Annotated in this window: 48 protein-coding genes (1 of these 48 running past the window's edge); 19 read left to right on the top strand and 29 right to left on the bottom strand. The window is 64.4% G+C overall.

What is annotated here, in order from left to right; translation table 11 throughout:
- The 13 genes from carB to HYR72_00955 all read left to right on the top strand — a co-directional run.
- A protein-coding gene (gene carB, locus HYR72_01015) for a carbamoyl-phosphate synthase large subunit (GenBank protein ID MBI1813536.1) crosses the window boundary here: on the top strand, nt 1–1,062 show its 3' portion. Its footprint begins 2,184 nt before the window's first position; the window shows 1,062 of its 3,246 coding nt (coding positions 2,185–3,246); the start codon falls outside the window, past its left edge; its stop codon occupies nt 1,060–1,062.
- 130 nt (nt 1,063–1,192) lie between these two features.
- The gene (gene recG, locus HYR72_01010; protein MBI1813535.1) at nt 1,193–3,553 is read left to right on the top strand and encodes an ATP-dependent DNA helicase RecG; all 2,361 of its coding nucleotides are present in this window, start codon (nt 1,193–1,195) and stop codon (nt 3,551–3,553) included.
- A 306-nt stretch (nt 3,554–3,859) separates the two neighbouring features.
- Nucleotides 3,860–5,059: an alanine transaminase gene (alaC, locus tag HYR72_01005; GenBank protein MBI1813534.1), complete on the top strand. Its 1,200-nt coding sequence runs from the start codon at nt 3,860–3,862 to the stop codon at nt 5,057–5,059.
- A 7-nt stretch (nt 5,060–5,066) separates the two neighbouring features.
- A complete protein-coding gene (locus HYR72_01000) occupies nt 5,067–6,383 on the top strand; it encodes a homoserine dehydrogenase (protein ID MBI1813533.1) in 1,317 nt (438 codons plus the stop codon).
- 174 nt (nt 6,384–6,557) lie between these two features.
- Nucleotides 6,558–7,511 carry a class II fructose-bisphosphatase gene (gene glpX, locus HYR72_00995; GenBank protein MBI1813532.1) on the top strand — a complete coding sequence of 318 codons (954 nt, stop codon included), beginning with the start codon at nt 6,558–6,560 and terminating at the stop codon, nt 7,509–7,511.
- 2 nt (nt 7,512–7,513) lie between these two features.
- Nucleotides 7,514–8,296: an enoyl-CoA hydratase/isomerase family protein gene (locus HYR72_00990; GenBank protein ID MBI1813531.1), complete on the top strand. Its 783-nt coding sequence runs from the start codon at nt 7,514–7,516 to the stop codon at nt 8,294–8,296.
- Nucleotides 8,297–8,298: 2 nt separating this feature from the next.
- Nucleotides 8,299–8,589 (top strand): hypothetical protein, encoded by a 291-nt coding sequence (locus tag HYR72_00985; protein MBI1813530.1) that lies wholly within the window; start codon nt 8,299–8,301, stop codon nt 8,587–8,589.
- Nucleotides 8,586–10,223, top strand: a complete 1,638-nt coding sequence (locus HYR72_00980) for a methylmalonyl-CoA mutase family protein (protein MBI1813529.1) — start codon at nt 8,586–8,588, stop codon at nt 10,221–10,223. The genes HYR72_00985 and HYR72_00980 overlap by 4 nt, the downstream gene beginning before the upstream one ends.
- Nucleotides 10,224–10,281: 58 nt before the next feature.
- Entirely contained in the window at nt 10,282–10,686 is a 405-nt protein-coding gene (locus HYR72_00975; GenBank protein ID MBI1813528.1) for a cobalamin B12-binding domain-containing protein, read from the top strand.
- A gap of 6 nt (nt 10,687–10,692) precedes the next feature.
- Entirely contained in the window at nt 10,693–11,886 is a 1,194-nt protein-coding gene (locus HYR72_00970; protein MBI1813527.1) for an NAD(P)/FAD-dependent oxidoreductase, read from the top strand.
- On the top strand, nt 11,883–12,119 hold the full coding sequence (locus HYR72_00965) for a hypothetical protein (GenBank protein MBI1813526.1): 237 nt from the start codon (nt 11,883–11,885) through the stop codon (nt 12,117–12,119). Before HYR72_00970 ends, HYR72_00965 begins: the two co-directional genes overlap by 4 nt.
- A gap of 29 nt (nt 12,120–12,148) precedes the next feature.
- On the top strand, nt 12,149–12,949 hold the full coding sequence (locus tag HYR72_00960) for an ABC transporter substrate-binding protein (GenBank protein ID MBI1813525.1): 801 nt from the start codon (nt 12,149–12,151) through the stop codon (nt 12,947–12,949).
- 19 nt (nt 12,950–12,968) lie between these two features.
- Nucleotides 12,969–13,505 carry a hypothetical protein gene (locus HYR72_00955; protein MBI1813524.1) on the top strand — a complete coding sequence of 179 codons (537 nt, stop codon included), beginning with the start codon at nt 12,969–12,971 and terminating at the stop codon, nt 13,503–13,505.
- Here HYR72_00955 and HYR72_00950 read toward each other — a convergent pair.
- The 19 genes from HYR72_00950 to HYR72_00860 form a co-directional block, all read right to left on the bottom strand.
- Nucleotides 13,502–13,768: a hypothetical protein gene (locus HYR72_00950; protein ID MBI1813523.1), complete on the bottom strand. Its 267-nt coding sequence runs from the start codon at nt 13,766–13,768 to the stop codon at nt 13,502–13,504. The two genes, HYR72_00955 and HYR72_00950, sit on opposite strands and share 4 nt — an antisense overlap.
- A gap of 18 nt (nt 13,769–13,786) precedes the next feature.
- On the bottom strand, nt 13,787–14,269 hold the full coding sequence (locus tag HYR72_00945) for a hypothetical protein (GenBank protein MBI1813522.1): 483 nt from the start codon (nt 14,267–14,269) through the stop codon (nt 13,787–13,789).
- 38 nt (nt 14,270–14,307) lie between these two features.
- Nucleotides 14,308–16,029, bottom strand: coding sequence for a hypothetical protein (locus HYR72_00940; protein MBI1813521.1), 1,722 nt, complete (start codon nt 16,027–16,029; stop codon nt 14,308–14,310).
- Nucleotides 16,026–16,961, bottom strand: a complete 936-nt coding sequence (locus tag HYR72_00935; GenBank protein ID MBI1813520.1) for an SDR family oxidoreductase — start codon at nt 16,959–16,961, stop codon at nt 16,026–16,028. Before HYR72_00935 ends, HYR72_00940 begins: the two co-directional genes overlap by 4 nt.
- Nucleotides 16,962–16,978: 17 nt before the next feature.
- Complete coding sequence (locus HYR72_00930; GenBank protein ID MBI1813519.1) at nt 16,979–17,905, bottom strand: SDR family oxidoreductase; 927 nt, start codon at nt 17,903–17,905, stop codon at nt 16,979–16,981.
- A gap of 272 nt (nt 17,906–18,177) precedes the next feature.
- Nucleotides 18,178–18,339 carry a hypothetical protein gene (locus HYR72_00925; protein ID MBI1813518.1) on the bottom strand — a complete coding sequence of 54 codons (162 nt, stop codon included), beginning with the start codon at nt 18,337–18,339 and terminating at the stop codon, nt 18,178–18,180.
- A 58-nt stretch (nt 18,340–18,397) separates the two neighbouring features.
- The gene (locus HYR72_00920) at nt 18,398–18,913 is read right to left on the bottom strand and encodes a response regulator (protein MBI1813517.1); all 516 of its coding nucleotides are present in this window, start codon (nt 18,911–18,913) and stop codon (nt 18,398–18,400) included.
- A 210-nt stretch (nt 18,914–19,123) separates the two neighbouring features.
- Nucleotides 19,124–19,951, bottom strand: a complete 828-nt coding sequence (locus HYR72_00915) for a methyltransferase domain-containing protein (protein MBI1813516.1) — start codon at nt 19,949–19,951, stop codon at nt 19,124–19,126.
- Nucleotides 19,944–21,068, bottom strand: a complete 1,125-nt coding sequence (locus tag HYR72_00910) for a glycosyltransferase family 2 protein (protein ID MBI1813515.1) — start codon at nt 21,066–21,068, stop codon at nt 19,944–19,946. Before HYR72_00910 ends, HYR72_00915 begins: the two co-directional genes overlap by 8 nt.
- Before the next feature lie 1,577 nt (nt 21,069–22,645).
- Nucleotides 22,646–24,352, bottom strand: coding sequence for an ammonium transporter (locus HYR72_00905; GenBank protein MBI1813514.1), 1,707 nt, complete (start codon nt 24,350–24,352; stop codon nt 22,646–22,648).
- 31 nt (nt 24,353–24,383) lie between these two features.
- A complete protein-coding gene (locus HYR72_00900; GenBank protein ID MBI1813513.1) occupies nt 24,384–24,722 on the bottom strand; it encodes a P-II family nitrogen regulator in 339 nt (112 codons plus the stop codon).
- Between the two features lie 156 nt (nt 24,723–24,878).
- Nucleotides 24,879–28,244, bottom strand: coding sequence for an AAA family ATPase (locus HYR72_00895; protein ID MBI1813512.1), 3,366 nt, complete (start codon nt 28,242–28,244; stop codon nt 24,879–24,881).
- Between the two features lie 110 nt (nt 28,245–28,354).
- On the bottom strand, nt 28,355–29,689 hold the full coding sequence (locus HYR72_00890; protein MBI1813511.1) for a sigma-54-dependent Fis family transcriptional regulator: 1,335 nt from the start codon (nt 29,687–29,689) through the stop codon (nt 28,355–28,357).
- A gap of 3 nt (nt 29,690–29,692) precedes the next feature.
- Nucleotides 29,693–32,701: a sensor histidine kinase KdpD gene (locus HYR72_00885; GenBank protein ID MBI1813510.1), complete on the bottom strand. Its 3,009-nt coding sequence runs from the start codon at nt 32,699–32,701 to the stop codon at nt 29,693–29,695.
- Between the two features lie 27 nt (nt 32,702–32,728).
- Nucleotides 32,729–33,304, bottom strand: coding sequence for a potassium-transporting ATPase subunit KdpC (gene kdpC / locus HYR72_00880; GenBank protein MBI1813509.1), 576 nt, complete (start codon nt 33,302–33,304; stop codon nt 32,729–32,731).
- 14 nt (nt 33,305–33,318) lie between these two features.
- Nucleotides 33,319–35,412, bottom strand: a complete 2,094-nt coding sequence (gene kdpB, locus HYR72_00875; protein ID MBI1813508.1) for a potassium-transporting ATPase subunit KdpB — start codon at nt 35,410–35,412, stop codon at nt 33,319–33,321.
- A gap of 16 nt (nt 35,413–35,428) precedes the next feature.
- Entirely contained in the window at nt 35,429–37,231 is a 1,803-nt protein-coding gene (gene kdpA, locus HYR72_00870; protein MBI1813507.1) for a potassium-transporting ATPase subunit KdpA, read from the bottom strand.
- Nucleotides 37,231–37,320, bottom strand: coding sequence for a K(+)-transporting ATPase subunit F (kdpF, locus tag HYR72_00865; GenBank protein ID MBI1813506.1), 90 nt, complete (start codon nt 37,318–37,320; stop codon nt 37,231–37,233). Before kdpF ends, kdpA begins: the two co-directional genes overlap by 1 nt.
- A gap of 339 nt (nt 37,321–37,659) precedes the next feature.
- Nucleotides 37,660–37,869: a hypothetical protein gene (locus tag HYR72_00860; protein ID MBI1813505.1), complete on the bottom strand. Its 210-nt coding sequence runs from the start codon at nt 37,867–37,869 to the stop codon at nt 37,660–37,662.
- A 321-nt stretch (nt 37,870–38,190) separates the two neighbouring features.
- Between HYR72_00860 and HYR72_00855 the strand changes: the two genes are divergently transcribed.
- Nucleotides 38,191–40,218, top strand: a complete 2,028-nt coding sequence (locus HYR72_00855; GenBank protein ID MBI1813504.1) for an amino acid permease — start codon at nt 38,191–38,193, stop codon at nt 40,216–40,218.
- Here HYR72_00855 and HYR72_00850 read toward each other — a convergent pair.
- The 6 genes from HYR72_00850 to HYR72_00825 all read right to left on the bottom strand — a co-directional run bounded on the left by HYR72_00850 (nt 40,208) and on the right by HYR72_00825 (nt 47,349).
- Nucleotides 40,208–40,783 carry a DedA family protein gene (locus tag HYR72_00850; GenBank protein MBI1813503.1) on the bottom strand — a complete coding sequence of 192 codons (576 nt, stop codon included), beginning with the start codon at nt 40,781–40,783 and terminating at the stop codon, nt 40,208–40,210. The two genes, HYR72_00855 and HYR72_00850, sit on opposite strands and share 11 nt — an antisense overlap.
- Before the next feature lie 428 nt (nt 40,784–41,211).
- The gene (locus tag HYR72_00845) at nt 41,212–42,966 is read right to left on the bottom strand and encodes an ABC transporter permease subunit (protein MBI1813502.1); all 1,755 of its coding nucleotides are present in this window, start codon (nt 42,964–42,966) and stop codon (nt 41,212–41,214) included.
- A gap of 20 nt (nt 42,967–42,986) precedes the next feature.
- Nucleotides 42,987–44,336 carry a nitrate/sulfonate/bicarbonate ABC transporter ATP-binding protein gene (locus HYR72_00840; protein MBI1813501.1) on the bottom strand — a complete coding sequence of 450 codons (1,350 nt, stop codon included), beginning with the start codon at nt 44,334–44,336 and terminating at the stop codon, nt 42,987–42,989.
- Nucleotides 44,337–44,355: 19 nt separating this feature from the next.
- The gene (locus HYR72_00835; GenBank protein MBI1813500.1) at nt 44,356–46,203 is read right to left on the bottom strand and encodes an APC family permease; all 1,848 of its coding nucleotides are present in this window, start codon (nt 46,201–46,203) and stop codon (nt 44,356–44,358) included.
- A gap of 301 nt (nt 46,204–46,504) precedes the next feature.
- Nucleotides 46,505–46,927, bottom strand: coding sequence for a hypothetical protein (locus HYR72_00830; GenBank protein MBI1813499.1), 423 nt, complete (start codon nt 46,925–46,927; stop codon nt 46,505–46,507).
- Nucleotides 46,924–47,349 (bottom strand): MaoC family dehydratase N-terminal domain-containing protein, encoded by a 426-nt coding sequence (locus HYR72_00825; protein ID MBI1813498.1) that lies wholly within the window; start codon nt 47,347–47,349, stop codon nt 46,924–46,926. The genes HYR72_00830 and HYR72_00825 overlap by 4 nt, the downstream gene beginning before the upstream one ends.
- Nucleotides 47,350–47,585: 236 nt before the next feature.
- Here HYR72_00825 and HYR72_00820 point away from each other — a divergent pair, with 236 nt between their 5' ends.
- Nucleotides 47,586–48,035: a hypothetical protein gene (locus HYR72_00820; GenBank protein MBI1813497.1), complete on the top strand. Its 450-nt coding sequence runs from the start codon at nt 47,586–47,588 to the stop codon at nt 48,033–48,035.
- Between the two features lie 32 nt (nt 48,036–48,067).
- Complete coding sequence (locus HYR72_00815; GenBank protein ID MBI1813496.1) at nt 48,068–48,925, top strand: GNAT family N-acetyltransferase; 858 nt, start codon at nt 48,068–48,070, stop codon at nt 48,923–48,925.
- Between the two features lie 47 nt (nt 48,926–48,972).
- Here the strand turns inward: HYR72_00815 and HYR72_00810 are convergent, their stop codons facing one another.
- The 3 genes from HYR72_00810 to HYR72_00800 all read right to left on the bottom strand — a co-directional run bounded on the left by HYR72_00810 (nt 48,973) and on the right by HYR72_00800 (nt 51,998).
- A complete protein-coding gene (locus HYR72_00810) occupies nt 48,973–49,599 on the bottom strand; it encodes a glutathione S-transferase family protein (protein MBI1813495.1) in 627 nt (208 codons plus the stop codon).
- 96 nt (nt 49,600–49,695) lie between these two features.
- Entirely contained in the window at nt 49,696–50,772 is a 1,077-nt protein-coding gene (locus HYR72_00805) for a Zn-dependent alcohol dehydrogenase (GenBank protein ID MBI1813494.1), read from the bottom strand.
- 230 nt (nt 50,773–51,002) lie between these two features.
- Nucleotides 51,003–51,998 (bottom strand): LLM class flavin-dependent oxidoreductase, encoded by a 996-nt coding sequence (locus HYR72_00800; GenBank protein MBI1813493.1) that lies wholly within the window; start codon nt 51,996–51,998, stop codon nt 51,003–51,005.
- Between the two features lie 765 nt (nt 51,999–52,763).
- Between HYR72_00800 and HYR72_00795 the strand changes: the two genes are divergently transcribed.
- The 3 genes from HYR72_00795 (at nt 52,764) to HYR72_00785 (ending at nt 56,133) form a co-directional block, all read left to right on the top strand.
- Nucleotides 52,764–54,911 (top strand): sulfatase-like hydrolase/transferase, encoded by a 2,148-nt coding sequence (locus tag HYR72_00795; GenBank protein MBI1813492.1) that lies wholly within the window; start codon nt 52,764–52,766, stop codon nt 54,909–54,911.
- 76 nt (nt 54,912–54,987) lie between these two features.
- Entirely contained in the window at nt 54,988–55,428 is a 441-nt protein-coding gene (locus tag HYR72_00790; GenBank protein MBI1813491.1) for a nuclear transport factor 2 family protein, read from the top strand.
- Between the two features lie 213 nt (nt 55,429–55,641).
- Nucleotides 55,642–56,133, top strand: coding sequence for an ester cyclase (locus HYR72_00785; GenBank protein MBI1813490.1), 492 nt, complete (start codon nt 55,642–55,644; stop codon nt 56,131–56,133).
- A gap of 24 nt (nt 56,134–56,157) precedes the next feature.
- On the opposite strand, the gene HYR72_00780 is transcribed toward HYR72_00785, so the two are convergent.
- The gene (locus HYR72_00780) at nt 56,158–57,354 is read right to left on the bottom strand and encodes a cytochrome P450 (protein ID MBI1813489.1); all 1,197 of its coding nucleotides are present in this window, start codon (nt 57,352–57,354) and stop codon (nt 56,158–56,160) included.
- Between the last annotated feature and the right edge of the window lie 317 nt (nt 57,355–57,671).

Genomic DNA, 57,671 nt, shown 5'->3' with positions numbered 1-57,671 from the left:
TCGGCGCTGCGTGGCTACATGGCGCGCGCGGTCGACCTGGCGGCGGACCGTCCGGTGCTGATCGATAAATTTCTAGAAGACGCCATCGAACTAGACGTGGACGCGATCAGCGATGGCGAGCTGGTGGTAGTGGGCGGCATCATGGAGCACATTGAACGCGCCGGCGTGCATTCGGGCGATAGCGCGTGTTCGTTGCCGCCGACCACGGTACCGATGGCGGTGCAGAATGAAGTCCGGCGCCAAACTCAGGCACTGGCCCGCGAACTCGGAGTCATCGGCTTGATGAACGTGCAGTTCGCGGTGAAGGGTGAGGCTGTGTACATTCTCGAAGTGAACCCGCGCGCGTCGCGCACGGTGCCGTTCGTCAGCAAAGCGATCGGCGCGCCGCTGGCGAAGCTGGCCGCGCGCGTCATGCTCGGCAAATCTCTGCGCGAACTTGGCTTCACCGAAGAGATCATCCCCTCGCATATCTCGGTGAAGGAAGCGGTGTTTCCGTTCGCGAAATTCGCCAACGTCGACACGCTGCTCGGGCCGGAAATGAAATCGACCGGCGAGGTGATGGGCATCGATCGCACCTTCGGCGCGGCGTTCGCCAAGGCGCAGATCGCCGCGGGAAACGTGTTGCCGGTCAGTGGCACGGCGTTTATTAGCGTACCTGACGAAGACAAGCCCGCGGTGCTGTTGATCGCACGGCGCTTGGTGCAGGAAGGATTCCGCTTGCTGGCGACGGCGGGCACGGCTGCGTGTCTGCGCGACGGTGGACTCAAGGTGTCGACCATCAACAAGGTCGCCGACGGCAGCCCGCATACGGTCGACGCGATTCGTGCCGGCGACATTGCGATGGTGATCAACACACCGATGGGGATCGGATCGCATCAAGATTCGTACTCGATTCGACGCAGCGCACTGGAGTGTCGAGTGCCGTACTTCACCACCGTCGCGGCTGCTGCCGCCGCCGCAGAAGGCGTCGCGTGTTTGCGGCGCGAAGCGCTGCGCGTCTGCCCGCTGCAGGAGTATCACCGTGCCGTCGCGCACGAACCCCGCATCGGTGCCCGGAGCTGACGCGGACGCGCTGAGTAGTTTTATCGCAGCGGTGGCGGCGCCGCTGGACTTCCTGCTGCGCAACCCGCGCGCGGCGGTCAGCGTGCCGGCGGCGGCGTTGGCCGCGCGCGGGCGTGCGCTGCTCGATCAGGTGCCGGCCGCGCAACGCGATCACGTCAGCGAACTGTGCGCGGCGCTGGAACAGTACGCAAGTCAGCCGCCGGCGGATCGCACTGAGTGGGCGCGCGCCGTGCGTGAGGTGGTCGCGTCGTTGGGATTGCCCGCATCGGCGATTGCATCTTCGGGGGCGAGCGGGCGAGTGTCGCGCTCGCCCGAACCGCCGGCGGCAGCAGCGGCGGTACAGCCGACCCCAACGTATCACCGCAGCGACGGGGATTTCGCGACCAGCCTCGACGCGCTCAAGCAGTCCGTTCAATTCGTGCGTGGTGTTGGGCCGCAGCGGGCCGATCAGTTTCGCAAGCTTGGTCTGCGTACGGTTGAGGACCTGCTCTATCATTTGCCCTTTCGCTACGAAGACCGGCGCACACTACGCACCGTGCGCGAGCTGCGCGTCGGCGAAGAGGGCAGTGTGATTGGCGAGATTGCGCACCTCGATGAGCGCCACGTCGGGCGCAGCCAACGCCGCATCCTCGAAGGCTCGCTGCGCGACGACAGTGGATTGCTCGCGCTCACCTGGTACCACCAGGTCGCCTACTTCAAGAATCGCTTTAAGGTTGGCCAGCGCGTGTTGGTCCACGGCAAGGTTGAAGGCGCACCGAGCGGTTTGAAGCGCATTGTTCACCCGGAGATCGAGACCGATCCCGATGCGGGCGGGCAGGGGATTCTGCCGGTGTACAACAAGCCGGCGGCGATGAGCGTCGGCGTGATGCGCAAGATCGTGCAGCAAGCGGTCGGCGAATGGGCGGCGCGCGTGCCAAGCGCGTTGCCCGAATCGGTCGCGAAGCAGATGCGTGTCGCCGACCTCACACACGCGATGGAAGTGGTGCATCGACCGGCACGCGATGCCGATGTGATGCGGCTGAACACGTTCGCATCAATGGGGCATCGCAGCCTGGTGTTCGACGAACTCTTCTACCTGCAACTCGGCTTGGCGTTGAAGCGGCGCTCGATTGCGATCGAGGCCGGCCGTTCGCTGCCACGACGCGGCGAGTTGACGGATCGACTCACGGCGCAGCTGCCGTTCGCGCTCACCGCCGCGCAGCAGCGCGTGATCGGCGAGATCTACGCCGATCTCAAGGCGCCGCATCCGATGCATCGCCTCGTGCAAGGCGACGTCGGCAGCGGCAAAACCATCGTGGCGCTGTTCGCCGCGCTAGTGGCGATCGAAAATGGACTGCAGGCGGCGTTCATGGCGCCGACCGAATTGCTTGCCGAACAGCACTTCAGCACCGTCGGACAGTGGGCTGAGACGCTGGGACTGCGCGCCGCGTTGCTGACCGGCGAGGTGCCGCGCGCGCGACGGCGCGAGATCGAAGCCGGTTTTGAATCTGGCGACATTCAGATCGCGGTCGGCACGCACGCGTTGATCCAGGACGGTGTCCGCTTCAAAGCGGTGGGACTCGGCGTGATCGACGAGCAGCATCGCTTCGGGGTGTTGCAGCGTGCGGCCTTGCGCGGCCTGAGCGGCGGCGGTGCGGCTCCGCCGCCGGACATTCTGTTGCTCAGCGCTACGCCGATCCCGCGCACGCTGGCGATGACGCTGTACGGCGATCTCGATGTCTCGCTGCTCGACGAGTTGCCGCCGGGGCGGCAAGCAATCCGCACGCTGGTCTTTCGCGAAAGCGATCGGCAGAAAGTCTACGCATTGGCGAAGCGCGAACTCGACGCCGGCCGACAGGGCTACGTTGTGTATCCGCTGGTCGATGCGAGCGACAAAGCGGAGCTGCGTGACGCGACCACGATGGCCAATGAGCTGGCGCGCACCGTCTTCGCCGACTATCGCGTCGGCCTGATTCATGGCCGCATGAAGGGCCGCGAGAAGGATCAGGTGATGCGTCGCTTCAAGGCGGGTGATCTGCAGTTGCTGGTGAGTACCACGGTGATCGAAGTCGGCATCGACGTGCCGAACGCAACGGTGATGGTGGTCGAGCACGCCGAGCGGTTCGGACTGGCGCAACTCCATCAATTGCGCGGGCGAGTCGGCCGCGGTAGCGACGCCTCGACGTGCATTCTCGTCGGCCCCGCCTACGCAGGCGACGATGCGTACCGCCGCCTCAAGGCGATGGAGCGCACGACTGACGGCTTCAAGATCGCCGAGATCGATTTGGAGATCCGCGGCCCGGGGGATTTCATCGGCACGCGCCAATCTGGGTTGCCGGATTTTCGCGTTACCAATCTCATCCGCGACAGCCGCATGCTCGACGAAGCCCGCCGCGCCGCACAGGGCTGGCTCGCACACGATCCGACGTTGAGCAGTCCCGAGTCCGCACAACTCCGCGCCGTCCTCCGCCACCGCTGGGCGGGACGATTGGAACTGGCGGAGATCGGGTGAGAATCAATTGCGATGTGACAATTGGAGCTCACCACGAAAGCACGAAGATCACGAAGGACGGCCTCGGAAATGCTCTCGGGCGGCTGGTCGTAGCCTCATTGGCAATGAGTTGAAGCTGGGACTCATGAAATTCTCCTTCGCCAGTTCTTTTCGTGCGCTTCGTGCCTTCGTGGTGAGACTTGTCCGGCCAAGATTGATTCGCCTCGCATAGGTCGCGGTGCCTGGTGCCTTCGTCGCGAGTTCACCTTCATCCGTTGAAAATCTCAATTTGCGCGCTCGGTCCGAATTGATTACAAGCCGAGCAACATGGATTTTCCCCGCATCCAGCGGCTGCCGCCGTACATTTTCAACATCGTCAATGATCTGAAGCATGCGGCGCGGCGGGCAGGGGATGACATCATCGACTTCGGATTGGGCAACCCCGACGGCGCGACGCCGCCGCACATCGTCAGCAAGCTGCTCGAAGCGGCGCAGAACCCGGCAAACTATCGTTACTCAGTCTCACGCGGGATCTACAAGCTGCGGGTGGCCATCTGCGATTGGTATCGCCGGCGCTATGATGTCGATCTCGATCCCGACAGCGAAGCGGTCGTCACCATCGGTTCAAAGGAAGGCATCGCGCATCTTGCGATCGCCGTGCTCGGCCCCGGCGACGTGGTGCTGTGCCCGAGTCCGACGTATCCCATCCATCAGTACTCGGTGATTATTGCCGGCGGCGATCTGCGCAGTGTGCCGTTGGTGCCCGGCAGCGATTTCTTCGCCAATTTGGTTGAGGCGATTCGGCAGAGTTGGCCGAAGCCGAAGATGCTCATCCTCAACTTCCCACACAACCCGACCACCGAGGTTGTGGATCTCGCTTTTTTCGAACGTATTGTCGACTTCGCCCGCGAGCACGACCTGATGGTGGTGCACGATCTCGCATACGCCGACCTGACGTTCGACGGCTATCAGCCTCCAAGCTTCCTGCAAGTGAAGGGCGCGAAAGATTTGGGTGTCGAGTTCTTCACCATGTCGAAGAGCTACAACATGCCGGGCTGGCGCGTTGGGTTCATGGTCGGCAATCCGGAGATGGTGGCGGCGCTGGCGCGGCTGAAGAGCTACGTCGACTACGGCATCTTCCAGCCGGTGCAGATCGCCGCGATCCAGGCGCTCAACGGGCCGCAAGATTGCGTCGAAGAGATTCGCACGATGTATCGCAGTCGTCGCGATTCCTTGGTCGAGGGACTCAACCGCGCGGGCTGGGCGGTTGCCAAGCCCAAGGCCACCATGTTCGTGTGGGCGAAGATTCCGGATGACTTTGTCGATATGGGATCGCTCGAGTTTTCGAAATTTCTGCTGAAGGAAGCGAAGGTCGCGGTGTCGCCGGGGATCGGCTTCGGCGCCTACGGCGATCAGTACGTGCGCTTCGCCCTGATTGAGAACGAGCATCGCACCCGCCAGGCGGTGCGCGGCATCCGCCGCGCGCTCAGTCTCGGCGATACCAGCGCCGCGCGCGCCACCGCTTGACGCCGTGTTGACACCAACGATTCGAGTCGGGCTGATCGGGTTCGGCACCATCGGCACCGGAGTGATCAGGCTGCTGCAACGCCAGCAGCGCCAGATCCGCGAGAAGCTTGGCGCCATCGTGGCGATCACGCGCATCGCCGACCTCGATTTGAAGACCGATCGTGGCGTCAAGATCAACCGCAAGATTCTCAGTAACGACGCCATCGCGCTGCTCAACGATCCATCGATCGACATCGTCATTGAGTTGATGGGTGGTTATGAACCAGCGCGCCGCTTTGTGCTGCAGGCGATCGCCAACGGCAAGGACGTGGTGACAGCGAACAAGGCGCTGCTGGCTGTGCATGGCCGCGAGATCTTCAGCGCGGTGGAGCGGGCCGGTGTCGACATCGGTTTCGAAGCCAGCGTCGGCGGCGGCATTCCGATCATTCGCGTGCTCAAGGAAGGTCTCGCCGCCGATCACAACCGCGCGGTCTACGGCATCGTCAACGGCACCTCGAACTACATCCTCAGCACCATGACCAATCAGGGCGGCGAGTTCGATGAAGTGTTGCGCGCGGCGCAGGCGGCCGGTTTGGCTGAAGCGAACCCACACTACGACATCGACGGCATCGATGCGGCACACAAGCTGACGCTGTTGATACAACTGGCGCTCGGCGCGCGCGTGCAATTGAAGGACATTCCGACCGCCGGCATTCGCGAGGTGAGCCAACTCGACATCAACTACGCCAAGGACTTTGGCTACGTCATCAAGCTGCTCGCGGTGGCCAAGGAAGACCGCGACGGGATCGAAGCGTGGGTGCAGCCGGCGATGGTGCCGCGCACGCACTTGCTGGCCGATGTCAACGGTGCCCTCAATGCGATCGCTGTGCGGGGCGAAGCCCTCGGTGCCAGCATGTATCTCGGGTTGGGCGCAGGCATGATGCCGACGGCAACCGCAGTGGTGGCTGACCTCATGGAAGTGGCGCGCAATCGCTTGCGCGGCAGCCGGGGGCGCGTCAAGCCGCTCGGTTACCCACTGGCGACGCAGCGACATGTGCGCATCAAACCGCTTGGCGCGCTGACCAGCGAGTTCTATCTACGCTTCATCGTCAAAGATCGGCCGGGCGTGCTGGCGCGCATTGCGGGAATCTTGGGCAGTCAGGAGATTTCGATCGCGTCGGTGATTCAAAAGGGCCGCGAAGACGGCGCTAGTGTGCCGATCGTCATCCGCACCCATCACGCCCGCGAGGACCGCTTGCGGCGCGCGCTCCGCGCGATCGATCGACTCGCCGCTGTCCGCGGAAAGTCCGTCGCCATCCGCATCGAGGACAGCTTGGGACAATAGTCGCTCCCGTTGACCGTCGGGTGCGAGCCGACCCGCTGCAGCCACACAACCCGCATCTACACCTGGCACGCCGGGCCGAAGTCCGGTAAATAGGGAAACCGTTGATGAATGTCGCAGCGCGCGGCCTCGGCCGGGCGGCTGCCATGCGGGGACGAAGGAAGGGCGGCTGACACGATGGAACGCAACTTAGCCTTGGAAGCAGTACGCGTCACCGAAGCGGCAGCGCTGGCCTCCGCCCGGTTGATGGGCCGCGGCGATGTGGCAGCAGCGGATCATGCCGGCGCGCAGGCGATGCGCAAGGCGTTCGCGTCGATCAACATCAACGGCGTCGTTGTCATCGGTGAAGGCGCGCAACATGAGAGCGACGTGCTCTACATCGGCGAGCACGTCGGCAGCGGCACGGGCGACGAACTCGACGTGGCGCTTGACGCGCTCGAAGGCGCGACCATCTGCGCTACCGGCGGCTACAACGCGCTGTCGATCATCGCCATCGCGGAACGTGACGGCTTCCTGCGCTGCCCCGATATGTACATGGAGAAGATCGTGGTCGGCCCCGACGGTGTCGGAGCCATCGATCTCGACAAGTCGGCGACGGAGAACTTGCGCCTGCTCGCCGAAATGAAAGGGGTGTATGTGGCCGATTTGACGGTCGCGGTACTCGATCGACCGCGACACGAGAAGTTGATCACTGAGGCTCGCAAGGCCGGCGCGCGCGTGAAGTTGCTCAGCGACGGCGACGTGGCCGCCGGCATGGCGGCGTCGAAACCCGGCAGCGGCATCGATTTGCTCATGGGCGTTGGCGGCGCTCACCAGGGCATCCTGACAGCCGCCGCGGTGCGCTGCACCGGCGGTGCGATGCACGGGCGTTTGCGTACGCGCAACAACGAAGACGCGAGCCACGCCGCCGACGCCGGCATCACCGATCTCACCAGGAAGTACACGGAGGAGGAAATGGCCTCGGGCAGCGTCATGTTCGCCGCAACCGGTGTGACAGACGGCGACTACGTGCACGGGGTCCACTTCTTCAAGGGTGGTGCGACGACGAACTCAGTGGTGATGCGCTCGCGCACGCGCACGATTCGCTTCATCGAAGCCGTGCACCGCTTCGACTTCAAGCCGGAGTACTGAGCATGGCGACCGACGCGTGTACGCTGTTCGAGCGCCGCGAGGCGGTCGGCATCCTCACCATCAATCGCCCGCAAGTGCTCAACGCCCTCAACGCGCCGACCCTCGACGAAATCGCGGCGCAAGTTGCGGCGTGTGTGAGTAGTGGCGTTCGCTGTTTGGTGGTCACCGGCGCCGGCGAGCGCGCGTTCGTCGCGGGTGCGGACATTGCGGCGATGTCGACCATGTCAGGCGTCGAGGCCCGCGCGTTCGCGCGCCGCGGGCAAGCGGTGATGCGCAGCCTCGAAGAGTTGCCGATTCCCGTTATCGCTGCGGTCAACGGTTTCGCGCTTGGCGGCGGATTGGAACTCGCCTTGGCGTGCGATTTCATCTACGCAGCCGACTCGGCTAAATTCGGCCAACCCGAGATCAACCTTGGCATCACGCCGGGATTCGGCGGGACGCAACGCTTGGCGCGGCGCGTGGGTCTGGGGTTGGCCCGCGAGCTGACCTACGCCGGCTCGCTGATCGACGCGGCCGAGGCGTTGCGCGTCGGGCTCGCCAATCGCGTCGTGCCGCGCGCCGATCTGCTCGCCGAAGTGATCCGCATCGCCAGCGACCTCGCCGGCAAGGCGCCAGTTGCAATCCAGGAGGCGAAGGCTGCCATCAATGCGGGTGGCGACATGGCGCTCGAGGACGGCTGTCGCTACGAGGCGGAAGCGTTCGCGGTGACGTTCGGGACTGAAGATCAGCGCGAAGGCATGCAGGCGTTTCTTGCCAAACGCAAGGCGGCGTTCACGGGACGTTGAGTATGGCTGCATCGATCGATGAAGGTGAAGGCGAAGCGTGGGAGGTGTGCTTCACCTCGGCACTCGATGTCGAGGCACACATCGTCTGCGGCTACCTTGAGCAATACGGTGTCCCCTGCCACATCCGCAATCGTCGGTTCGGGCTCGAGCCGTTGACGTTCGGCGCGCTCGGGCAGGTTGAGGTCTTGGTGCCCAATCCGTGGGTACGGGTTGCGCGCGGCATGATTCGGGGTCGCTTGGGGGATGCGACGCGGCGCTCGCGACGACGACTGCCGATCACGGAGGACACATGAGTACAGCGAAGCGCGACTGGCTGGCGGACTACCCGAAGGACGGCGATCGCTTGCCGCGTTACTCCACGGTGTCGGACATGGAAGTCGAGCCGGTGTATACGCCCGAAGATCTTCCCGACTCGCGCTACGAGCGCGACCTCGGACAGCCCGGAGAATATCCCTACACGCGCGGGGTCTACCCATCGATGTATCGTGGCCGGTTGTGGACGATGCGGCAGTTCGCCGGCTTCGGCTCCGCTGCCGATACCAACGAGCGTTTCAAGTTCTTGCTCGCGCAAGGGCAGACGGGCCTGTCGACGGCCTTCGATATGCCGACCTTGATGGGCTACGACGCGGATCATCCGCGCGCGCTTGGCGAGGTCGGACGCGAAGGCGTCGCGGTCTCGATGCTCGACGACATGGAGGAACTCTTCGCCGGCATTCCGCTCGCCGATGTGACGGTGTCGATGACGGTGAATTGCAGTGCGAGTATCCTGCTGGCGATGTACCTGGCGGTGGCCGAACGACATGGCGTGCCGTGGACGAAGCTCGGCGGGACGATCCAGAACGACATGTTCAAGGAATTCATTGCCCAGAAGGAATGGATCAGTCCGCCCGAGCCCTCGTTGCGGGTGGTCATCGACATGATCGAGTTCTGCGCGCAGGAAACGCCGCGCTGGCACGCGGTGTCGATCTCCGGCTACCACATTCGCGAAGCCGGCTCGACCGCGGTGCAGGAGTTGGCGTTTACGTTGGCCGACGGCATCGGCTACGTGCAAGCCGCGGTGGATCGCGGCCTCGATGTCGATAGTTTCGCTCCGCGGCTGTCGTTCTTCTTCAACGTTCACAACGACTTCCTCGAAGAGATCGCCAAGTATCGCGCCGCGCGCCGACTGTGGGCGAAGATCATGCGCGAGCGCTTCGGCGCCCGCAATCCCCGCTCGCTGATGCTGCGGACGCACGCGCAGACAGCGGGTTGCAGCTTGGCGGCACAACAGCCGCTCAACAACGTCGTGCGCGTCGCCATTCAAGCGCTGGCTGCCGTGCTTGGCGGGACGCAATCGCTGCACACCAACTCGATGGACGAGACGCTCGCGCTGCCGAGCGAGCAAGCGGTGTTGGTGGCGCTGCGCACGCAGCAGATCATTGCCGAGGAAACTGGCGTGACCAACGTGGTCGACCCGCTCGCCGGCAGCTACGCGATCGAAGCGCTCACCGACCGAATGGAGCGCGAAGCGATGGCGTACATCACCAAGATCGACGAGCTCGGCGGCATCGTGCGCGCGATCGAGCTTGGCTATCCGCAGAAGGAGATCGCCGAAGCGGCGTATCGTTTTCAGCAACAGTTCGATCGCCGCGACAAGGTGATGGTCGGTGTCAACAAATACGTCCAGGAAGACGAGCCGCCGATCGAGATTCTCCGCATCAATCCAGAGGTTGAACGCGAGCAAGCAGAACGGGTGCGGCAGCGCAAACGCGCGCGCGATGCGGCACGCGTTCGCGGCGGGCTGGCGGCGGTGCGCGCGGCGGCGAAAGGGAAGACCAATCTGATGCCGCCGTTGATTGCCGCGGTGAAGGACGGCTGCACCGTGGGCGAGATTTCCGACGTGTACCGCGAAGTCTTTGGCGTCTATCGCGATCCCGCGTGGCTATGACGAGTGCGGATTGACGAATGCGGATTGCGGAATGCGGATTGCGGAATGTTGGACCGGAATGAGCACTGACAGGCCGCTGCGCATTCTGGTGGCCAAGCCGGGTCTTGATGGCCACGACCGCGGCGCCAAGATCATCGCGCGCGCACTGCGCGACGCTGGCTTCGAGGTCATCTATACCGGGCTGCATCAGACGCCCGAGATGATCGCTGAGACTGCCGTGCAAGAAGACGTCGATGCCATCGGTCTCAGCATTCTCTCCGGAGCCCACATGACGTTGTTCCCGGCGATCATTGAGTTGCTCAAACAGAAAGGCGTGGGTGATGTCGTCCTGTTCGGTGGGGGCATCATCCCGCCGGAAGATATTGCGGAGCTGAAGCGCCGCGGCGTCAGCGAGATGTTCACTCCTGGTGCGACCACCGATGCGATCATCGACTGGGTGCGGGCGAATGTTCATCCGCGGTGAGCATCCGTGGAAGACCGACCGCTGATCATCGTCGGCTCGGGCCCGGCGGGCGCCGCTGCCGCGTTACGCTTGGCGCAACGCGATCCGGCGCTCGCCAATGACACACTGGTGCTGGAGAAGTCGCGGCACCCACGCGACAAGGTGTGCGCCGGTGGCCTGATTCCGCATGCGCTGCAGTGCCTGCGCGATCTTGGCGTCGAGCTGACGGTTCCGCACGTCGTCGTCAATCGTGCCGCCGTGCGCACGCCGAGCCGCGAGCTCGTGTACGAAGGCAAGGAACTCTGCCGCGTCGTGCGCCGGTGTGAGTTCGATGCGTCGCTCGCCGCTGCTGTTCGGCAGCGCGGCGTCCAGTTGCAGGAGAATGACAAAGTCGTCGACGTCGCGCGCGATGGCAACGCGATTCGAGTTGAGACAGAACACCGATCGTATCGCGCGAAGATCGTCATCGGCGCCGATGGCTCGGGCAGCCTGGTCCGCCGCCGGCTACTCGGCGACAACAAGGCGCACACCGGGCGCGCGGTGATGTGCGATGTTCCGGTGGCGGCGCTGCGATGGGACGGGGTGACGGCGCAGCGATACGACTTCAGCTTCGCGCCCGTGGCGCACGGTATTCGCGGCTACACCTGGGCGTTTCCATGCTGGATCAATGGCGAGCCGCACGCGAACGTGGGCGCGTATGCCGTCGACACCACCGGTGCGGCGCTGACCCGCTGGGTGGAATCCGAGTTGGCGCGCTTGCGGGTCGCGGTCGCGCCGCGCTTCCGAGCTTTCCCGATCCATTGGTACCACCAGCGCGCACCGCTGGCGGCGCCCGGCGTCGCGCTGATCGGCGATGCCGCCGGCGTCGATCCGCTGATGGGCGAAGGCATCTCGTTTGCCCTCGAATACGGCCGGCGCGCGGCGGACGCCGCGGTCGTCGCATTTGCGAGCGGCGACTTCTCGCTCGCCGCGTATGAACGCGACGTCCGTGCGTCGTGGCTGGGCAAGAAGTTGCGACGGCTCAATCTTGCCGTGCGGTTGTTTTACGGACCGACGTGGCCGTTGTGGTTCGCTCTCGCTGGTCATAGCCGGCGCGTGCGCGAATTGGGTCTGCGCTGGTACAACGGAGTCGACGGCTGGGATCAGCGCAGTGGTTGGGAAGCGGCGCGCGCGCTGTGGTCGGGTGAATTGGCTGCGCCGCCAGCAACGGCGGAGTCGTGAGACGCCGGCGGCGGTTCAGCGCGTTGGCAGCGTTCGCGTGGCTAGCCAGCGCGGGTGCGCTCGCGATCAGCGCGTGGCTGATCTGGCACGCGTACAGCACAGCTCCGCGACGAGCGCCGTCGGCCGTTGCGCCGCCAGCGAATGTGACGGCGGACGATCCCAACGAAGTCACGGACGAAGAGCGCCGCGCGCTCGAAGCGATCCTGCGTGGCAAAGGCACGCCACGCCCCTGAATCCATCTCGAGAATGACATTGCTCGAAAATGATATCGCTCGTCGATGACATCGGCCGTAGCGTCACGCTCGCCGCACCGCCGCGGCGGATCGTTTCGCTGGTACCGAGTCTCACCGAAACCTTGTTCTTCTTGGGCTGTGGCGACGCCGTCGTTGGCGTCACGCGTTACTGCGAAGAGCCGGCGGCGGCAGTGGCGGAGCGAGCCAAGGTCGGTGGCACCAAGAATCCCGATTGCGAAGCGGTGCGGCGCTTGGACCCCGATCTCGTCATCGTCAACGCCGAGGAGAACCGCCGCGAAGATGTCGCACAACTCGAAGCGTGGGGCCTTACGACGTTCGTGACGTTTCCGGCGTCGCTCGCTGACACGGTTGGGCTGCTTCAACGCTTGGGCCAGTTGACCGATTGCGTGGCCCGCGGGCGCGAGCTGGCCGCCGAGCTCGCCGCTGCGATCGCGGATGTGGCGTCCTATCGCGGTCCGCGCCGCAGCGTGTTCTGTCCGATTTGGAAGAATCCGTGGATGACGATCAGCGGCGGCACCTACATCGACGACGTGCTGTGGACCGCCGGCGGAGCGAACATCTTTCGCGCGGACGCCGGGCCGTATCCGACGACCACGCTCGCTGAGGTCGCGCGTCGAGCACCAGAGGCGGTGCTATTGCCGAGTGAACCGTATCGATTCTCCGCACGCGACCTCGCAGATCTCGCCGTGCTGCGTGATACGCCGGCGCTGCGCGCGCAGCGCGTTCACTTGGTTGATGGCAAGTGTCTCTCTTGGTATGGACCGCGGGCGGCGGCGGGTCTTTGTACTGTGGCTGCGCTGCTTCGCTAAACCAGGAGAGACGTCTACGATGCGTCGTGCAATCGCTGCTGCGTTGGTGCTGCTGATCGGTGCGTGTCACCGCGATACGTCAGTGCCCGGCGAACTGGGCCGGTCGCAAGACGAGTACGGGGCGCGCTATGGTGCGGCGACAACCTCACCGGTGACTCCCGACCAAATCGGTTACACCGCCGCGCCGGGTACGCGGCTCATCGCCCGATTCGCGGACAAACGCAGCGTCGAAGAACTGTGGATCATCGATGGTGACGGTCAAGGGCTGCCGGAAGTGTTGGCGCAGCGCGCACGCGGACTGTTGGGGCCGGACAAGACGCCACTCAAAACCATCACGTTCAAGGGCGAGGGCAAGAGCCCCGCCGACCTGTTCGAGGAGCCGGCTGGCACTGGCGTGCTGCGCGTCGATCGGCGCTTCGGGCGACTGAGCCGGGTGGCGTTGTGCGCTGAGACCGCCAAGTGTCGCATGCTCGACTACCTTCAGAAGAGTGAGCAAGACACCGATGCGATGATGGCCGCAGCCGCCAAGGCGATGCGCGAGCAGATGGGCCGCTAGCGTTCGAGCGCCGGGCGGCTTCCACCCGTTTGATAGTCGGCCAGCACCGGAGGAGTCAGCGCTGGATCTTCTAACAGGCGCAGCGCAGCTTCGATCACCGCATGCTGTTGCGCCGGGTCGCCCGCCGCGTCGAGTGGGTAGCCGTGGCGAAACGGGACGCACAGCCCGCGCGGCGGGCGCACGCGTTCGGCGATCGTGCGCAGTAGGACGATCGCGACCGTCGCGATGCCTTGGCGTTCTAACTCCGCAGCGACCAGACACACGGCCTGGTTGCAAAACGGTCAGACAGGCACCAGCAGGGCGACATCGACGCCGTCTGCGGCCAAGCGCCGCGCGGCTTCCGGCGCCGTGTCGCGGATGAGACGGCCGGGCGCCGTGATCGATCCCATGAACGAGAGATGACGCGGCGCGACCGTACCGATCCGGCCGCGCTGCGCCAACTCGCGCACGCGATCAATCGGGAAGGCTACGTTCGGATCACGCGCGAGCCCGCTATGATCGAACGACTCGCTGCGATGGGTCTCGACCAGCGTCGAAACGTCGATGGCGGACGGAATATCGCGAAACGACACGTCGCCACCGCGCACCGAGTCATCGAAGGACGGTTGGCCGGGTGCGATGAAGCCGGCGCTGGAGACCAGTGCGATGCGCGACTCGGCGAGCGGCTTGCGCAGCGGCGCCCACGGCACAGGATCGATGCGGCGCCATCGGTAGGTGCGCAGCAGCAGCCGTACCGGCAGCGAGAATTCGGCAAGGTCACCCATCGCTCGCTACTCCTTGATCTCCATGGGAAGTGTCCGCTTCAGCCGCCGGCCATCTTCAAGTACTGCCGCGCGCTGTCGGCGACGCTGCCGCTGGCGCCGAGCTGCAGCGCCTGCTGCAAGTGGAGGCGTGCAGCCGGTAGATCGCGAAGATTGTAGAGCACCTGCCCGAGCAACGCATGCGCCTTGGCGTTGCCGGGATCGAGGGCGACCGCTTGCGTCAGTTGGTCGCGCGCGTGACTGACCTGGCGCATGGCTTCATCGCCGTCACCGCGGGCTTGCGCTTGTTCGGCGCGGCTCACGGCGACACGGCCGAGGCCGTAGTAGAGATACGCATGGGGAAAGAGCGTCAGCGCTTCTTGCAGGGCGCGCTCGGCGTCGTCGAGACGTTGCTGACGCAGATAGAGCGTGGCGGCGTTGTTGAGCGTCATAACGCGACCGTCGCGATCGGACTTGCCGTGCAGCGCACGTTGCAGCGCCGCATCGGCTTCGGCGATTTGATCGCGACGCAGGTAGATCTGCGCCAGCTCACGATGACCCAACGCGTAGGTCGGCGCCTTGGCGGTGATGTCTTGCCAGAAGAGCAGGTCGTCAGCCCACACGCGGTTGCGCGCGATCGTCATGACGGCAAGGACGCCGCCGACGATGGTGATGACGATCCACGTCGGCGCGCGCCATCGCCCGCTGAATGCAGCGAGTCGCGTGAGCAGGAGACAGACACCGACCGATGGCAAGTAGAGATAACGATCAGCCAGGGGTGCTTGCGCACTCATCCGGACAATCACGACGAGTGCCGGCGCAAGCGTGCAGACGAACCACCACACGAAGAAGGCAAGGCGCCGTTCGTTGTGCCGACACGCGAGCGCGCCGATCGCAGCCAGAGCGGAGAGCGCGACGACTCCGAGCGCCGGCAGTATCCAACCGCCGGGGACCTCTGGCACATAGGCGCTCAGACCGATTGGCAGCACCAACTTGCTCACATAGAACCCAAACGCAGCCAGCAGGTTTCTGATCACGGTCTCGGCCGGCGCGGTGGTGGCGATGCCGGTCATCGCCGCGCCCAGCGCGACGCGGCGGACCAGAAAGTAGATGACGGTCACCAGCAGCAACGCTGCATTGGCGCGCCAGCGCGGACGATGCGCCAATACGAAATCGATCAGCGGTAGCACGAGCAGACCGCCGAGGGCCGCCTCCTTCGACAGCAACGCGAGGAAGTAGGCCATCACCGCTGCCGCTGCGGTCCAGCGGAGACGCATGTAGGTGAGCATGATGGCACTGGCAAGGAGGAACGCTGTGGCGATCACGTCCGACCGGCCGGCGATCCACGCGACCGATTCGACGTGAATCGGATGGACGGCGAATACCAGCGTGGCGAGCGCGGCCGCCGCGGGCGCGGCGAACAGGCGCACACCAAGCCACCACACGAGCGCCGTGTTCAGCGCGTGCAGCGCGACCACCGAGCAGTGGAATGCGAAAGGCGTCTCGCCGCCCACGGCGCGGTCGAGGAGGAAGCTGAGAAAGATTAGTGGGCGAAAATAGTAGCGCGGAATCGCGTTGGGTAGGAACACGAGATCGCGCCAGCCATGAATGGCGCGCAGTTGTTCGAGCACCAGCGGATCGTCCCAGATGAATCCGTTGCGCAGCGCCGGCAAGTAGACCAGCGCGGCGATGGCGGTGACGCCGATACCCCACAGCCAGGCGGGTGCAGCCGCGGGTGCGGGTGCCGAAATAAATGCGGGACGCGCGGGGCTGCGGCGACTCACTCGGTTTGTGCGGGCGCGGGATTCACAAGGTCCATCCCGAGCGTGGAGGGAAACAGGGCCGCGATTTCTTCCGGCGTCCACCGATTCGGCGCGGTGATCGTGCGCACCGGTGCCGGGTAGTTCAGCAGCGAAATGATCCCGCCCATGACGACGAAGGTCTGACCGTTGATGTTAGCCGCGGCGTCGCTGGCGAGATAAGTCGCGAACGGGGCGACATCGTCGGGTTCGAGTTGCGGGCGGGGCAGGGCGGCGCGAGCTTCGCTGCCCATGCTGGCGACTCCCCGTTGCTGGCGGATGTCGCGCGCTTTCTGCGACACGGTGGCGGTCATGCGCGTGGCCGCGGCCGGCGCGATCGCGTTCACGGTGATGCCGTACTTGCCGACATCGCGCGACACCACGCGCGTGAGGCCGGCGATGCCATCCTTGGCCGCGCCGTAGTTGGCTTGTCCGGAGTTGCCGTACAAGCCGGAGGTCGAGGACATGCTGATGATCCGACCGGTCGACTTCTGTTCACGCATCTGGCGGGTGGCGTGTCGCGTGCAATTGAAACTGCCCTTGAGGTGTACGGCGATCACCGCGTCCCAATCTTCCTCGCTGAGGTTGAAGATCATGCGATCGCGCAGAATGCCGGCGTTGTTGACGAGGATATCGAGGTGACCGAACGCCTTCACCGCGGTGGCGACGATGTTCTCCGCCGCGGCGAAGTCGGCGACGCTATCGTAGCTGGCGACGGCTTGGCCGCCGGCTGATTTGATCTCGCCGACGACGGTGTCGGCGGCCGACGCGGAGCCGCCACCGCCGCTGACCTCGCCGCCGAGGTCATTGACGACCACTGCGGCGCCTTCTTGCGCCATCAGCAGCGCGATGCCGCGACCGATGCCGCGCCCACCGCCGGTGATGACGGCAACCTTGCCTCGTAGTCGAGTTCCCATCGCGTCGTCCTCGTTCCCTAGTTGGCACGCGACGGTGCCGGGTTGACCAGGCCTTCGGCCAGGGTCTGCGGCACCAGTTCGTCCAACTCGTCGAGCGTCCAGCGGCCGCGCTTGTAGATGGTCTTGAGCGGGCGCGGCAGCGCGATCAGCGATATCGAGCCACCGGCGCAGAGGAAGAACTGACCGTTGACGTTGCGCGCGAAGTCGCTGGCGAGAAAGGTGACCATCGGAGCAACGTCTTCGGGATGCAATTGTTCGAGTTGGTTGAGCGCGCGCTCCTCGCGGATGATGCCCTGCTGCTTGCGAATCTCGCGAGCGCGCATCACCTCGGGTGTCAGCGTCATGCGCGTCGCTGCCACTGGGCAGATCGAATTCGCCGTCACACCGTATTTTCCCAGATCGCGCGCGGTGACCTTGGTGAGTCCGCTGATTGCCGCCTTGGCCGATCCGTAGTTGGCCTGGCCGGGATTGCCGAACAATCCGGAGCCCGACGAGAACGTGATGATGCGGCCGAAGCGCTGCTCGCGCATGAGCGGCGCGGCGTGGCGCACGCAGGTGAACGTGCCCTTGAGGTGCACCGCGAGCACCGAGTCGAACTCTTCCTCGCTCATGTTGAAGATCATGCGGTCGCGCAGAATGCCGGCGCAGGTGACGAGGATGTCGATGCGGCCGAAGTGCTTCACCGCGGTGTTGATGATGTTGGCGCCGCCGTCCCAGGTGGCGACCGAGTCGCCGTTGGCGATGCCGTCGCCGCCCGCCGCCTTGATCTCGTTGACGACGTCGAAGGCCGGCCCGGTGCTTGGCGCCGAGCCGTCGGTGTTGACGCCGAAGTCGTTGACCACGACCTTGGCGCCCTGTGCGGCCAACCCCAGTGCCACGCCGCGCCCGATGCCGCGCCCGGCGCCGGTCACGACCGCCACGCGGTCCTTGAGCATATCTCCCACAACGTGCTCCTTCTCGGGCAGTCGAATCGACGCGGACTGTATGCGAGCGAAAATTGAGGGTCAAGCGATCAAGTCAACCTAGATCGGGCAAGACTCACCGCCGAGAACGCGGAGATCGCAGAAAGAGAGTCGGCACGAGAGTATTCGAGCAGTTTCCCAAACCTCACTGGCAATATTGGCAATGGACTTTCCTTTTGCTGCTTCGTGGTCTCGCGCCTTTTGCTCGGCGCTCTCGGCGAGCTCTGCGGTGAATCCGTTTCTCTCCATCAGGGCTAAGGGAGGTACTCGGTGGCGAAGCGCCGCGCTAGGTACACGCCAACCGCCGTGCCGACGATGCTGACGATGTATGCGGTCATGAAGCCGACGAAGGAGCCAAGCCACCAACCGATGCTGCTGCCGATGGTCGCGCCGATGAAGCAGAGGAGAATGGTCACTGTCAGTACATCTCACGCGCGGGGCACGTGCGGGCTGTATGCGAACGGACGAAGGTGGTCAATCGGTGCTGCGGCCAGCCGCACGCGGCGGGGCTGCTTCAGTTCGGTCGCGCACGACATCGAGCCCGTAGTGGCCGAGGTTACTGAGGGCTTTGACGAACGCGTCAGCATCGACGGGTTTGCGGACGAACGCGACAACGCCAAGCGCGGTTGCGCCGATGCCAGCGGCATCGGCATCGGAGTTGACCATGACAATGATCGGCACGCCACTGAGAGCCGGATTCGACCAGATCTGCTGCAACAAGGCGCGTCCGTCGAGGCGGGGCAGATTGAGATCAAGTAGCACCAGTGGCTGCACGCGCGGACGAGGCGGACGGTCACTGGCTAGCCGACGGAGGATGCTCAGCGCCTCATCGCCGTCGCTCGCGACAACTATCGGGTTGCAAATGTGTCCGCGCCGCAGTGCACGGCGAATCAACTCGACATCGTCCGGGTTGTCTTCGACGAGAATAATCTCGACCTGCTCGCCTTGACTCGCAGAACTCAGATGGGATCGATCAACGGTCATGGTCATGGTGTACTGTCGTCGCAGCGCGACACCCCACACCCCAACTCGGCCCTCCGGTCTCCGACCAAGCTGACCCCAGTGTACAGCAAGGCGACACGATCCGACTCGACTCAACACCCGACCACGACTGATTCTGTACACTACGACCTGGCACGAGGTAGCAAGGCACGCGGGCGTAGCCATTGCCGAGTCGATGTCGGTGCCGTCGGGACACTTTCATTGACGGGCTCCGGAATCGACAGCGCTTCTCGCCTTCTGCGCCACCACCAGGATGTGCATGGGTGGAACCTCTTCGACCGCGTGGATCTGCAGGCCCGCATATTCGACGAGGCGAACCGCCAGAGGCGTATCGAAGACGTGATGATGAAAACAGCGGTTTTCGAAGTTGCGTCGTGAGCGAGCGACGAAGCTCGCTCGATCGCCCGCTTCTGGGTCGCGATTCAAATCGTGAAGCGCCAGAATTTCGGTCATGTGCGTCAGGTCATCTTCGGTGACGTGGTTCTCATGGTCCGCAATCAGATGCTCCATCGTTGTCACGGGCCGGCGATGATCGAAGGTGTGATCCTTGTGCGGCAACAGGATCACGAGCGTTCCTTCGTCCTTCAGCACTCGTGTCCATTCAGACAACGCCAGAATCGGATTGGCGATGTGCTCGAGGACATGGGACGCGAGCACGAAGTCATACGCCGCGGTGGAGATGCGGCCCAACGCGGTCGCCTCCGCCACATACTGCCAGCCGGCCGGCCGGTCGCGCGCATACTGAAAGGTCTGTCCTTCACGAACCTCTCCTTCCCACACGGTAGTATTGGCGAAAATGCAATTGTCGATCCTTCCGGCAATCGGATAGACCGGAAACACTCCGCTCCTCGAGAACACCTGACTTGGGCCGCCGATCTCGATTCCGGTCTTTCCGCGGATTGATTCCTCACAAAGTCGGAACGACTTCGCCCGCATCCCGAGCAGGCTGCGCACGCGCGAGTACAGAGCGCGCACCACTCCGCTGAATCCCCGCTGCCGTACGAGGCGCACCACCTGTCTAGTCATGGAGGTTCTCTCGCCGGCACGGCCCCATCCGTTGCCGCACGCCATCCACCGTTCCCGCCGCGAACGCCCGCACCTTGGCCAGCGGATTCTCTTCCAGCAACGCCATCAACCCCAATCCCAAAAGCAGACGCGCGAGACGACGAGCGCACCACCCGGGTTCCTGCTTCCAGTAGCCGGCAATGGTTACCAGAGAATTGCGCGTGATGTAGTACTTCCGCAGCGGTGCATGATTCGGAAAGATCCCCAACAAGGGGACGTGAGCGCCAGCCGGACCACCGACGCTGTGGGTCATCACCGGCTTGCGACTGATCACCACGCGACCCCCGTGCCGGCGAACTCGCAGGCAGAACTCGTGATCCACTTGGTCGATGAAGTAGTCTTCCCGGAAGCCGCCAATTGCCTGCGCCCGCGCCACGTCGATGAGGCAGCCCGAGGTGATGACCGTGATCTGCTCCACCCAGTCGCCGTCCGCTTCGGGCACTTCCGTCGCGCCTCGACGGGGATCGAGATAGTTTCCGCCAATGACGGCCGGAGCAGGCTCACACGTCGCGAGAACATGGAGCAGCGTGTGAACCATGTCGGGATAGCAGCGCGTGTCCTGATCGAGGGTCAGGAGCCAAGGGCAGCCCGCTCGTTGTGCGTGGCGCAGCCCGATGTTCAGCGCGGCGGCAACACCCAGATTGGCGCTGTTCTCGACGACGGCGATGTGATCGCCCATCGCGCCCAGCCGTTCGGCGCTGCCGCCGTTCGGAGTGTTGTCGACGACGACGACCGCGCCCACTTGTGGCAGCAGACTGCGTAGCCGCGCTTCGAAATCTGAGTCGGGATAGTAGGCAACGACCACGGCACAAACGGACTCCCCTCCAATCGGCGGGCGGGATGGATGGACGGACGAATCGGTTGAGAGGCGGTGGAGCGCCCGATGGTAGAAGATGGCGACGGCAATGTTGATGACGGTGTACAGCGCGAAGAGGCCGTTCAGGCCGCCAAGGGTTACGGCCGGCGCTACCCCGAGGGCAAACGCCGTCAGTGTGACGATCGCAACCTTGGCGCTGAGTCGGACTCCGCTGACGCCGACGCTGGCGACCAGGTGTCCGTAGAAGCCCGAAACGATCATGGCGGCGGCGCTGAGGGTCGCGATGGCAAGCAACGCAGGCCGGAAGGGGAACCCGCTGAGATGGATCTGTACCCACCCAGCGACGAATAGCGCCGCGAGGGTGACGGGGAGGAGGCGCAGGAAGCCGGCGCGGAACAGCGCTGCGAATGTCCGCCGATCGCCCTGCGGAAACAGCGGGAAGACGAAGTTGTAAAGCATCGTCGAGAGCATCATCGCGACGCCGACGGTGGCGAAGTTGTAGAGCTGATAGATGCCCACTTCGGCAAAACCCAACACGTGCTGCGCGGCGAACCGATCGCTGTACAGGAACACAGTGTTCGCCGTGCCGGTGAGCAGCGCGAAGCGAACATACGCCGCCGCTCCGCCGCTCCCGGGCCACGTTGAGGGGAGTCGTGTGCCCGAGTCGGGCGCGATTGCGGCCCGGAAGAATGGCCGCGCCGGCGCCGAGCCGGCCGCGTAGGCGATCAGGAAGACCAGCGCCGCCTCCCACCAGTGCGGCTCGAGGAAGAGCAACAACATGATGGGCAGGAAGAGCACGACCGCTCCGAACCCAAGTTCCGCCGCGATGAAGCGGCGCCAGTTCTCGCGCCCCTGACAGGCGGCCTTGGCGAAGAGCCAGAGCGCCATGGCAACGCCGAGCATGGCGCCGCAGATCAACAGCACGGCCGGGACGCGCAGTACGGGGGCCATCAGTGGAGCCAGCAGGCCAATTGCTGAAGCCGCTATGACGGTCGAGAAGAGTGCCCGTCGTCGGGTCCATCGCAGCAGCGGAACCCATGTGGTCTCCGGCTGCGCCGCGGCATAGCGCACGAACGTGCTGCCCCAGGCGCCCGCCAGTGGCGACGCGAACAGGGTCGATGCCGAGATCACCACGGCGAGTTGGCCGAACTCGCTCGGTCCGAGCCAGCGACTGATGAGAAGCTGGCCGACGGTCGAGAGTCCCTTCGCCACGACCATCCCCATCAAATAGGGGCCGAAGCGCGAGACGGCCGCCGCGGTTCGCTCGGCGGCGCGCGTACCGGTAAGCCGCTCGAAGAATCGCACGAGTAACGACTGCTCCACGTTCATCCCCCCGCCGCCGCGCCCAAAACCACGTCGCGCCGGTGTGACTCGTCTGCAACGAGCGCGCCGAGTATGCACCGATCACAGTCGTCCAGCAGTTCGCCGAGTGCTCCGCACCGGCATCCCGGGTGTGATGCCGTTGGGATCAAGTCTGGAAATTCGCGATCGGGCGAGGCGCAATCATCGCCGCCGGCTTGTCGCTCTGCCGCAGGCATTGCGACCGGATAACCTCGCGCACTGCGTGACGTCCCGCCTCGAATGCCTCCGCGATCTCCGGTTGCGTGATCCCCCACTGCTCCCACAGCGGGAACATAGCCAAAGCCTCAGGCCCCACGCCAGCCCGAGCGTGCTCGCCGCTACTCCCGCTGCACACTGCCGTGCGGGCGGCTAGTTTGAATTCACCGATCACGTGATCGGTGGCCGCCCGGCATGGTCGCCGCCGTCGCCGTCCCCGTGATCGAGAACGACGCTATTCGCCCATTTCTGATTTCAAGTGATCTGCTGGGCCCCCATTTTCACGCAGCGCCGGATGTCGTAGAGATCGCATCCTCCGGGTACGCCAAGCCGCCAAACTCCGGCACATCCAGCCCTTCGAGTTCAATTTCCCGCGAGACGCGCATGCTCTTGACGGCGTTCACCACCTTGAAGACCACGAACGTGAGCGTGAAGGCATACACAACGCATAGGGTCGCGCCGCAGAGCTGCAACGTAAACTGGCCCCAGTCTCCGTACAGCAGGCCCGTCACGCCTTGACCGGCGTTTCCGAGGTAGGTGGTCGCGCCGACGCCGTTCCAACCCGCGCCGTAGGTGCCGTCGGCGAAGATGCCGACACACACGGCACCCAGCCAACCACAATAGCCGTGCACCGAGATTGCACCACAGGGATCGTCTACTTTGATCACCCGCTCGTTGAAGAGCACGCCGAAGCAGACTAGGGCGCCCGCCATCACGCCGATGATGACCGCCGCGTTGGGTCCGACGAAGGCGCAAGGGGCCGTAATGGCGACGAGGCCCGCCAGCATGCCGTTGCAGGCCATCGAGATGTCGGGCTTCCCGAACATGAGGTACCAAACGACCAAGGACGAGGCCGATCCCGCGACTGCCGCTAGGTTGGTGTTCACGGCGACGACGCCGATGCGTAAATCGGTCGCGGCGAGCGTCGAGCCCGGGTTGAAGCCCATCCAGCCGAACAGCAGGATGAAGGTTCCGCTCACGACGAAGACGATGTTGTGTGCCGGGAACGGCCGCGGCTTCCCGTCCGGACCATACTTCCCGAGGCGCGGTCCGAGAATGAAGGCGAGCGCCATCGCACAGAAGCCACCGACGGCATGCACAACGGTCGAGCCGGCAAAGTCAACGTAGCCATGACCCCAACCCATCGTCGTACCCAGCTGCGACATCCAGCCGCCGCCCCAGACCCAACACCCGAAGATGGGATAGAGGATGGCGCCGACGAACATCTCGCAGAGCAGGAAGGCGCCAAAGGTGATTCGCTCACAGATGGCGCCGACGATGATGTAGCCAGCGGTTTCCATGAACACGACTTCGAAGAGCATCAGGACGTTGGCGCTCGCGTCGTAGGCTGGCCCGCTGAGGAAAAATCCCTTTCCACCCAAGAAGCCCCACTGTCCGCTGCCGATCAAGAACTCATTTAGCGTCGGGGCACCGCCGATACTCGCCGGCGCCGCGTTGAGCGCGACCCCGCCCCACTGAAAGGCAAAGCCGACGGCGTAGTAGGCCAGGAAGGCGAAGACGTACGCCGCGAAATTCAGCATCATCAGATGCGCGGCGTTCTTCTTGCGTACCAATCCGCACGTGAGCAGCGCGAAGCCCGCTTGCATGAAGAGCACGAGGTAGCCCGTGTTGAGCGTCCAGGCCATGTTCGTGCCGATTCGCACATGGCCCACGGCGTCCGCGAGCTTCACTGCCAAGGGCTCCCTGCCGGCCTGCTCCTGGTATTCGTCGAAGTCTTTTTTCTTCTGCGCGTAGTCGGGGGCCGCCTGATCGGTCGGCTCGGCGACGACAAAAGCATTGCCGCCGGCATCAACAACCGACGACTTGTCGCCGGTCGCAACGCCGGCAGGGTCCGGCTTCGGCTGATCGTCCGCACGCGAGATCGGTGCAAGCAGAGTAAGCGTCGTCAGGAAAACCGCGACGGCAGTTGCCACAATGAACCCTCGTACAGGACGCACGCATCCGGTGCGACGAGATGTAGACCTCATAGCTGTATCCCCCCTTTTTGTATTTGGTCGCTTAGATCGCGCTCGGACCGTGTTCCCCGGTCCGAATGCGGACTACCTCATCGAGCGGCTTCACGACGATCTTGCCGTCGCCGATTTTCCCAGTCTTCGCACCCTCGACGATCGCATCGATGATCTTGACGACTTGGTCCTCGGCCGCGAAGATCGTGATCTGGACTTTCGGGAGAAAGTCCACCGTATACTCGGCACCCCGGTAGAGCTCCGTGTGCCCTTTCTGCCGGCCGAACCCCTTCACCTCGCTCACGGTAAGGCCCGCCACACCGACCCTGGCGAGGCATTCCTTCACCTCGTCGAGTTTGAATGGCTTGATGATGGCTACAATCTCTTTCATGTGACCCCCCTTCTTCACCAGAAAGACTTCGCCCGCCGGATCTAAAGCGGCGTACAGCTTCAAGCGTGCGAGTCCTTGCACACTTCGCCGGCACTGCGCAAGATGAACGAGGGTAATCCGGAGCTGCCGTTGTAAGCGGTTCCTGACTCGTTCGGGTCACAACTCGATATCAGTGTTACCGGCAGCCGCTGCCAGATGGCCAGTGGCGCCGATCTCCGCGAATAGCTCGGAGCTGATCCGCAGCTCGCTGGCGCGCGCCGCATCATCGCCCGCAAGCCGCGCGACCTCCGCGAGCTCGAGGTGGATGAATGGTTCATAAACGCGCGCCTCGGTCGCACGCGCGATGGCCATCGCCGCCTCCAGTGCCTTGCGGACGGCCCGTTGCTTGCCCGCACCCTCGGCCCGGAGGATGACGCGCGCGTTCACGAGATGCGCTCGGCATTCCTCCACCTTTACGCCGCGTCGCTGCGCCAGGTCGATCGCTTCACGGGCGAGCGCTAGCGCGGCCTGGTGATTGCCGATCGAAGAGTTGACTTCGGCGAGATCAGCCACGATTCCCGCCTCGACATCGCAACCGATCTTCCGCGCCCGGGCAATATCGAGCGACTTCTCGAAGGCGCCGACCGCTTCTTGCCACTCTCCACGGAAGGCGAGGGCGCGCCCCAGATTTGCAAACGCGATGACCTGCGAAAAGAAGCTCCCGGTTTTTTCCGCGATATCCAATCCCCGGCGGGCATGCCCGAGCGCGTCCGCGGTCTCGCCGGTGGCTCGGGCTAGGACGACGATCCACCCGTGAATCCATCCGCGAACCTCCGAGTCGACGCGCTCGGCGGAGAGCTCAAGCGCGGCGTCGAGCGCCGCCCGGGCCTCGGCGAGCTTCCCCATCTGTCCGAGCAGATGACCACGAAGTCCAGTCAGGAAGACGAACGGGTCAATACCAGACAGCTCGGCGCCCCGAGTCGAATCGCCCCCTTCCTGGGAGAGCGCTGCCTCCGTGGTCGCCAACGATTCCCGCAATCGCCCGGCCGCCGCGCCGAAGTATGCGAGGGCCATCTTGAGACCGCGCTTGAGATCCGCGTTCCCCGAGTCCTCCGCGAGGTGCGTCGCCTCGCGCACGTTCTCCAACGACTCATTGAGGTGACCGGCCATTCCGCGAACGACGGCGTAGGCTAAGTACGCTGTGACCAGCGCGTCCCTGCTCTCGCTCTGCTGCGCGAGATCCCGGACTTCCTCGAAGAGCACCCGCACTTCTTCTTCGCTAACGCCGAGACGCCAGCTCAGGTTCAGCATCTGAATCAGCGCCAATACGCGCAATGGCAGCGCGTTGGCAGAGCCGTTGTCGCGGGTGAGCAGCGCGCGGACCTTTTGCCAGTAGCGGTAGGCTTCGGCCGGATCTTCGGATCCCAGCCATCTCGCCGCGCGCACGTACCAATCCACCGCCGCGCGTTCGTCACCGGCGCTCTCGCGATGATGAGCGATCAGTGCCGCCTGCTCGTCGACTCCCGGGTGAAGTTCCTCGATGATCCGGGCGACCTCGGCGTGGATCTGTTGGCGGCGCGCAATGAGTTGCGTGCGGTAGGCTGCCTCTTGCGTCGGGGAGTGGCGAAAGGCGTATAGCACCTCGCCGCTGCGGTTCGGCGGCGACAGCAGCTGGGTGTCGCTAAGAGTTTTGAGGGCGACGCGCAGTTCCGCTTTCGAATAGGGCACGATTCGCTGCAGAACCGCCAGCGGAAACTCCTTACCGATGACCGCCGCCGTTTGGAGCACGACTTTCTCGCGTTCCTTGAGTGCGTCGATCCGCGCATCGAGCACTGCCTGGACCGTCGCCGGGATCTCGATCTCCTCGACCCGATGCTCGGCGCGATAGCTCCCCGCGCGCCCGGTGAGTGCGCCACCCGCCTTGAGGGACCGGATTGCTTCCTCGACGAAGAAAGGATTGCCGCCGCTCCGTTCGGCGATGCGCTGGATGAGACTGCGGACCGATCGATGGTTGCCGAGGAGATCGCCCACGAGTTGCAGCGTCGCCTCCGGCGCGAGCGCCTCAAGGGGTATCTCGCGGAACTGGGTGCGACCGTGCCAGGGAGGTCGGTGGTCGGGACGGTAGTTCACGACGATGAGAGTGCGGCCTCCCGGAAGTTCTGCGACGAGTTGATCGAGAACCGCCTCGCTTCCGCGGTCGAACCATTGCAGATCCTCGCCGACGACAACGATCGGTTCTTGCGCGCTGCGGACTCGCACGAGATCGGTCAGTAACCGGAGGATCTGGCGACGCCGCGCCTCCGGATCGATCCGCTGCGCGAGATGATCGGCTTCGGACACCCGCAGCAGCTCGAAGACGAGCGGTAACGCTTCGCGCAACGGCTCACCGAGGAGGATCAGCTGTCCGGTGACCTTCTCGCGCACCGCGGCGTCGTCGTCGCGCTCTCTCACGTCGAAGTAACCGCGCAACAGTTCGACGATTGGCAAGAACGGACTCGCTCGCCCGTGAGGGACGCCGCGAGCCTGCAGGACGAGGATGTCGCGCGCGCGACACTGCGCGGCGAACTCCCAGAAGAGTCGGCTCTTGCCACACCCGGCCTCGGAGACCACGCCGACCGCACAGCCATTTCCGGCGAGGGCGTCCGCGAGGCTCGCTTCGAGCCGGGCCATCTCCGCCTCTCGTCCGACAAAGGGCGACAGGCCGCGCGCCGTCGATTGATCGAACCGCGTCCGCGCCGCGCCGACCGCTTCGAGTTCGTAGACGCGCAGACTGCGCCGCTCGCCCTTGACGGAAAATTTTCCGAGGTCCTTCAGCTGGAAGAATCCGGACACCAGCGCGGCAGTACCCCGAGTGAGATAGATCTTGCCCGGCTCGGCGAGCGACTCCATCCGGCTGGCGAGCCCGACAGTGTGACCTTGCGCAGTATAGTCCATTCGCAGGTCGTCGCCGATGCGGCCGACGACAACCTCGCCGGAGTTGAGCCCCGTGCGGACCGCGAAGTCGATGCCTCGCGTGCGGCGGAGATCGGCGTGGAACGCGGCGATCCCCTTCTTCAGATGAAGCGCGGCGAAGCACGCCCGCTGCGCGTGATCCTCATGCGCGATCGGCGCACCGAAGAGCGCCATGATGCCATCGCCCGTGTACTGGTTGATGGTGCCCTCGAAGCGGTGCACTCCCGCCGACAAAATCTCGAAGAAGCGATCGAGAGTCTCGTGCCAGGCCTCGGGGCCGACGCTCTGCGCGAGCGCCTGCGACCCCTTCACGTCGGCGAAGAGAACGGTCACTTGCTTGCGCTCGCCTTCGAGTGCGGCGCGGGAGGTGAGGATTTTCTCGGTGAGATGGCGTGGCGTGTACGCAGCGGGAGAGCGGCTCGGCCGATCGGTCGACAGCTCACTCAGCGGTCGTCCGCACATCCGACAGAAGAGCGATCCCGGTAGATTCTGGGCGCCGCAGGCAAGGCACACCGGACCGAGCGCCGCGCCGCACTCGGCGCAAGCGAGCACCTCGTCGTTACATCTCGCGTTGCACTTTGGGCAAAACATCTCGCAAACCGTACACCCAACCGCGCTGCCGATCTACGTACAGCACCGGTAGGCTTGCGGGCGACGCAAGAATTTACCCCTACGGTCAGCGAATGTCGCGCCGCCAGCCGCTACTCGATCCGGTAGCGTTTGCGCTTGCGCCACAGCGTGGTGGCGTTGATGCCCAAGCGCGCGGCGGCTTCTTCGAGGGTGGCGGCATCGGCGAGAACCTGCTGGATGTGGCGGCGCTCGATCTCATCGAGTGAGAGCGACGGATCGGCGGCCGGCGCGGTGAGCGGGGGTGTCGGCGCTGCCAGCCGGTCGGGCAGGTCTTCAATTCGAATGGTGTCGCCGCGTGACAACACCACCGCGCGCTCGAGCGCGTTCAGCAACTCGCGGACATTGCCCGGCCAGAGATACGTGACCAACGCCGCGCGCGCATCGGGGCTGAGCTGCAGTGCGCCGCGCCGATGGCGCGCACACAATGTCGCCAGCAGGTGATTGATCAGTACCGGAAGATCCTCGCGTCGCTCGTGCAGCGGCGGCAGCCGAATGCCGACGACGTTGAGGCGAAAGAACAGGTCTTCGCGAAAGCGCCCCGAGCGGACATCGGCGTCGAGGTCGCGGTTGGTCGCGGCGATGATGCGGGCGTCGACCTCGATAGTCTCGCTCGATCCGACGCGTTCAAAACGGTGCTCTTCCAAGAAGCGCAACAATTTGGCTTGCAACTCCGGCGGCAGTTCGCCGACTTCGTCGAGGAATACGGTGCCGCCGGCGGCGGCTTCGAGCCGGCCGGGCTTGTCCTTCCACGCGCTGGTGAACGCGCCCTTCATATGACCGAAGAGTTCACTCTCCAACAAATGCTCCGCCAACGTCGTGCAGCTGATCGTGACAAATGGCGCGGCGGCGCGCGGACTCCAGGCGTGAATCGCCGACGCAAGGACGTTCTTGCCGGTACCACTCTCGCCGGTGAGCATCACGGTGACGGCGGAGGCAGCCACTTGCCGGGCGGTTGCCAGCACCCGTTGCATCGGAGGGCTCGCCGATTCGAGCAGTGCTGGTTGCTCGATGGCGTGGCGCAGCGCCTGATTCTCGCGGCGCAGGGCCTGGACCTCGACCACGCGCGTCAGCAACAGCCCCACTTGATCGAGCGAAAACGGCTTGACCAGATAGTCGTACGCTCCGGCGCGCATCGCTTCGACCGCTTGGGGTACGGTGGCGTAGGCGGTCATCAACACCACCACCACGTCTGGCCGGCGGCCACGGATCTCGCGCAGCAACGCCAGGCCGTCCATGCCCGCCATGCGCACGTCGGAGAGCACGACGTCGACTGCGCTGCGATCGAGCGCGCTCAGCGCAGTCGTAGCATCGGCGGCCGTCTCTGCCGCGTGACCGAGACTGCGGACGTAGGTTGCGAGGTGCGTGCGGATGTTCTTCTCGTCGTCGACGATGAGAATGTTCGCCATGCGCTAGCCTCGCGGCAGCTCGATCGTAAAGCGGCTGCCTCGTCCTACGTCGCTTTCCAGATGGATGCGACCGCCGTGTGCTTGCACAATGTCGCGCACAATCGCCAATCCCAAGCCCGCTGATCCGATATCACCACCGTCGGCTGACTGCACGAAGCGCTCGAAAATCCGTTCGCGCTGATCGGGCGCGATGCCGGGCCCGCTGTCGCTGACGGCAATCAGCACGCTGTTGTCATCCTGATCCCGAGCGTCGATCTGCACGCGTCCACGCTCCGGCGTGTAGCGCAACGCGTTCGAGAGCAAATTCGACAGCGCCCAACTGAGCTTGATCTCGTCGCCGGCGATCGTCAGTCCGCGCTCCGCCATCGCGACGTCCAACGTGATGTTCTTCTCGCGCGCCTGCAACGCAAAGATCTTCACGACCCGTGGAATGATCTGGCGCAAATCGACGTTGCGGCGATCGAGGGCGATCGTCATCGCCCGCGCGCGCGAGAGATCGAGCAGGCGCTGCGCGACGTCCTGCAGGCGCTCGATGTCTTCGTGAGCGGTGTCGAGCAAGGTGCGCTGCTCCGCGTTGAGTTGGCCGCCGTTGCGATGGAGAAGATCGAGCGCCATCCGCAGCGAGGTGATGGGCGTGCCCAGCTCGTGCGACAGCGTGGCGATGAGCGCTTCACGCCGGGCCTCTTGATCGCGCACGTAGGTAACATCTTGCAGTCCGAGAATGAGCCCGGCGGATGCGCCGTCGCGCCCGCGCAGTGGAGTGAGGCGCAAGATGAAGTAGTGATCGCGGCCGCGCATGAAGAGGGTGATCTCGACGCGCTCGGCATCGCGCTCGGGATGGGCCAGGAAATCGCGAACGGCAGCACGCAGTCGCAGGTAGTGCGGATGGTGAGTGCCGAGATCCTCGAAGGACCGTCCGAGGACCTCGCGACGGTCGAATTCGAGAATCGCACACGCGACCTCGTTGACGTGAGCCACCGTCCCCGGCTGATCGAGCACGATCAAGCCGTCTTCCATCGCCTCGATGACCGCCTCGGTCTTCGCCTTTTCCGCCAAGACGACGTCCACGCGAGTTCGTTCGATCGCGATCGCGGCGAGACGCGCGAGTGCTTCGAGCAGCTGACGTTGATCGAGCGGCAACACGCTCCCCGGTGTCGACGTCTGCAGCGCCAGTACGCCGACGGCGCCGCGCGCCGTACTGAGCGGGGCGTGGAACCAGTCGCTACCCGCCAACGTATCGGTGCCGCGACCGGCGGGTTGATTGTGTTCCCACACCCAGTTGGCGGCCGCGCGTTCGGCTTCGGTGAGATCGGTTCCCGGGGGATCGACGGCACCCGTGGTTAGGCGGCCGCCATCGGGCAGCAGCACAGCGACGGCCGCTTGGAACTGTTCGCCAATTTGGCGCACCACCATCGGCAGCAGATCCTCGATGCCGATAGCCCCGGCAATCTGACGGCTGAACTCGTACAGCGCCGCCGTTCGCTGCTCGCGCCGACGGGCGGTGACCGCCTGGTTGCGAATGCGTGCAGTCAAATTGCTCGTCAGGATCGCAACCACCAGGAACACGAAGAGGGACAGCACGTCTTGTGGCTTGGTGATGGTGAAGGTGTAGAGCGGATCGACGAAGAAGAAGTCGTAAACCAGCAAGCTAGCGATCGCCGCAAAAATTGACGGGCCAAGACCGCCGGCGACCGCGCTGAACAGGACCGCGGTCAGGAACACCAACGCCGGATCGGTCAGTGACAGTAAGAGCTGCAGCCCTTTGGCGACGAGACCGGCGAGGGTGACGAACAGCAGCGCAGGCAGATACCGATTGATTTGAATACTTGGTGCTCGCGTCGACGGGCTGCGACGCTGTTCGGTGCTGCTCTCCTCGCCAGAAATGACACGCACCTCGATATTGCCGCTGCGGCGGATGACCTCATCGACCGGCGAGCGGCGGCCGAACTCTCGCCAGCGTGAGCGCAACGGCTTACCGAGGATGATCTCCGTCACGTTGCGGCGTTCCGCGTAGCGGACCAACTCGCTGGCGATGCGCTCACCCGAAATCGTTACGGGCTCGCCGCCGAGCTGCTCGGCCAGCTTTAGGACGCGCGCAACCCGATCGCGCTCGCTTTCGGGGCGCCGCTGAAACGCGGAGGTTTCCACGAATACCGCTAGCCATTCGGCGTGGCGAGCATCGGCGACACGGCGTGCCGTGCGGATCATGCGCTCGGACATCCGGCCGCCACTGACACAAGCCATGATGCGTTCGGTCACCGGCCACACGCCCGGAACGGCGTGCGCTTGCATGTACTCACGCATCTGATCGTCGACGCGTTCGGCGGTCTGACGCAGCGCCAATTCACGCAGCGCCGTCAGATTGCCTGGCTGGAAGTAGTTGCGGATGGCGCGCTCGGCGGCGGCCGGCATGTACACTTTGCCTTCCTGCAGGCGTTGAAGGAGGTCCTCCGGCGTGACATCGACGAGCTTCATCTCGTCGGCGCGCGCGAAGAAGCCATCGGGTATCGTTTCGCGGATGCGGATGCCGGTGATCTGGGCCACGACGTCGTTCAGACTCTCGAGATGTTGGATATTGACCGTTGTGTAGACGTCGATCCCGGCCTCGAGGATCTCTTCAATGTCCGAGAAGCGTTTGGGATGACGGCTGCCGGGCGCGTTGGTGTGCGCCAACTCGTCGACCAATACGAGCTGCGGCTTCCGCGCCAGGACCGCGTCGAGATCCATCTCTTCAAGCATGGTCCCGCGGTACTCGACACGCTGCCGCGGCAACACATCGAGCCCCTGGAGCAAGGCCTGAGTTTCCGCGCGTCCATGGGTTTCGACGACACCGACGATCACATCGACGCCCTCACCACAGCGCTCATGTGCTGCGGCGAGCATGGCGTAGGTCTTGCCGACGCCGGGCGCGGCCCCGACGAAGATCTTGAGTCGACTGCGAACTTCCTTCGCAACCGCCTGCAGCAACGCTTCTGGCGATGGCCGGCGCTCGGCTTCAGCAAAATCCGTCACAATAGCTGCGCTCCGCTGCGCAGTCTTTCACCGCGCGGACAGCGCGTCCAGCGCGAGGTTGAGTCGCAGCACATTGACTCGAGGTTCACCGAGGAATCCGAGTTGGCGTCTCTCGATGTGTTGGGCGACGAGCGTCTGCACCCGTGCCTCATCCAGACTGCGTACCCGCGCAACCCGTGGAACCTGATAGTACGCCGCCGCCGGACTCACGTGCGGGTCCAACCCGCTGCCCGACGCGGTGACGAGATCAACCGGGATCGGCCGGCTGTCGTTCGGCTGCGCTTCGCGCAACGCGGTGACCCGGGCTTGGATCGCGTCGCGGAGGGCATCGCTCAGCGGGCCGAGGTTGGAACCCGATGACGAGCCGCCGTTGTAGGGCGAAGGGGACGTTGCCGACAGGCGGCTCCAGAAATACTTCGGATCGTCGAATGGCTGGCCGATGAGCGCGGAGCCGACTAGCTTCCCATCGTTGACGATCAGGCTTCCGGCCGCCTGGGCGGGGAAAACCGTTTGGGCGATGCCCGTCACCAGCAACGGGTAGATCACTCCCGTCACCACGGTCAACACGACGAGCATCAGGATCGCCGTTCGTAGTTCTCTCATGGTGCCCTCCTTGCTCAGGCGAGACCCAGCGTGACGAGAATCACGTCGATCACCTTGATGCCGACAAACGGCGCAATGATCCCCCCCAGCCCGTAAATCAACAGGTTGTCGCGCAAGAGCGTCGCCGCCGGTACCGCGCGATAGCGCACGCCGCGCAGGGAAAGCGGAATGAGTGCGATGATGATGAGCGCGTTGAAGATGACGGCGGACAGGATCGCGCTCTGCGGGGTCGCCAAGCCCATGACGTTGAGCATTCCGAGTACCGGATAGGTGCCGGCGAACGCAGCCGGGATGATGGCGAAGTACTTGGCGACGTCATTGGCGATGCTGAAGGTCGTGAGGGCGCCGCGGGTGATCAATAACTGCTTACCAATTTCGACGATCTCGATCAGCTTGGTCGGGTTGGAGTCGAGGTCGACCATGTTGCCGGCCTCCTTCGCCGCCTGCGTCCCGCTATTCATGGCGACCGCGACATCGGCCTGCGCCAGGGCCGGCGCGTCGTTGGTGCCATCACCGGTCATTGCGACTAACCGCCCGCCCTTCTGGTAGTCGCGAATGAGCTCGAGCTTTCGCTCCGGCGTGGCTTGCGCGAGAAAGTCGTCGACGCCGGCTTCCGCGGCGATGGCCGCAGCCGTGAGCGGGTTGTCGCCGGTGATCATCACGGTCTTGATACCCATCCGGCGCAGCTCGGCGAAACGGTCCTTGATGCGCGTCTTGACGATGTCCTTCAACTGAATGACGCCGAGCACCCGCGCGCCCTCGGCGACCACCAGCGGCGTCCCGCCTTCTCGCGCGATCGTCTCCACGGCGGTGCGCACGGCGACCGGAAAGCGCCCGCGCAGGCCCGTGACATACTCTTCGATCGCGTCGGCGGCGCCCTTGCGCACTTGGCGGCCGTTCATGTTGACGCCGCTCATGCGCGTCTGTGCGCTGAACGGGACAAAGTGCGCCCCGAGCGTGTGCACGTCGCGTTCGCGCAGGCCGTACTTCTCCTTGGCGAGCACAACGATACTGCGGCCCTCGGGCGTCTCGTCGGCCAACGAGGCGAGCTGTGCGGCGTCCGCGAGTTGTTCCACCTTCACGCCCTCAGCCGGTAGGAACGCTGTCGCTTGACGGTTGCCCAGGGTGATGGTGCCGGTCTTGTCGAGCAGGAGCACGTCGACATCTCCGGCCGCTTCAACGGCGCGACCGGAGATGGCGATCACATTGGCCTGGATCATCCGGTCCATGCCCGCGATACCGATTGCCGAGAGCAGACCGCCGATGGTGGTCGGAATGAGGCACACCAGGAGTGCGGCGAGCACCGTGACCGTGATCGGCGTTCCGTGACCCGCTTCGGTGACGGCATACATGGAGAACGGCAGCAACGTGACCGTCGCCAGCAAGAAGATGATGGTCAGGGCCGCGAGCAGGATGTTGAGCGCGATCTCGTTGGGCGTCTTCTGGCGCCGCGCGCCCTCGACCATGGCGATCATGCGATCGAGAAAGGTTTCACCTGGATCGCTGGTGATGCGCACGACGATCCAATCGGACAACACTCGCGTCCCGCCGGTCACGGCGCTGCGGTCGCCGCCGGCTTCGCGGATGACCGGGGCGCTCTCGCCGGTGATGGCGCTCTCGTCGACCGAGGCGATGCCGACGACAATCTCACCGTCGCTTGGGATGAAGTCGCCGGCGGGGACGAACACGGTGTCGTTGCGGCGCAGCGCACCGCTGGAGGTCATCGTGAAGCGCGCGCTGGTGGGATCGAAGCGGTTGGCGTCGGGCGCTTGGTCGAGCTTCTTGGCGGCGATGTCGCGGCGCGACTTGCGGAGTGCGTCAGCCTGAGCCTTGCCGCGGCCCTCGGCCATCGCTTCGGCGAAGTTCGCGAATAGGACCGTGAACCACAGCCATAGCGAGACCGCGAAGATGAAACCTGCAGGCGCCTCGCCATGACCTCCGAGTGCTTGGAAGTAGAGGACCGTCGTGATGACGCTACCGACGAGCACGACGAACATGACGGGGTTCTTGAATTGGTGCCGCGGGTCGAGCTTCTGCAACGAGGAAATGATGGCGCCGCGGACGATCTCGGGATCGAGCAACGAACGGGCTTTCGCATGGGTCGACATGAATAGCTCCCTCGGATCACGCCAGCATCATCAAGTGCTCGACGATCGGACCCAGTGCGAGCGCCGGAATGAAGGTGAGCGCCCCGACGATGATCACCACGCCGATCAACATCACGACGAACAGGGGCGTATGTGTAGGCAGAGTCCCCGGACTCGCCGGTACGAGTTTCTTCTGGGCGAGCGAGCCGGCGATGGCGAGCGTCGGGATTGCCAGCCAGTAGCGGGCAAACAGCATCGCGATGCCGCCGGTCAAGTTGTAGTACGGCACGTTGGCGTTGAGCCCGGCGAAGGCGCTACCGTTGTTGTTCCCCATCGAGCTGAACGCGTACAGGATCTCACTGAAGCCGTGGACACCGTTGTTGGCGCGGCTCGCAAGGCCGGCGGGCACGACGACGGCGAGGGCGGTGAGGCCGAGCACGAGTACCGGCGGGATCAGGATGACGAGCGACGCCATCTTCATCTCGTAGGCCTCAATCTTCTTTCCGAGGTATTCCGGCGTGCGTCCGACCATGAGGCCGGCGACGAACACGGCGACGATCGCGAAGATCAGCATGCCATACAGCCCCGAGCCGACGCCACCGTAGATGACTTCCCCGAGCTGGATCATGAAGATCGGCACAAGTCCGCCGAGCGGCGTGAAGGAGTCGTGCATTGCGTTGACGGAGCCGTTGGATGCGGCGGTCGTGGCGGTTGCCCACAGCGCAGAGTTGACGATGCCGAAGCGCACCTCCTTGCCCTCCATGTTGCCGCCGCTCTGCAGGTTACTGGCGATTTGGTCGGCACCGAGCGCGGCGAGGCGCGGCGTGCCGCGCTGCTCCGACCAGACGCAGACGGCGAGGAAGACGACGAAGATCAGCGTCATCGCCGCCAGGATCGCCCAGCCTTGCCGCGTGTCGCCGACCATTTTTCCGAACGTGTAGCAAAGGGCCGCCGAGATCACGAGAATCCCCAGCATCTCGATGAAGTTCGATAGCGGCGTCGGGTTCTCGTACGGATGGGCCGAGTTGACATTGTAGAAGCCGCCACCGTTCGTCCCCAATTGCTTGATCGCGACTTGCGACGCTGCGGGTCCCATCGGCAACGTCTGCTCGGTCAAGGCGACCGTTTCGGTCTTCGGCTGTCCGTGCTCGTCGAGGATCGCGTTGCCGTCAGCGTCCTTGATGGGATTGCTGTACGACGTCGGCTGAACCAGCGTGACAGTTGTGTAGGGACTGAAATTCTGCACCACTCCCTGCGATACCTGGACCAGCGCCCAGAGCAGCGACAGCGGCAGCAGGATGTAGAGCGTGGTGCGCGTGAGATCGACCCAGAAGTTGCCGATGAGCTTGTTGGTCGCCTGGCGCAGACCTCGAATGAGCGGCAGCAGCACGGCAATGCCGGCCGCCGCCGACACGAAATTCTGCACGCTCAAGCCGACCATTTGGGTGAGATAGCTCATCGTCGACTCGCCGCCGTAGCCCTGCCAGTTGGTGTTGGTGGCGAAGCTGACGGCGGTGTTGAACGACGAGTCCGGCGTCACGGCGCCGAGCTCTTGCGGGTTGAGCGGCAGCACGCCCTGCAGGCGCTGAAGCGCGTAGACGACCAGCAGGCCGAGCAGGTTGAAAAGCATCATGGCAAGCGCATACGTTCGCCATGTCATTCCCTGATCGGGATCAACACCGCAGACTCGGTAGATGAGGCGTTCGGCTGGGCCGAGCACGCGATCGACAACCATGGGCGGGCCATCGAATACGCGGGCCATGTAGGACCCAAGCGGCTTCGCCAAACCCAAGAGGACCACGAAGTAGAAAACGAGTTGCAGATATCCGTTCGCGTTCATCAGAACCACTCCGGCTTCAGGAGCGCGATGAACAAATAGACGAGCAACGCGAGCGAGATCACCCCGCCGACGGCATACAGCACAGTCATTCGAAGAACCTCCTACAGCTTCTCGCAGAGAACGATGAGTCCCCAGGAGAGAGCGAAGAAGACAACGGTTACCCCGAGGTAGAGAGCGTCCATGTGATCTCCTTTCGAATGCAGGGGAGCAGCAGCCGTGCCAGGACGACGTTTGGTTGAGCTCGCAACGTGTTTCTCATGCCTGAACGGCTGGGTTTGCAGATTGAATGCTATGGTCGTGCGCTCTGCACGGCAGATTGAAATCCGCGACCCGGGGGAGGAGATGCACCGGCCCACACTCGAGTGGACGGCGCGTGCGGATCGCACGCGCAGATCGTTGGCACGCAACGGGTTCGACGGTCTGCGGAGCTAGAAGACGAAGCGACGATCCATGGCGCGCACGTTGCGCGAGGTCGCTGTCGGTCGAGTAGCAGCCGGCACCAGTGGCCGACTCTCCAACTCCCTGCTGGTGGGCTGGGCAAGCCTCCGGTCGCGAGGCGCTGATCGACCCTGGTCCCACAGCAGCCACACCGAGTAGGCGTAGGTGATGGCCATGAGGATGTAAGTCGCGAGTGCCATGTCGACTTGCGTACGCAGTCGTCGTGCCACGGGCTGCGCGTGCCCTTCGCTGCGGTTCTGAATCACGGCCGGCGCATTCGATTGCAGAGTTCACGAGGGCCTTCTTGCGATTCGCATTGCGACGCAGTGCCGGCGCCGGCGCGGGAGTCCCACGCTCGCAGAGCGTGCATTTTGCAGGAGCAGTCTTCGTGCGTATTGCACGATGCAGAGTGCGTGAATCTGCATCGTGCAATCCCGTGCACGGCTCTTCTGGGCATCCTCGTTCGGCATGGACCACGCTGTAGGTGTCGGCGTGGTGCACGGAGAGGATGGAATCTTGAGATGGCTCTAGCTTTGAAAACGGCTTCGCCGAGCGAGGCGGATGCCGCACCGCGCAGCGCTCACCCGCAGATCATTGTCGTGACCAGTGTGTTGCTGGTGTTCATTTCATTCTGGCGGGCGGCGGCGATCGTGCTCTGCGATATGGCGTCGACCGCCTATTACATCGGCGGCATCGTCGAGCACGCCATCGGCAAAGCGGCGCCGTGGTACATCGGCGCGGTCATGCTGTTTGCCTACGCGGTACGCGGCGTTTACGTCGAGTCATGTGCGATGTTCGTGCGCGGCGGCGTCTACCGCGTCGTCAAGGAGGCGATGGGCGGCACGCTGGCCAAGCTCTCAGTTTCGGCGCTGATGTTCGACTACGTGCTCACCGGCCCGATCAGCGGCGTTTCCGCGGGGCAGTACATCGTCGGTTTGGTGAACGAACTCCTTGTCGTGCTGCACGCGCCGTTCGTGCTGCCGCCCGGCGCGTCCTCGGCGGTGATCGCGATCGCGATCACGCTCTACTTTTGGCATCAGAACATCCTCGGTATCGAGGAGTCGAGCGACAAGGCGATGAAGATCATGGGCGTCACCACGGTGATGGTGGTGGTCATGATGGTGTGGTGTGGGATCACGATCTGGATGCGTGGGGCGACGCTGCCGCCGTTTGATCTGCACTTCAGCGACGACGCGCTCGGCTGGCTCTCCGGCAACCGCTGGGCGAAGCAAGTCGGTGCGCTCGGGATCGTGATCGCATTCGGTCACTCGATCTTGGCGATGAGCGGCGAAGAGTCACTGGCGCAGGTGAATCGCGAGATCGCCTATCCCAAGGTGAAGAACCTGGTTCGCGCCGGGTTCATCATCTTTCTTTACAGCATGCTGATGACCGGGCTGATCTCGTTTTTCGCGGTCTTGATCATTCCGGACGACGTGCGCATGAGCACCTATAGCGACAACCTGATCGGCGGCCTGGCGATGTACGTGGTGGGACCGCTGTCGGTGCGGTTGGCCTTGCGTGTCTTCGTCGTAATCGTGGGCTTCCTCATCCTGGCGGGCGCGGTGAATACGGCCATCGTCGGTTCGAACGGCGTGCTCAATCGCGTCGCCGAGGATGGCGTGCTGCCCGACTGGATCCGCCATCCGCACGGCCGCTACGGGACGACCTATCGGATCATCAACCTCGTCGTCATCCTGCAGGTCTTCACCATCATCGCTAGCGGCGGCGATGTGTACGCCCTCGGCGAAGCCTACGCGTTTGGCGTCGTGTGGAGCTTCGTCTTCAAGGCGCTGTCGATGGTGATGCTGCGCTTCAAGGACCGGCGCCCGCGCGCCTGGCGCGTGCCGCTCAATCTCCAAGTCGGGAAGCACGAGTGGCCGATCGGGCTCGCGTTGATCTTTGTTGTGCTCTTGGCCGTGGCGCTCATGAATCTCGTCACCAAGCGGGTCGCGACCGAATGGGGCGTTGCGTTCACCGTCGCGTTCTTCGTCCTCTTCCTGCTGAGCGAACGATGGTCGCGACACCGCTCGCCTGATCAACTGCATCTGGAAAAGTTCAATATCCGCCGAACGCCCGAGATTGACCCGGCGCAGATCGGACTGTCCGGCAAAGCCCGCAAATTGGTACCGGTGCGCGATCCGAAGAACCTCAGTCACCTCGATCGCGCGTTGACGGAAGCGGAGCACGACGACATTGACGTGATCGTCGTCACCGTCAAGATCGAGCGCGGCCTCGACGCTAACGGTACGGAGACTCACTTCTCAGCTGACGAGCAAGCGATCTTCACCGCGGTGGTCAATCGCGCCGAGGAACACGGCAAGACCGTCACGCAGATGGTGCTAACGTCCAACGACATGTTGTTCGCGATTGCGCGGGCGGCCCGCGAGTTGGAGGCCAGCGAGGTGATCTTCGGTCGCTCGGCGAAATATACGCCCGACTTTCAGCTCGAATCGTTCGCGCTGCGTTGGGGCGCGGTCGAGCCCGACGGCACACACGAGATCTCAGTGCGTGTTGCATCGGAACAAGAAGATCACGCGTTCACGATCTGAGGGCGGTCGATTCGCGGCGCAGGCGCGAGCGCATCGCGCGCCGGATCAACAACACCGCGGTAGCGGTCACCAGCAGGGCCGCCAGCAGCCAGTGTTCGGCCCGCTTCATGTTGCCGAGCAGCATCGCCGCGCTGCCACTGAACATGAAGCCCGCGGCGACGAAGACGGTCGACCACAGGGCGCAGCCGAGGAAGTCCAGCGCGATGAAGCGACCGAACGGCAGCCGGTTCATGCCCCAGAACAGCATGCTGGGCACGCGCGCACCGAATACGAATCGTGCGCCGGTCACCTCCCACACCCCGATGCGTTGCGCGAGTCGTTCGATGAACGGACCGACGCGGCGATAGATCGCGCTGTCGCGCATCGCGGCGGCGCGGCTGCGACCGACGCCATACCACATCCAATCGGCCGTCAGTGCGCCGGCGCAGGTTGTCACGATGGCGGTGGATAGCGAGAAAAAGCCGAGATGTGCCACCACGCCGGCGAGCAGCGCGCAGACATCACCTTCCAGTGCGACACCGGCGAACACCGCGAGGAGTCCGTAGCGAACTAAGAAGTCTTCCATTCGATGTACGCTGGGGATGCGAATAGCAGACCGAGGCGTGCCGATGCCATCCGCGGAGGCACGGTGACTAGATTAGCGAATGACGGAGTTCGTGGCGCAGCAATGATGAGTCGTGCTCCGGCGTTTGCTGCGCGCTTCGATCGGCGCAGCACGAAGTGCTGTGCAGCACGTCGCCGGGAGAATGCCGTGTAACCTCCTGCGCGCGCCGCAACGCCGCGCGTCAATCAGTTCTTCGCACGCCACATTCTGAACACTCGCGCATCATGGGCGGGCGCGCCGGCGGTGTTTCGATTGCTCAGCATGGTGGGCGTGCAACTTGCTCAGCGAGGCACTGGGATGCGGTGGCGGATGCTGATCGGCTTTGCGAAGTGTGGTGGGGTGGTGCTGTCGGGGCGGGTTCCCCCAAACTCGCCCCGACAGTGATGAGACTAGCGATTCAAACTGAAGCGGTCGTCGGCGAGTCGATAGAGCCGGTGCCACACGGTGCGGTTCAGTGCGACTAGCGCGAGCGACATCGTCAGCACACCGGCGGCGAGCAGCGGGAAGTCGGCCGCGGCCGTGGCTTCGGTGATCAGCGAACCCAACCCCGGCGCGATCAATGTCTGATCGCGATAATGAACGTACTCGGCGACGATGCTGGCGTTCCACGCACCGCCGGCGGCGGTGATCAGCCCGGTCACGAGGCTGGGAAAGATCGCGGGCAAGTACAGTGTCCGCCAGCGCGCCCAACGGCTGAGGCCGTAGACTTCGGCCGCTTCTCGAAGGTCTTGCGGCATCGCGCTGGCGCCAGCGAGCACGTTGAAGAGCACGTACCACTGCGCGCCGAGCAGCATCAGCACCACACAGCCCCACGAGAAGTTGATGCCGAGCGCGAGAATGACCAACGTGACGACGGGAAAGATCATCGGGGCTGGGAATGCCGCAGCGATCTGAATCAGTGGCTGCAACATCCGCACGCGTTTTGGCGACAGCCCAATCCAGACGCCAACCGGCACGGCCCAGAGCGCGCTGAGCGTGAGCGCGGTTGCGGTGCGCAGAAAGGTGAGCGCAAGCGCGATGAGGAGCCGCAGCCACTCGTGTAGCGCGAGGGCGGCGAGCAGACGCACGAGGTGGGTGACGCCCCACAGCGTGAGGCTTCCAAAACCGACGGCCGCGGCGATTCCAGCGCCGCGTTGCAACCACAGTTGCCGCGACAACGGACTCGCGAGGCTGGGGACCGACCGCGCCGCGCGGCGAGATTCCAAACGCATCGCGATGCGTCGAAGCTGCGTTTCAATCCATGGCAACACGCGCGAACGCCGCAGCAGGTCGAGCGCCCATGAAGTGGGCGCCTGCGCGGTCCCGGTCTCTTCGACTTTGAATTTCTGCGCCCACGCCAGCGCGGGACGCCAGAGCAATTGATCGACCGCCACGATCATCGTGATCATCGCCACCACCGCCGCGGCCATCGCCCGGGCATCGCCACGCTCGATCGCCACGCTCATGTAGGCACCGATCCCGGGCAGGCGAAAGTCGCGGTCGCCGAGCGTGAAGGCTTCGTTCACGGTGAGGAAGAACCAACCCCCGGCCATCGACATCATCGAGTTCCAGACCAGGCCGATCATCGCCGACGGCACCTCGACGGTGCGGAAGCGCTTCCACCAGCCGAAGCGATACACCTGCGCGGCCTCGCGCAGCTCGGTCGGAATCGCGCGCAACGCACCGTAGAAGGCGAAGGTCATGTTCCACACTTGGCCGGTGAAGATCATCACGATGCAGGCGAGCTCCAGGCCAATATTCGAGTGCGGAAACAGTGCCACCATGCCGAGCACGAGCCCAGGCAGGAACCCGAGCACGGGGATGCCTTGGAGGATGTCGAGCACCGGGATCATCACGCGCTCCGCCCGCCGACTGTACGCGGCTACCGTGCCGTAGGTCAGAGTGAAGATCAGCGAGAGGATGTAGGCGGCGACGCCGCGCGCGAGTGACAGCAGCGTGTACTTCGGCAGCGCCCACACCGATAGATCGATGTCGACGGTCGGCCGCAGCGGCGCCTCCCAACGGCGTGCGAGCGCGACGAGGCCGGCGATCAGTGCACCTAACCCGAGGAGCAACAGCGCATCGACCCACGAGAAGCGGGAACGGACCGGCGGGTGCGCGGTCGTCGCGGGCGTGGTTGCCGTGGGCGTGGTTGTCGTGGGAATGATGGCGGCCGCCAGCGGAGTCACGCGCGCAACCCATCCATCGGTCCGGCCGTACTCTCCACGTCGAGGTAGACGGCTTGCGTTGCCGAATCGTAGCCGAGCAGCTCGGCGTAGCGACCCCACGTGACAATGGTGTCGAACAGCGGCTGCGGCGGTTCGTTGGGCAGATGCATCGCCAGTTCTTCTTGCACGATCTCGGCAGGCAGGTGCAGCTTGGGGGCCGTGCGCAGGCGCTCGACCAAGAACGCGAACGTCGGTACTTTGCGCAGCTGTCGGTGAAAGATGCGCTTGCGCGTGTTGGCATCGGCGGCGGCAAGGAACTCGCGGCCGAGGGCCGTGAGCAGCACGTCTTGCTTCGGCGTATCGACGAGGTCCAGCAATTCGGCCGCGTTGATCGCCAACAGCACATGCCCCAGTTCGAGTCGCAGGCGGGTCGCCAGTTCGAAGATGTTGATGTGGTCGCCATGATCGTGGACGACTTCGAGCAAGCCGATGATCTCCCCAATCTGAACGAACGGCACCGGTTCCGGCACCGGTGCCGCCGTTGGTGGCGCGATCGGGCGTTCCGGCAGGTGAATCTGCGTGACCAGTTCGTGAATCTCGTCGACCAGGGCGACGAACGCGGGATCGCGATACTCGCGCGGGTGGGGCAGGGGGTTCATCACCACTTCGCGGATGCAGCCCGGGTTGGCGCCGAGAATCACGATGCGATCGGCGAGGAACACCGCTTCATCTATGAGATGCGTGATCAGCAGCATGCTCTTGAGGCCGAGATCGCCGCGCGACCAGAGTCCGTACACTTCAGAGCGCAGCGATTCGGCGGTGAGGACATCGAGCGCCGAGAACGGTTCGTCCATGCACAGGATCTCCGGCCCGCCGACGAACGCGCGGGCGATGCCGACGCGTTGCTTCATGCCGCCGGAGAGTTCCTTCGGATACGCCTCTTCGAAGCCTTCGAGGCCAACGAGGTCGATGGCGTGACGGATGCGCTCGGCTTCGTCGGTTGGCGTGAGCCCTTTGCGGTGCAGGCCGACGCGCACGTTGTCGTGAACCGTGAGCCAGGGGTAGAGGGCGAAGTTCTGAAACACGATCGCCGCGCCGGGATGCAGCCCGTGCAACGGCTGTCCGTGGCACAGCACCGCGCCGCTGGTGGCGGGCACCAGCCCGGTGAGGATGCGCAACAGCGTCGACTTGCCGCAGCCCGACGGGCCGAGCACGGCCACCACTTCACCCGCATGGATGGCAAGCGAGATGTCCTGCAGCACCAGTCGTTCGCGACCGTCGGTGGTGAAGGACTTGGAGATGTGTTGCACCTCGGCGATCGCGTCCGCCGGTTTCGGGACCGATGCGGCGATGCGATCGTTAGGCACGCGATGCTCCGTGCGCGACTCAGCCGGTAGTGCGCGCGCTGGCCGGCGGCGGCTGATACTCGATGGCGAATTGCAGCTTGGGGAACAACTTGGGAAGCCGCGTCATGTTGGCCACGAACACGCCGGTCGCCATGCGGTCGAGCCATGACGACATCGGCCAGCCCAAATGAATGTGGACGTCCTGGCCGTTGAATTCCTCCTGCAGCAGAGCCAGCATCGCTGCGATACTGCGATAGACCCCGCCCTGGTTGGGAAAGCGATAGTGATTGCGCGCCAGTTTCTCTGGCATACCTTGGCGCGGCGAGAAGAACGTGATGAAGGCCGCGCCGCCGCCGTCGGCCGTCACATCGCGCTCACCCGGGCGCCGAAAGAAGAGGTGCAGCGGCCCCTCGGTCTCGGCAAGTTCGAGGATCATCTCCATCGGATAGTCGCTGCGCCGGACCTCCTGCCTCTCGGGACCGTAGCGGCGCGAGAAGGGAATCCCCGCTGCCAGGAGTACTGTCACCACCGCTGCCCACATGGCGGTGCCGTACGGTTTGTGGAACGCAAGATAGATGAAGCAGGCTACCAGGATCAATTCGAGGACGAACGTGCCGACGCGGGAAGTGTAGTACTCGCGGATGTCGGCAGTGCCGCGGAAGTAGCGATAGATCAGCAGGCAGCCAATGTTGATGCAAAAGCTCGCCAGTAGCCCGATCGCGTACATGTCGGCCAGTAATTCCTGCGAGCCGCTGGTGATAACGATGACGGCGGAGTACAGCGCGCCGTTGATAATGTGGATGCGGTAGAGCGAAGCGCGCCGATTCGTCTCGATCAGCCAGCCGAAGTGGTAGCGATGGCCGACTCGTTCCAACAATTCGCTCGAGGCGACGTAGGCGGTGTTCACCGCCATGATCAGGATGATACTGCCGAACACGCCGACGACGACGCCGAACGGCGCGTTGCCGACCACGCTGGCCCAGTGCGGAATCAGATCGCCTTCGTGGGCGGCGAAATCAATCGGGGCGGACAATGCCAACGCGGTCACCACCGGCGTGACGATCCCGACCGTGAGGGCAAGGAACCAATAGGCGCGCGCGATGTCGCGCCAACTCTCGACCAACCCTGCGGTCTGCAGCACCGACTCGATGCCGGAGTAGGCCAGTACGCAACTGGCGACGCCGATGGTGACCACTTGAATGGCGTGCGCAAGACCGTTGCTGCCGATGTCGCTGATCACGCCGGTGGCGCTTCCCAACATGATGCCCGGGCTCGGCGGCGTGATGTTCAGCAGGCCGAGGGCGATGAGGTTGACGAACACCACCGCGGCGCCAAGGAAGATGCCGAAGGTCACGCGCGCGTTCTCGCGGATGCCCATGATGTTGAGGCCGGCAACACCCCAAATGATCCCCAGCACCATGGCGTGCGCGGTCATCGGTCCGAGCATTACGAACGTCGTGCCGTTGGTGACGGCACTCACCGTCGAGATGCAGGCGGTGAGAATGTAGTCGACCATGATCGACGCGACCGCAACGAATGATGCGATCGGGCCGAGGACGAAGTACGAGAACGAGTAGACGCCGCCGCCGCGCACGTTGTTGCGTTCGAGGATCTGCCCGATCTCGACCATGCGGCTGGAGAGGAACCGCATCAGCAACGAGGTGAACGCGATGAAGAAGATCGCTTGCGCACCGATGAAGCGGTGGGCCTCGGCGGGCGCGTAAAAGACCGAGGTCAGCTCGTCCATCAGCGTGATCACGCCGGTGGCGAGCCAGGTGACGTACCACTTGCCGCCCTTGGCGAATCCCAACAATCCCTTTTGGCGCAGCACGAAGGCGCAGGCGATCGCCAGGCCAACGTTGATGATGAACAGAACCAGCGAAGTCATGATGTCCGGGATAGCGTCCTGCGCTCGATCGAATGGATTGAAGTGAGTGTGGGTGGCGCCGAAGTGCGCCGGAGCCTAGCAACTCGCCGAGTCGCTTGCCAGTGGGCAAGACGGCCCTCGATACGATCGCGTCGCGATGTACTCGGGCAAAGGGATATTGGACTCTCCCGGGAAAAAGGCCGCTTCCCCGAGTAGCCGCACTGAGTAGAAGCCGCAGGCTTCGTATCGAAGGGCGGCGTATCGAGGGGCCGGTGGTCTTGCAAAGCCTGTCAGTGGCCGCTGCCTCATCTGGGGCGTCGCTTCATCTCGCTCGGTAGAGCGTAGCCGTTCCCGTAACCGCGCGCTCGCCGTGTGTCCGATCGGGTTGCGAGTCCTGATGCTCGATAAGGACGTCGCACACCAGGCGCTCGCCGTCGGGCATTTCGTGATGTTCGGTGATGGCGCCGCGGAAGACCAGCGACCGGTCAATCGGCGTCGGCACGCGGAAAGTGGTGCTTAGGCGTTCGAGACGCCAGCCGGGCAACTCGACGCGCAGAAAGCGCTCGATGAATGCCGTCAGCATCGGCCCTGGGACGATGATATCGGCAAAACCGAGTCGCTGCGCGTACGCGGCGTCGGTGAAGAGCTGCTCGCGCATCTGACCGGCGCCCACATAGGCGGCGACCTCCGCCGCGGAAACAGCGGCACGTGGCCGCGGACCCAGTTCGTCCCCGAGGCCGATCATCGATCCTGACTTCCCCGTTGCCGCACGATCTGGTGCTCGATCACGCGGGTCACCAGTTCGCCTCGCTGGTCGCGAATGTCGGCCTCGCGCACCACCACCGTCAACGCGCCGGTGCGGCCGCTCTTCTCGAACACGTCGGTAATGCGGGCGCTGATGCGATAGGTTTCGCCCGTTCGAATGGCCTGATGAAATTCCATGTCGTGACCGCCGTACACACCGAACATGCCGGGCGGCAACTCGATCTCCGGCGTCATCCCACGCCGCAACACCAGGCAGAAGGTTGGCGGCGCTTCGTGCAGCGACCCGGCGAGGGTCTCGTCGTCACCGACCGCGCGCGCGTAGGTGGCGATCATTTCGGCCGTCACCGTGACTTCACCCAGGTCGACATCGCGCCCCAGCAACTCGCGTGGAACTGTGATCACGCTCCGCACCGTGCCGCGTGTTGGTCGTGGTTGCAAGCCGCCTGTTTTTCCTCCGGCGAAGAATGGTGCGACCCCCTCCCATTCGTGATTCCGGCGAAAGCCGGAATCCAGGATCGCGCCCCACACCCCGCCTGGATACCGGCTTTCGCCGGTATGACGGACCCACTGCCCCAGACCATTGCGCGAAGCCCGCCTGGCCTTTTTTTTTCTCACGCCTCGTGCTTTAGGGACGAGCCATGTTGGCCAATCGCGCGCTGCGCAGCGAAACCCGAACCCTGTGGAGCGGTGTCCTCACTTTCTCGTTCGCCCTTGCGTTGATGGTGCCGGGCTGCTCGAAACCCGACGAATCACGACAAGTCGCCGACCGCTTCATGACGATCTACTACGTGCAGATGAACGTGGCGGATGCCGTCAAGCTGTGCGGCGGCGCTGCGAAGACGAAGCTTGAAGGCGAGCTGCAAGCGCTTCAAGGGGTGGCGCCCGACGCAGCATCGGGCAAGCCCAGCGTCGGCTTCAGCCTCGCCTCCGAAGCGCAGACGAGCCCGACCCAAGCGACGTACGCGTACAACGTGAACGCGCGTACGTCGGACGTCGGCAAGATTGTCGCCTCACTCACGCTCGCCAACGACGGCGGACACTGGCTGGTGACGACATTTGATGAGAAAGAGGGGGCGCCGACGTCGTAACCACAGCTTGTTCGCACCGTGAGAGGTGAGTCGTGAATATCACACTGCGCGAAGCCCGGCCGGAGGACGTCGAGGTCTGCGGCCGCATCTGCTACGAGGCGTTTGGTAAGATCAACGCCGAGCACAACTTCCCGCCCGACTTTCCCACGCCCGAGATCGCCAGCGGCATGCTGGCGATGATGATTGCGCACCCGGAGATCTACGTCGTGACGGCGGAGCGCGACGGGCGGATCATCGGCAGCAACGCGATGGACGAGCGCACGCCGATCGGCGGCATCGGTCCGATCTCCGTCGACCCGGCGACGCAGAACAGCGGCGTCGGTGGCCAGCTCATGCGGCACATGCTCGATCGCGCCGCTCGGCGGAAGTTTCCTGGCGTGCGCTTGGTGCAGGCCGCGTTTCACAACCGCTCGTTGTCGCTCTACACCAAGCTCGGCTTCGATCCGCGCGAACCGCTGTCGTGCATGCAAGGCCCGCCGATTGCGGCGACGATTCCCGGCTACGCCGTGCGGTTGGCGACGGCGGCGGATCTCGCCGCGTGTACGCGCGTCTGCGTGCGCGTACATGGGCACACGCGCGAAGGCGAAGTGCGCGATGCGATTCAGCAGGGCCACGCGAATGTCGTCGAACATGATGGCCGCATCAGCGGCTACAGCACCGGCATCGGCTTCATCTCGCACGCAGTCGGCGAGAGCACCGACGACATCAAGGCGCTAATCGCAGCGGCGCCGACGTTCTTCGGCCCTGGCGTCCTAGTGCCGACGCGCAATGCCGAGTTGCTCCGTTGGTGCCTCAACCACGGCCTGCGCATCGTGCAGCCGATGACATTGATGAGCGTCGGACTGTACAACGAACCGCAAGGAGCGTTTCTACCCTCGATCGCCTTCTGAGGCGCGGAGTTTCAACGACGGCCACGCGGTTCTCGCGCGGCCGGATGTCACGTCGGCGGCGCGACGGTCGCGCGCTTCCACGCAGGCAGTGCCGCGAGTCCGCTGTACCAGCGCGTGATCTCGGCATACGTCGCGAGCGGATACTGGGCTGGCTCCGCCATCGCCATTGGGGCGCCGACCGCGAAATCGGCGATGGTTAGGTCGTTGCCGAGCAGCCACTTCCGGCCTTTCAAGTGCGCGTTCAGCACAGCCGCAAATTGGTGGAAGCCGGCCTCACCCTTGGCCACCTCCGCCAGATCCGGCTCGCCTAAACCGCCGAGCTTCTTGACCACGCGCTCGAACGCCATCGGTGTGCATGCGGGGGTCCAGTGCGCGGCCTCCCACGACAACCAGCGCAGAACGTCGGCTTGACCTTTCGCGTCGGAAGGCCAGAGTCGGCTCTCAGGTTTCTTGGTGGCGAGGTAGTGCAAGATCGCGTTCGACTCCCAGAGGACGAATCCGTCGTCCTCCAGCACCGGCATCCGTTTGTTGGGATTGAGCGCTATAAACTCCGGCTTTAGCTGATCGCCGTTGAAGAGATGCACGACGCGTAGCTCGCAATCCAAGCCGAGATGGTTCGCCAGGGCGATCACCTTCATCGCTCTGGGCGATGGAGGAAAGACATGCAGTCTCATAGTGCGGTCCTCCCAGCTAGAGCAGTAGGGCAGGCGGATGCTGTAAGAAATACCGGGGACCCGCGCGGAGCGGATCCCCGGTTAACTCACGCGGCGTCAGGCGATGACGCTACGAATCACTTCACCCGCCTCCATCGCCCGGAAGGCGTCGTTGACGCCGTCGAGCTTGATGGTCTTCGACACCATCGAGCCGATGTCGAGGCGCTTGGTTTCGATCAGGTCGATGAAACGCGGGAAGTCGCGCCGCACTTGTGCCGAGCCGTATTTGCAGCCCTTCACGGTTTTCTGCTCGTAGAAGATGCCGAACGCCGGCAGCGTGAACTGTGCATCGTAGCGCGCCATACCGACGATGATGACCTCACCGCCGCGGCGCGCGAGTTGGTAGGTCGTCAGGATGGTCTCCGGCAGACCGATCACTTCGAACGCATAGTCGGCGCCGCGGCCGCCGGTGAGCGCCTTCACTTGCTCGACCGCGTCGCCCTTCGACGGATCAACAACATCGGTCGCGCCGAGCTTGAGCGCGGTCTTGCGCTTCAGTTCTTGCGGATCGATGGCGATGATGCGACCGGCACCGGCGATGCGCGCTCCTTGGATCACCGACTGGCCAACGCCGCCGCAGCCGAGCACCGCGACGCTCGATCCCGGCTTCACCTTCGCCGTGTTGAGGGCCGCGCCGACGCCGGTGGTGACCCCGCAACCGATCAGCGCGAGTTGCGCGTCGGGCAAATCGGTCTCGACCTTGACGACTGACGACTCGTTGACCGTCATGACGTTGGAGAACGTCCCCAGGCCGGTCATGCAGAAGTACATGTTGCCGTCGGGCCGAGTGCCGCGCATCGCCATCGACACTTCGTTCTCGCTCTCGCACAGTTCGGATTGATCGCGCAGGCAATGCCAGCACGCGCCGCAGGCGGGCACGAACGAGGCGACGACGCGGTCACCCTTGTGTACGCGCGTGACCTCGGCGCCAACTTCGACGACCTTCCCGGCGCCTTCGTGGCCGAGCACCATGCCGGGAGGCACCGGCACGTATCCGCGCATGATCGACAGATCAGAGTGGCAGACACCGCTCGCCCCGATCTCGACGACGACATCGCGCGGCCCGGGCGGGTTGGGCTTCAATTCCTCGAGGGCGAGGCTTTTGGGATCTCCGACGTACACTGCAGCTCTCATTGGCATCCTCCGATAGTAGGGAAATGGTGGTCGGCATCATTTAGCCTATCTGCGCACCAAAAGGGTAGAGGGTGGCGGTGGGAATTTTTTTCGAATCGATCCCCGCGGGTTCGTCATGCCGGCGAAAGCCGGCATCCAGGCGGGGGGGGGCGTGCGATCCCGGATTCCGGCTTTCGCCGGAATGACGAGCGGGGAGGTCGCGTCTTATCTTGTGCCGGTCAGACTCCTCGTCAGAGCTTGGGCAGCACGTCGTCGGTGAAGCGGCGAAAGGTCTCCTCACTCAGCGGCGCGAGCAACAGCGAATGCAGGGGCAGCTCCACTTCAAGCCGCTGCAACTCCGCGGTCACCGCGTCGGCGGTGCCGTGGATGATCACGCCGTTCAGGTAGCGCGCGACCGGATCGTTGCTGGCAAACGGCATGAAGGTTCCCGGTCCGGCCGGTGCGGTTGCCTGGACGTTCGCGTAGGAATCAGTAAGCCAGCCGGCGCCGCGCCGCGCGACTTCTTCCGCCTTGGCGGCGGTATCGGCGATCGCCACCAGTCGAGCGATCGGTACTTCACGCGTGGAGGGCTCGTGGCCCGCGGCGCGCAGCTCCGCATGATAGAGCGCGAGCTTCCGGCCGATCTCCGTGTGGGTCGAGTGCGGGTCCATCAAGATGGCGAAGCCGTCGCGCGCCGCATGTGTGATGGAATCGTCCGACGAGGCCGCGAGCCACACCGGCGGGTGCGGTTGCTGCAATGGCTTGGGCAACACTTCGACGTTCTCGAAAGCGTGAAAACGTCCAGCGAACGTCAGCCGCTCGTTGCGCCACGCGGCGAGGACGATGTCGACAGCCTCGCGAAAGCGCGCGGCGCTTTCCTGCGGCGGCACGCCGAACACTTCGAATTCCTGGCGATGAAAGCCGCGCCCGGCGCCCCAGTTCACGCGCCCGCCCGAGAGCACGTCGAGCAGCGCCACCTCTTCAGCGAGTCGCAGCGGATGATAGAACGCCGCCAGCGACACCGCCGTGCCGATGCGGATGCGGCGCGTGCGGGCCGCCGCCAACGTCGCCATCATGTGGATCGAAGGGCACACGCTGAACGATTGGAAATGATGCTCAGCGAACCACACCGCCTCGTAGGCCGAGCGGTCCATGATCTCGATGCGATCGAGGACGCGCTCGTAGACGCTGCGAATCGGTACCCGGCGATCCGGCCAGGAGAAAAATTGCAAGACGCCGACTTTCACGCGGCAGCTCCTACTACACATCCGCTCGGCACCAAAGCGGCGCATGGCTTCGTGCCTTCCCGAACCAGACCTGAGGTCCGGCAGGCGTCGACATCACTCCATCGCTCGAGTCGTCTCGCACAGATTCAGCGCGGAAGAGGTCTAACGAGTGATCTCCTCATCCGCCTGTCGGCCGGATCGGGGGCGCCCATGGCTCGATACATGACCTCGGCATCGCGCAGACCCGCTTCCAAGATCGTCCGATCGTTACAGCCAGACACGCGCGCTTCCGCTTCGCGCGATCGCGGCAGCAGCGAGTTGCCGTCGTTCTGGCGCACTAGCTCGCGCGCTTCCGCGATGACGGCCGTGATCTCGTGCTCCGGCGCGCCGGCACGGACGAGGGCCTCTGCCAACGCGGTGCGAGCGACGATTCTCTCGTCCGCATCCGGCGAAATGCACGCGTCCCTCCCGTGACCCTCGATAAGAGCTAACCGGGCAAGCCACTATCCGCGTAGGTCCGTGTTACGGCTCGTACGGCAATCGAGATCGCATACTCGCCCCCATGGGGTCACGTCCACCCGTGCTAAGAGGCGCCCCACTTCGGCCGGGCCGCCCGCCCGTCTGGGCAGGGAGTTGGCGTTCTCTCCAGATTCGTCAAGATTCTGCTGTCGGGGGGTACAGCTCTGGCGAAGTGGAACGGTCGTCGATCGGACGGCAAGGCATGTGCACAAGCCGGCGGTCATGCAAACTAGCGGCACCATTCGATCTATAGTGAGGACCGTATCGATGGCGCGCCAGGCCATCGCCGTAGCACTGGTCGCCCTGCTGGCCTGCGCGCTGCCGGGTTGCGGCGGCAGCGTCGTGCCGCAACAAACGACCGTCGCCGCACCGAATATCCTGTTCGTCATCATGGACGACGTCGGCATCGACCAGATGCGGCTCTTCGGGTACGGCGGAGAGACGCCGCCGCGCACGCCGAACATCGATCAACTCGCCGGCGCCGGCATTCGCTTTCACAACGCGTGGGCGATGCCAGCGTGTACAACCAGCCGCGCGGTGATCTTCGAGGGCCGCTTTCCACTGCGCACCAACGTCCTGGGCGCATTGGGCCCCAACGATCTGGCGAACTCGATGGTCTCGCCGTACGAGATGACGACGCCGAAACTGCTGGCACAACGCGGATACGACAGCGCGCTGTTCGGCAAATTTCATCTCGGCCTTCAGGGGCACAACCCGGCCGGTTACGGGATGCCGCATGACCTGGGCTGGAACTATTTCGCTGGCTGGCTCGATGAGACCGGCGACCCATCGTCGATCGACACCACGGCCGGCGGCGTGGCGCCGCCCGGGACTTGGTCGTGCGGCTTCGTGCGCGGCGGCGCCGCCGGCGGCGCGGATTTCGGCGCCTGCTACATGGCCGACGGCACCTGCAGCTCGCTGGCAAGTAGTGGCCCGATCCCGCCGGGGCGCACTTGCCGGGACCGTGGCGGAATCTTCGATCCGGGTACGAGCTGTACGGTGCCGCGACCGGACTATCTCAACTTCGCCACATTGAGTGGTCACTATGTGTCACCGCTAGTGCTCAATTTCGAGGACGGCTCGGTCGAACAGGTGCCCGCGTCTGATCCGCGGGCGCGACGTTTTCGGGCCACCGCCGATGTCGACGCCGCGGTCGGCTGGATCAAAGCGCGCCCTGCCGGTCGGCCCTGGATGGCGACGGTCAGCTTCGCCTCGGCACATACTCCGGTCATGCAACCACCGCCCAGCGAGCTGCCGTCGGGTAACGCGGACAGCAGTGGCCTGGATTGCGCCGACGCTGCCGACCAGCGAGTGGTGACGAACTTGATGATCGAGTCGCTCGATGCCGAGGTGGGCCGCCTGCTGGTGGAGACGGGACTCGCGCGGCACGCTCGAGATGGCCGGTTGATCTACCGACCCGGACAGACCGACACGATGGTCATCCTCGTCGGTGATAACGGAACCCTGGGGACGGTCGTCAAAGCGCCGTTTGACGTCTCGCGCGCCAAGGGCACGGCGTATCAGACCGGCGTCTGGGTACCGCTGATCGTCGCCGGACCGTTGGTGAAGCAGCCCGATCGCGTCGTCTCGCACATGGTGAACGTCGCGGACCTCTATGCGCTGTTCGGCGAGATCGCTGGGATCGACAACGTCCAGCAGGCGGTGCCGCGGCCGATTGACGCCGTCGCCATGCTGCCCTACGTGGTGAACCCACAGCAAGCTAGCATCCGTCACTGGAACTTCACCCAGATCGGCAATAACCTGCAGGCCAACGGTGCCATCAACGGTCCGTGCGTCATCTCCGGCGGCTGCACGCAGATCCCGGTCTCGAAGAGCGTGTGCGAGGACAACAACGGCGTCTGGTGGGGCCCCGGCGCGGACGATCCGCTGACGGCCGGCATCCCGTCCACGGGTTATCAGTTCTGCTGTCAGGTGAACGCGTTCCGCGCCGCGCAGGACGAGTCGTTGTACAACATCACGCCCTTGTCGGCCGTTGGCATTCGCAACGATCGCTACAAGATCGTGGAGAACACCTCGCCGATCTACGAATCGGCCGAGGCGCCGTGCGTGGAGACTACCGACGTCGAGTTCTACGAGATCAACGAGGCCAGTCCGCTGCCAAGAATCGACCGCGAAGGCACTGAGCTTTCCCTGGGTTCACTGACCCCCGAGCAGCAGCGCAATTACAACGAACTCTCGGCGCAACTGAACGCGCTCATCGCTTCCGCGCCCGAGTGCCCCGGCGATGGCAACATCGACCTCGTCGTCAATCAGCAGGATCTCGACGATTGGCGCTTCTACAGCCAATCGAACGGCCTTTCGAGTGTCTACGACCTGAACCTCGACGGCGTGACCGACACGGCCGATCAGTCGATCATCGAGCAACACCTGGGACTGGATTGCCAGGCCTCTTGAAGGACAGGAGAAGAAGGAGACGCATATGAGAAGGACACTGACAGCACGTTGGTCGATTGGCGTATTGGCGGTCGCGATGTTGGCGCTGGCGCGCACCACGCATGCGTCCGCCGCCGACGAGAAGGCGGTGGGCGAGGCGACCGCGCGGTTCTACTCGGCCCTGAACACGATGTTCACGGGCGACGTGGGTCCGATGAAGGAGGTCTGGTCGCATGCGGCCGACGTGACGTACATGGGGCCCGGCGGTGGGTTCCAGGTTGGCTGGAGCCAGGTGCAGGCGACCTGGGAGGAACAGGCGGCCAGAAAACTCGGCGGTGCGATCAAGCCCGAAAGGATGCAGACCACGGTTGGCCGCGATGTCGCGATCGTCAGTACCTACGAACAGGGAGAGAATACCAACGCCGACGGTCAACCGGCGAAGGTTTCGATTCGAGCGACGAACCTGTTTCGCAAAGAAGGCGGGAAATGGCGGATGATCGGACATCACACCGATCTGCTGCCCTTCTTGCAGAAGTGAGAGTCTGTGAGGACTCTTCCCCTCGCCGTGTCGGAGAGGGTCAGGGGGAGAGGTTTGCAAGATGGAACACTGCTTCACGCCTCACGGCCAAAACTACGCCAGGGCGCCTATAACCTCTTGAGGGCAGAGCGGTGCTCCGCCCTTCCACCGCGCGTGGAACCGTCGCGCGAGATTTGTTTTCACCAACTCTGAGTGATTGGAGTGGAGGAACTCATGACGCAACACGAGATGGAGCATCTGTGGGATGAGCACATCCGCCACGAGTTCGTGACGAAGGATGTGGAGGCCACCATGGCGACGATGGTCGAGGATCCGTCGGTTCATAACGTGCCGGTCAACACCGGTGGCACCGGCAAGGCGCAGGTACGAGCCTTCTACCGTGACGTCTTCATCGGCTCCTGGCCTGATGACCTGCAGATGACCACGACGAATCGTGTCTACGGATGCGACCAACTGGTCGAGGAAATCCATGCGCGCTTCACGCACACGAACCGGATGGACTGGTTCCTGCCCGGCGTACCGGCGACGCATCGCGTCGTCGAGGTCGACTTCGTGGTGATCGTCCAGTTCCGCGACGGCAAGCTGGCGTGCGAGCGGATCTACTGGGACCAGGCCACGGTGCTGCGTCAGGTTGGTCTGCCCTCAATCGTTGGTTGTGAGGTTGGCAGCGGCACTACCGACTGCGCTCCGCCGACTGCCTACTAACGATGTACCGGTCGAGCCTTCCGCTCAAGCCGCGCCGCGCACGGCGACAGGCAGCGACTCCCAGCCGCGGCTCACTGCGGCGCGCAGGCGACGGCCGCGCGCGACGTCGACGCGCGAGTCACCGAGGCGGGTGGTGAGTTCCTCGAAGGCAACGCGGCCCATCAGACGTGCCAGCGCCGCGCCGATGCAGTAGTGCGCGCCGTAGCCGAAGGCGAGGTGGCGCTCGAGGCCGCGGTCGAGATCGAGGCGGTCGGGATCGGCAAACTCGCGCTCGTCGCGGTTGGCGGCGCCAAACATCAGCAGCACCTTCTCGCCCGCTGGGATGGTGACTCCGTGCAGAGTGACCGCGCGCGTGGTGGTGCGACACAGCCCAGCTACCGGTGTCTCCAGGCGCAAGAATTCTTCAATCGCTGATGGGATCAGTCCCGGCTCGACGACGAGGCGACGCGCGGTCTCGGGGTGCGCGGCTAGCAGAGCCATGCCGTTAGCGATGAGATTTGTCGTTGTCTCGATTCCGCCGACCACGATGTTGAAGCAGAAGCCGAGGATCTCCTGCGTCGTCAGATGAACGCCGTCGATCTCGGAGGCGATCAGCGTACCGATCAGATCGTCGGTTGGCGCGCCGCGGCGGCACTCGATGAGATCGTGGAAGTAGGCGTACAACTCGCGCACCGCGCGATGATGCTCCTGGTGGAAGGCGGCGCCGCTGGTGCCGGCAACCACCGCGCCAGCCCAGTGATGGAAGCGCGTGCGATCGGTCTCCGGTACGCCGAGGAAGCGGCCCACCATCGCCGTCGGCACCGGTACGGCCACATTGGTCACCAGATCGCCGGCGCGTGCGGCGCGCACCGCGTCGATCTTCTCGACGATTCCCGCGCGCACCTCCGGCTCGAGGTCGGCCACGCGCTTCGGTGTCAGGCCGCGATTGATCAAGCGGCGCAGCTTGGTGTGGTCGGGCGGATCGGTGGTCACCATCATTGGCAGCACACCGGCTTGTTCGGCGGCGGCCGGATCCCAGGTCAGGCCTTGCCGGGAACAGAACACGTCGTGGTCGTCGAGCGCTGCGTAGACATCGGCGAAGCGGCTCAGCGCCCAGAAGCGCAGTCGTTCTTGCCGATAGACCGGGCACTCGTCGCGCAAGCGCCGGTAAAGCGGGTAGGGATCGAGTTGCGTCTGCTCGTCCTCGGGATCGTAGAGGAGATCAGTTGGTGCCGGGCGCATGCGGCGGTCATACAGGGGAGAGCTTCTCGTGCGCAAGGAAGGAGCCGCGGACGAGCGCCGCCGGATCAGGTGGGAGCGAGCGCATCGCGTGACTCAGTCGTCGTTCAGTAGCTCGACGCCAACGATGCAGCCGCCCCCCGTCTTTCTCTTGCCCGTAACAGCGAACAGCCTAACAACCTAACACCTATAAGGGCTCCGCTTGTCAAGAAGACGAGACGGTAGCGTCACGGGGGCGGGGTGGCTCTCGTGTAGATCACTGACGCGTCGGTACCGCGGGTCGTGTGCTGACTTCGTTTCGCAGCGGGCACAGACACTGT

The sequence above is a fragment of the Deltaproteobacteria bacterium genome, from assembly GCA_016178705.1.
GTDB lineage: Bacteria > Desulfobacterota > Binatia > HRBIN30 > JACQVA1 > JACOST01.
Note: the sequence above shows the minus strand (reverse complement) of the source record. Positions and strands in the feature narration are given on the sequence as shown.

Coding starts and splice junctions, on each gene's coding strand:
- HYR72_00860 (MBI1813505.1), bottom strand. CDS start 37,869: ATGGCACTCGCGACTTACATCCTCATGGCCATCACCTACGCCTACTCG.
- HYR72_00810 (MBI1813495.1), bottom strand. CDS start 49,599: ATGAGACTGCATGTCTTTCCTCCATCGCCCAGAGCGATGAAGGTGATC.
- HYR72_00835 (MBI1813500.1), bottom strand. CDS start 46,203: ATGACTTCGCTGGTTCTGTTCATCATCAACGTTGGCCTGGCGATCGCC.
- HYR72_00975 (MBI1813528.1), top strand. CDS start 10,282: ATGAGCACTGACAGGCCGCTGCGCATTCTGGTGGCCAAGCCGGGTCTT.
- HYR72_00980 (MBI1813529.1), top strand. CDS start 8,586: ATGAGTACAGCGAAGCGCGACTGGCTGGCGGACTACCCGAAGGACGGC.
- HYR72_00915 (MBI1813516.1), bottom strand. CDS start 19,951: ATGACTAGACAGGTGGTGCGCCTCGTACGGCAGCGGGGATTCAGCGGA.
- HYR72_00850 (MBI1813503.1), bottom strand. CDS start 40,783: ATGGAAGACTTCTTAGTTCGCTACGGACTCCTCGCGGTGTTCGCCGGT.
- kdpF (MBI1813506.1), bottom strand. CDS start 37,320: ATGACTGTGCTGTATGCCGTCGGCGGGGTGATCTCGCTCGCGTTGCTC.
- HYR72_00780 (MBI1813489.1), bottom strand. CDS start 57,354: ATGCGCCCGGCACCAACTGATCTCCTCTACGATCCCGAGGACGAGCAG.
- alaC (MBI1813534.1), top strand. CDS start 3,860: ATGGATTTTCCCCGCATCCAGCGGCTGCCGCCGTACATTTTCAACATC.
- HYR72_00955 (MBI1813524.1), top strand. CDS start 12,969: ATGCGTCGTGCAATCGCTGCTGCGTTGGTGCTGCTGATCGGTGCGTGT.
- HYR72_00990 (MBI1813531.1), top strand. CDS start 7,514: ATGGCGACCGACGCGTGTACGCTGTTCGAGCGCCGCGAGGCGGTCGGC.
- HYR72_00890 (MBI1813511.1), bottom strand. CDS start 29,689: ATGGCGAACATTCTCATCGTCGACGACGAGAAGAACATCCGCACGCAC.
- HYR72_00935 (MBI1813520.1), bottom strand. CDS start 16,961: ATGGGAACTCGACTACGAGGCAAGGTTGCCGTCATCACCGGCGGTGGG.
- HYR72_00910 (MBI1813515.1), bottom strand. CDS start 21,068: ATGATCGTTTCGGGCTTCTACGGACACCTGGTCGCCAGCGTCGGCGTC.
- HYR72_00820 (MBI1813497.1), top strand. CDS start 47,586: ATGTTGGCCAATCGCGCGCTGCGCAGCGAAACCCGAACCCTGTGGAGC.
- HYR72_00985 (MBI1813530.1), top strand. CDS start 8,299: ATGGCTGCATCGATCGATGAAGGTGAAGGCGAAGCGTGGGAGGTGTGC.
- HYR72_00900 (MBI1813513.1), bottom strand. CDS start 24,722: ATGAAAGAGATTGTAGCCATCATCAAGCCATTCAAACTCGACGAGGTG.
- HYR72_00895 (MBI1813512.1), bottom strand. CDS start 28,244: ATGTTTTGCCCAAAGTGCAACGCGAGATGTAACGACGAGGTGCTCGCT.
- HYR72_00795 (MBI1813492.1), top strand. CDS start 52,764: ATGGCGCGCCAGGCCATCGCCGTAGCACTGGTCGCCCTGCTGGCCTGC.
- HYR72_00785 (MBI1813490.1), top strand. CDS start 55,642: ATGACGCAACACGAGATGGAGCATCTGTGGGATGAGCACATCCGCCAC.
- HYR72_00855 (MBI1813504.1), top strand. CDS start 38,191: ATGGCTCTAGCTTTGAAAACGGCTTCGCCGAGCGAGGCGGATGCCGCA.
- HYR72_00945 (MBI1813522.1), bottom strand. CDS start 14,269: ATGGGTGACCTTGCCGAATTCTCGCTGCCGGTACGGCTGCTGCTGCGC.
- HYR72_00920 (MBI1813517.1), bottom strand. CDS start 18,913: ATGACCATGACCGTTGATCGATCCCATCTGAGTTCTGCGAGTCAAGGC.
- HYR72_00805 (MBI1813494.1), bottom strand. CDS start 50,772: ATGAGAGCTGCAGTGTACGTCGGAGATCCCAAAAGCCTCGCCCTCGAG.
- kdpC (MBI1813509.1), bottom strand. CDS start 33,304: ATGAGAGAACTACGAACGGCGATCCTGATGCTCGTCGTGTTGACCGTG.
- HYR72_00905 (MBI1813514.1), bottom strand. CDS start 24,352: ATGAGGTCTACATCTCGTCGCACCGGATGCGTGCGTCCTGTACGAGGG.
- kdpA (MBI1813507.1), bottom strand. CDS start 37,231: ATGAACGCGAACGGATATCTGCAACTCGTTTTCTACTTCGTGGTCCTC.
- HYR72_00830 (MBI1813499.1), bottom strand. CDS start 46,927: ATGATCGGCCTCGGGGACGAACTGGGTCCGCGGCCACGTGCCGCTGTT.
- kdpB (MBI1813508.1), bottom strand. CDS start 35,412: ATGTCGACCCATGCGAAAGCCCGTTCGTTGCTCGATCCCGAGATCGTC.
- HYR72_00960 (MBI1813525.1), top strand. CDS start 12,149: ATGATATCGCTCGTCGATGACATCGGCCGTAGCGTCACGCTCGCCGCA.
- glpX (MBI1813532.1), top strand. CDS start 6,558: ATGGAACGCAACTTAGCCTTGGAAGCAGTACGCGTCACCGAAGCGGCA.
- HYR72_00790 (MBI1813491.1), top strand. CDS start 54,988: ATGTTGGCGCTGGCGCGCACCACGCATGCGTCCGCCGCCGACGAGAAG.